This is a genomic window from Bacillus sp. PK6-025 (assembly GCF_056530265.1).
In genome coordinates, this window is the sequence record NZ_CP096509.1 from 2,496,114 (window position 1) to 2,551,510 (window position 55,397).

Here is a 55,397-nt window from a genome sequence, read left to right on the forward strand (position 1 = left end):
GACATGATTGTCTTCCCCGCTTGGGATGATAATCGTTTCCGATCTTTTTCCGACATTATAACTGGACACGATAATGGCCAGAAACAACAGCACTCCTGCCCAAATGATAAACGGTTTGTTTTTCATCATTTCTCAACCTTTGCGTAAGCTAATTCAACATGAATCACTGTTTGGTTTTCCTTGTAGTACATCTCGATTGTTCCTCCGTGTTCGTCAACAATTGTTTTCACAATGCTTAATCCCAAGCCTACACTTCCTTCTTCCTTAATCTTCTGATTGACTGAATAAAAGGGCTGGAACATTTTGGAGTGTTGGTCATTTTCCAATGGAGCACTTGGATTCTTGAATGTAAAAAGAATGGTTTCTCCAATGATTTCGGCCTTAATGATGATTTCCGAATGAGATAAGCTGTATTTGATGGCGTTGTCCAGCAGATTGATGAAAAGCTGGCGCAGCCTGCTCACATGACTGTGAACGTACAGGCCATCTTCAATGTCACAGGTGATCCTTTTCTTATACCGTTCTGCCCGAAACTTCATCGATTCGCAAACATCTTTTAAAATTTCCCCTGCCTCGACCCTGTCAAATTGAGCGCCCTTGGCAGGTTCCCGGGATACTTCAAGAAGCTTGATCACCAAATGATGCAGGCGCCTGCTTTCTTCAACAATGTGGTTCATTCCTTTATCAAAAAACACCCGATCCGATTCCCCTTTATCTTTTATGATCTCTGCATATCCTTGGATGGAAGTCAGAGGTGTTTTCAGCTCATGCGTCATATTGTCAAAAAATCGTTTTTCTTGTTCGTTCAATTCCTTTAAACGGTCACGATCCCTTTCGATAGTTAAAATTTGTTCTCGAATTCTGCTGATCATATCGTTAAAGTTGATGGCAAGCTGGCCAATTTCATCTTTTCTATTAAAGTGGATATCCATATCCAGTTTACCCTTCTTGACTTGCGAGGTGGCATCTGTCAGCTTGACGAGCGGAATCGTGATATGTCTGGACAGGATATAGGAGAAAAGAAACGCCGCCAAAAATATGGCAAGTGCGATGTAAAAAACAATATCCAGAATCTCTCCGCTTTGCTTATACTGCAGGTCGAAATTTTTCGAAAAGCGTAATATGCCTACTTTTGTGCCTTCAACGACAACCGGGTATGAAAAAAACACTTCTGCTTTATTGCGGTTATAGGTGATATGATAGGCAGTCTTTCCTTTGATCGCCTGTTTAAGATCTTCATCACTTCCACGGGAAAACGCCTTCTGATCAGAAGCAGACAACAATGCGCCATTCACGGTATAAACACCGACATTGCTTCCTGTGGAGTGATTCAAATTATCTACCATTTCATCGGCCATATCACCGAAATAAAGTTCATTGTTTTTATAATGATTGATTAAAAATGCCTGGTTTACATAGACGGTACTGTTTTTTTTCAGTTCGACTAAATCCGATGTTACAATTTTTTCATTACTCGACCAAATCACGTTCTTAACCGTATGATTGAGCACAAGGAAAGAGAGAGAAAAAATCAGAAAAAAGCCAACAATAAACTTGCCCTTGATGGTCCGTAACACTCTCTACTCCTCCTGCTTCTCGAATTTATATCCGATACCGAACACCGTTTTAATCAAGTCGCTTGCATCGAGCTTTTTGCGGAGTCTTTGAATATGGGTATCAACTGTACGGGTGTCACCGAAAAAATCGTATCCCCAAATGAATTCTAAAAGCTCTGAACGCGTAAAAACTTTTCCCCGATGATCAACCAAAGTCATCAGCAGATCATATTCTTTAGGAGTCAATTCGACGGCTGCCCCGTCTTTTTTCACCAGTCTTTCACCCGGGATGATCACAATATTTTTAAACCGGATCTCATCCTCTTTTTCCGTTTCCCGTTCGTTCACATGATAGGCTTGTTCCAGACGCCGAAGGATCGTGCGAATTCTCGCGACAACTTCGCGCAGATCAAACGGCTTTGTAATATAGTCATCGGCCCCGAATTCCAACCCGAGTATTTTATCCGTGACATCTGATTTTGCGGTGATCATCAGTATCGGAATATTATAGCTTTCAGTCACTGTTTTGCAAATATCCAATCCGCTGCAGTCAGGCAGCATCCAATCGAGCAGCAGAAGATCAGGTTTGAATTGATCTAATTCCCTCATGCCTGAAGAGCCGTTATTGACCGTGCACGTTTCAAAACCTTCGGACGTCAGCCCGTAAGCAAGCAAATCAGCAATTGCTTCATCATCTTCTATAATCAGTATTTTGGTTTTATCCATAAAGTCATCACTCATTCCCTGTTTCAAGTTTATTTTGTCTAGAAACCTCTTTTGTTTCTCGCATCCTTCTATAGAGATTATACATAAATCCAAACCAAACTCTTCCTTTGACGGTCCGCAATTGGAGCGCTGGCGGACTTTTAAGGCGCAGAAAAAATAAACGGCCTTTTATAGATGATCAGAACGGGAGCAATTATGTCCATATGTGATTTTCACTAGTCCATTTGTCCAAATCCTTCATCCATTTCCTCTGATGTTCATCTGTCTTTTGGAATCCCCACTCTTTTAACGGCAACAAAGGCAAAAACGTTTCAGGATAAGCAGAAATTTTACAACTTGGATACAAGTTGCCCTCAAATAACGGAGCACCTGTTCTTCATGAACAGGTGCTCTTTGTTTCTTATGGAACAAGATTCTTCGTCAAATTTGGCCAACATCCTGCTTATTTCTTGGAATGTAAAACGTGAAGGAAGTACCTTCGTTCAGCATGCTGTGGACGGTGATCGATCCGTTGTGTGCATCGACGATGTTTTTAACGATCGCAAGTCCGAGGCCCGTCCCGCCTTTTCCTCTCGTCCTTGCTTTATCCGCCTTGTAAAAGCGTTCAAAAATAAACGGCAGGTCCTCTTCTGGGATGCCGCTGCCCGAGTCTTTCACGGCGATTTTCAGCCCGCTTTGCGCTGACTGCACATCGACATGTACGGTGCCGCCGGCATTTGTATGGCGGATCGCGTTGTCAATCAGGTTCGTTAATACCTGCTCCATTTTGTCCGGATCAAACACAAATTTGGCTTCGTGCAGATCAAGATTGTGAGAAAGCGTAATTTCTTTGTCACCGGCCACTCCGTAAAACTTTCTGAACACCCTCTCGAAAAATTCGCGGAGCTCCACCTGTTCTACGTTTAAGGAAATATGGCCCGCCTCCATTCTGGCAAGGTCCAGCAAATCATTCACAAGCCTTCCCATTCGTAAAGACTCGTCATAGATGACCTGCGCGATTTCCTTTTTTTCTTCCTCAGAGCTTGCAATGTCGTCAACGATTGCTTCACTGTACCCTTGAAGCATCGAAATCGGTGTTCTCAGCTCATGGCTGACATTGGCGATAAAATCTTTTCGCAGCTTATCAAGCCGTCTTTCCTCCGTCATATCCCTCAAAACGGCGACCGCTCCGCGCACATGTGACTGATTGTACAGCGGACTCATGAGCAGCACCCATGTTCTGCCTTGCAGGGTCATTTCAATCATCTGCTCCTTCTCCGTGCCGACGGTGTTTTGAAAAAGCTCGCGCGCTTCAGGAGGCAGTTCATGGCCTTCTTTTACATTCATGTTCTGCTCATAATACCAGGCCTGTAAAAAGCGTTCAGCCGGAGGGTTAGTCACAAGGATCGTCCCGTCGATATTGATGGTGATCACGCCGTCTGCCATACTGCTTAAGATATTCGACAAATGCTCCTTTTCCTGATTGAGCGCTGTAATATGGAACTTCAGCTGGCGCCCCATTTGGTTAAAGGCAATCGCCAGCTCGCCGATTTCATCCTGGGTCAGGATCGGAATCTTCGTATCAAACTTCCCTTTTGCAAGATCCTGTGCACCCTGCCGCATTTTTCTGAGCGGGTAGGTAATCCGGCTTGACAGGAAGAAAGCGAAAATCGTCGTTAACACAATCGCAATCGCAGCGGCAAAGAGAATATACCTTGTCGTATGCTGTGTCGTATCTTTCACGGCAAGAAGCGATTGAGAAAGAAACACCATGCCTTCATCTTCGCCTTTCCCGTACGGTACACCGACAATCAGCTGATCGTTCTTTTGATTGGAGATGACCGTCCGCTTCTGCACTTTTTGATGCTTCTGAAGCGCTTCGTTCAGATCGGAATCATTTTTAATATCTTTTAATGTAATGGAAGCCACTTTTTGATTTTCCCGCGGTGAATACCAATATTCATTCTCATTTTTGATAACGGTGATGCTCGTCAGTTCATCGGCAAGCTCCCATGTGATCGATCTGGCCGTCTCCTGGTCTTTATGGTTTTCCATGATGACGGCCACCTTGCTGGCGAGCTTTGTCAAATCAGCTTCCGCTTCATCGACATGGTAGTTTTCAATAAACTCAAGCAGAAAGAACGTAAGGATAAATAAGACAAATGAAACCAAAAGCAGTATGGTAAACCACAGTTTACCGACTACGCTCTTCCAAAACTTCATTCGTTTCCGACCTCAAATTTATACCCGACACCCCATACCGTTACGATTTTTTTCGCAGCTTTCGGCGAGACTTTGTTCAATTTTTCACGTAGACGTTTAACATGGGTGTCGACCGTTCTCAAATCGCCGAAAAACTCGTATTGCCATACTTCCTTCAGCAGCTTTTCACGATCGTATACTTTATCAGGAGTTTTGGCCAGGAAGTAAAGCAGTTCATATTCTTTCGGCGTCAGGCTGACTTCGGTTCCGTCCGCCATAACTCTGTGAGCATCGTGATCAATGGATAAGTGAGAAAAAACAAGAACATTTTTTGCCGTTGTATCTGTATTCAGATAAGAGGTTTGCGATGATCTTCTCAAGAGCGCTTTGACTCTCAGCACCACTTCCCTCGGACTGAAAGGTTTTACAATATAGTCATCGGTTCCGACTTCAAAGCCCTGCACCCGGTTCGCTTCTTCGCCTTTCGCCGTCAGCATGATGATCGGAGTGGCTTTTTTGTCGCGTACTTGGCGGCATACTTCAATGCCGTCGGTTCCTGGCATCATCAAATCGAGCAGGATTAAATCGTATTCGTTGCCCAGGGCTTTATCGATGGCTTCGTCGCCATTCTCGGCTTCCTCGATCTTATAATTTTCCCTTTCCAGGTACATTTTTAAAAGTCGTCTGATTCTTGCCTCATCGTCTACTACTAATATTTTTGTCTCTTTCGTCTGTTCCATCGTAAACCTCCTGATTTGAATCTTCTTACATTCATTTTATTAGAAAAGCGATCGTAAGCCAAGCTAAGAATGGCCTTTCCCAATTTAAAACGATAAGCTGCGGAAGGCCCGGCGAAAAGCCCGGACCTTCCTGCACCGCACGGATCATGCATAAGAGTGAAGTCCAGCGATGACAAGGTTTACAAAAATAAGATTAAACATAATAATGGCAAAACCGATAACGGCAAGCCACGCCGATTTTTCGCCGTGCCAGCCTCTTGAAAGCCTGAGATGCAGATAAGCTGCATAAAACAAAAATGTAATCAGCGCCCAGACTTCTTTCGGATCCCAGCCCCAGAATCTGCTCCATGCCAGCTGTGCCCATATCATCGCGAAAATAAGCGCGCCAAGCGTAAAAACCGGAAAGCCGATCGAAACGGATCGATAGCCGATTTCATCGACAAGGTCAAGGTTCACATTTTTCACGAGCGGCTGAAGAAGCTGACTGATGCGTTTTCTGATGATCAGCCTGATGACACCGTAAAGCAATGCGCCGGTTCCAAACGACCAGAGAACCGTATTCAGCTTCCGTCCTGAAAAAATAGGCGGCACATTGACAAGCGGCTCCATTCTCTCCTCTGTTAAAAGTTCGCCTTTGTTCGGCCCGATCAGAGCGGGAAGCTCGTAAATCATGACGTCTTCCTGGTTGTCTTTATCAATCCACTTGAACTGCGCTTCATAGCCCCCAATGCGGAATGAGGTCGTGACAAGGATAAACGCGAGCGTTGTCACAAGCATAAACATGACAAATTCGAGCCAGAACGTTTTTTTTGCCAGGCTGTGACTGATCCACATGCTTGAGTAGAAAGATCACGCCGGCGACAAAGCTGATGGCGAGAATCGCCTGTCCGAGAGCTGCAGTCGTAACATGAATATAAAGCCAGTTGCTTTGAAGCGACGGAATCAGCGGTGTGATATCGGTCGGAAACATGCTGGCATATGCGATTAACAGCAGGACAACGGGCAGTGTAAACAGCCCCAAAGCAGACAGCTTGTAAATAAAGTAGATGATGATGAACGCCAGAACGAGCATCATGCTGAAAGCAGTTGTAAATTCGAAAAGATTGCTGACCGGTGCGTGTCCGGAAACGATCCATCTCGCAATAAAATATCCAAACTGGCATACAAATCCGATGATCGTGATCAACACTGCGATCGACGCCCAGCGGTTCTTCTTCTTCCGGTCTGAAGCCTTGCTCCTGATGGAGCCGCCAAAAAAGAAGACCGCTGAGAGATACAAGAGAAATGCCGCGTACAATAAATTGCCGCTTAACTCTGCCATGAAAACCCCTCCCTATGCTGGCCGTTTATTTTTTTCCTTTGACAGTTCTTTTTGATCGGCCGGTTCGGATATCCCCGTATCCTCAAGTACGGCCTTCAAGTCCTGTTTCAGCCCGTACCAGTTTTTATTCGTATGTCCGGCGACGAGCACATGCCCGTCCAGCGTTCTGAGCCAGATCCTTCTGTGGTGCCAGTACATCCCCTGGATGACGCCGATCATAAAGATGGCGCCGCCGACCATGAGCACCCACAAAGTCAAATCTTTTCTAATGGTGAGGCCTGAGAGATTTTTCGTTTCGACGTGGTCAAACTTCATTTTGTATTTATTGTCGTCAGAACCTTCGATTGTTTCCTGAATCGCAACGAAACTCTTTTCTCCTTTAGGCTTATCCGGGGCGGTGATCTGGAATACAAAAGCCGGATTGTTCGGATTCCTCGTTTTCGTGCTCGGCTCCCCGTCTTTGTTAAAATAAAAGTCCGGCAGGTAGCTTGCAATATGAACTTTGTAACCGTTGCCAAGATCATATTCCGGCTTCGGCTCCAAGAGGTTGATTGCCACTTTGCCGAAAGATTTCCCGCTGTCTTTTTCAATCAGCTGAAAGACCATTTTGTCGAGCTCGCCTTCCTTGTAAGTCAGCTGATAGAGTGCATATGAACCGAATTTCAGCGGGTCATTGACCCTGATCTTGCCGCTTTTCACTTTCTTCAATTCAGGCGCTTCACCCGGGAGGCTGTCATTTTTTCTTTCATATAGTTCAACATCGGTTTGATATGTTTTTGCGACAGTACCGTCACCTGCTTTAGTAATCGCCTCTGAAAATACTTCTTTTTCTTTTTCACTGTCGTACATTTCTTTTGTAAACCGGTTGTTTTTCAAGTAGTAATGGCCGTCAGTTCCCGGGATGGGCACGGTCTCCCCTTCCCTGATCCAAAGGGTTTCGTCGACATACATGCCCGGAACAAATCTGAGCATGACACCGATGAGGAATATGATTAGCCCGATATGGTTCACATATGGGCCCCATCTTGAAAAACGGCCTTTTTCCGCAAACAGGTTTCCGTTTTCTTCTTTGACTCGGTATCGTTTTTTCTTCAGTTTACCGACGATTTGTGATCTGGTGTCTTCAGACATGTCCGCTTCCGTCCGGCTGAAAAGGCGCTGCCTCTCCATAAAGTTCGGATTTCTCGTGACGCCCTGATTTTTCAGCGCCCTGTACAAAGGAACGACCCTGTCAAGGCTGCAGATCACAAGCGATATGCCGATTGAAGCAACCAGAACAATAAACCACCATGAACCGTAAAGATTGTGGAAACCGAGAGTATAATAGATTTGTCCGAGAAGCCCGTATTGTTCGCTGTAGTATGTATCAGCCTGCGCACCCGGCGGCAGGAACATTTCCTGCGGGAAAATCGTTCCAAAAGCAGATGCTGTCAGCGTAATGACGATCAGCCAGACGCCGACCTTTACAGACGAAAAGAAATTCCATATTTTATCTACGATTGTTTTGTTATATGTTTGAGAGCGTCTCGCACTTCCGTCATACCGCATGTCAAGGAGTTTGGCATCCTGTTTGACGAGCGGCTTTCCGCACGATTCACACAAAACGGTGCCCGTCGGATTCACATGGCCGCATTCGCATTTGATTTCTTTCATCATGACGATCCCTCTGGTTTGATCATATTCATATAATCATGGATCATTCGTTCTGTCATCGTGCCAGACACGACTTTGACAATCTCTCCGTCAGGATTGATCAAAAACGTGGTCGGCAGCGGTGTGACATCGTATGCGTTCAGAACCTGCCTGTCTTTATCAAGCACAACCGGAAAATTGACGCCGTAGTCTTTCATAAAGTTTCGGACGGCAAGGTTTGATTCGCCGACATTGACGGCGACGATTTCAACCCCTTGATCCTTAAACACTTTATATTGATTCGCCATGTAAGGAAATTCTCTTTTGCATGGTTCGCACCATGTTCCCCAAAAGTTTAAAAATACCCCTTTGCCTTTTAGATCGTCCAGTTTGAGACGGTTGCCGTCAACATCCTCCAGCGAAAAATTGGGAGCTTTTTCCCCCACCGCCACACTCTCCGTCTTTTGAAACACGGCGCTGTACAGCGTGTAGCCAAGCGCTGCAAGCAGCACAAGGAGGATGCCTGTCCGAATGTAAAAACGCTTTTTTTTCATAATCCGCCCCCTCATTTAGACATTCAGTATCATTATATCATCTCATGACTGCCTGCCATTTGCCTTTTTTGAAGGTTGTGTGAAAATTTAGAAAGCCGCTTTACCGTGTTCAGCCAATGCCCTGAGCCTTTTCACTTCATGAGGCGTGAGCTCTCTTTTTTCCCCGGTTTTCAAGCCCGCCAGATTCAAAAAAGCGTACTCTTCCCTTTTCAGCTTGAGCACTTCGTGTCCGATGGCTTCAAACATTCTCCTGACCTGACGGTTTCGCCCTTCATGGATTGTGATTTGGACGATGCTGGTCTGCTTTTTCTTATCGAGTGACAAAAGCTTCACTTTTGCCGGAGCTGTCTTTCCTTCCTCAAGGCGTACGCCCCGCTCAAGTTTTTTTAAATTCTCCTTTAAAGGAATGCCTTTCAGCTTTGCCACATACGTTTTATTAATTTCGTATTTCGGGTGCATCAATTTATTGGCGAAGTCCCCGTCATTCGTTAACAATAAGAGGCCGCTTGTATCATAATCAAGCCTTCCGATCGGATAAATCCGCTCCTCCACCTCTGTGAAAAAGTCGGTCACAACTTTCCGGCCTTTATCGTCTTTAACCGCTGATATAACCCCTCTCGGTTTATACAGGAGAAAATAAACGGGTTCTTCGCTTTCAAGCTGGACGCCGTTTACCTCGATCCGGTCTGAGCTTGATACTTTAACGCCGAGCTCTCTGACGGTTTTGCCGTTGACCGTGACTTTCCCTTCTTTTATAAGTTCCTCCGCCTTTCGCCTTGATGCAATACCGGCGTGGGCGATTACTTTTTGAAGTCGTTCCATATCTTTCACCTCATGTATTATCTTACTTTTTTCCAGACCAACAAACAAGTTTGCGGGCGCCTTCTTCCTTAGGAAAGAAGCACTCCGCCCTTAAATGTATCCTTTCTCACGTCAAAAGTAAAACAGTTTTGGCTAAAAAAGCAAAAAAGCGCCTGTTGATCAGGCGCTTCCAAACAGCAATGTTACAATAATCACAGACGCGATAATCCCCGCTAAATCAGCAAGCAGTCCCACTTTTAAAGCATCCCCCATTTTCTTGATTCCGACCGCGCCGAAATAGACAGTCAAAACATACAGCGTCGTGTCTGTCGATCCCTGCATGACAGAGGCCAGCCGGCCGATGAACGAATCGGGTCCGTAAACTGCGATTAAATCGGTGGTCATGCCGAGCGCCGCCGTTCCCGAAATCGGCCGGATCAGAGCCAGCGGAACCACTTCCGTCGGAATTCCCACGGCGGAAAATACAGGCTTTAAAAGATTCATAAAAAAATCGAGCGCCCCTGAAGCACGGAAAACGGTGATCGCTACAAGCATACCGACCAAATAAGGGATAATGGAAAACGCAATTTGGATTCCTTCCTTCCCTCCCTCAACAAACGCTTCATAAGTCGGGACTTTTTTGAATGTGCCATACAGCAGAATCGTGGCGATGATAAACGGGATAAGGGCCAGAGAAAGCCAATTGATGAATTCCAAATGCTCACCCCTTCCTTTTTCTTCTATAATAAAAGTATCGGTCGATGAAGATCGCAAAGATTCCCGATATTAAAGTCGCCAAAATGGTCGGCCCGACGATGTCTGTCGGCGCCTTTGCATCATATGTCATCCTGACCGCGATGACGGTCGTCGGAATCAGGGTAATGCTTGACGTATTGACCGCCAGAAAGGTGATCATTGAGCGGCTCGCTTCCCTGCGGTTCCGGTTGAGCGCCTTCATCTGTTCCATTGCTTTAATGCCGAGCGGTGTCGCCGCATTGCCCAATCCGAAAAAGTTGGCCATTAAATTGGATAAAATATACCCCATCGCCGGATGATCCGGAGGGATCTCGGGAAACAGCTTTGAAATGAACGGCCGGCACAACCTGCTGAATTTTTCGAGAAGCCCGGATTGTTCGGCGATTTTCATCAGCCCCAGCCAAAAAACAAGGACGCTCATCAGGCCGATCGAAATCGTGACAGCTTCCTTCGAACCTTTAAATACGGCCTCATTGACTTCCTGAACCGTTCCGTTGAAAAGCGCAAACACCAGACCGATCACCGTTAAGCCGACCCAGATTATATTGACCATGATGAACCGCCTGCCGCTTTTTGGAATACGGATTGAAAGGTCTCGAAAAACGATTTTTTCGGCTTTTTGTTGCGTTCGTTTTCATAATAGATCGGTACACTTGCAATCGTTTTTCCGTTGAACATGACGTTCATTTCCCCGATGATGTCCGGGATTTCTTTTTTGTTTTTACGCCACGATTTTTTCGGTTTAAGAAGCTCGATGTCAACCTTCACGTCTTCTTTTTCATCTTCGTTTAACAAATATGTGACATCCCGTTTAATAAAAGCTTTATTCCCGTAAAAAGAGTCTTTTAATTTCGGAACCTCGCCTTTTTTGGCGATGATATATGTTTTGTAGTGGCCGTATACATAGTTGAACATGTTCATATGATCATTCCAGTCGTCAGGGGCATTGATGGTGACGGCGATCAAATCGGTTCCGTCTTTCGATGAAGTGGAGACCAGCGTGCGCTTCGCCAGCTTGGTATATCCCGTCTTCCCGCCTGTACTGTATTCGTAAAGCCCTGTTAAAAGCTTGTTTTTATTTCTCCAGATGCCTTGCATCGTTTCTGCCTTATAGCGCTTCGTTCCGGCGATTTTTTGGTACGTTTCGTTTGTCATCGCATATTTCGTCAAAAGCGCCATATCATAGGCCGAGGAATAGTGGTCAGGGTGATCATCGAGTCCGTGCGGATTGCGGAACAGGGTGTTTTCCATGCCGAGGTCGGCCGCTTTTTGATTCATCATGTAGACAAACCCTTCCAGGCTTCCGCCCACATGCTCAGCAATCGCAACAGCTGCGTCATTTCCCGATCTCAGCATCAAACCGTAAACAAGGTCCTTCAGCTTCACCTTTTGCCCGCTTGTCAAATAGATTGATGATCCCTCCGTTTTGACCGCCCTGTCGCTGACCGTGACTGTCTCATCCAATTTGCCCGATTCCACGGCCAAAATGGCTGTCATAATCTTCGTAATGCTTGCAATGCGCCGTTTTTCATGCTCATCCTTCGCAAACAATACCCGTCCGGATTGCCCGTCCATGACAATCGCGCTTCTTGCGCTGACATGAAGGGAAGGCTGTGCTTCAGCGATTTGGTATGAAGAGCATAAAAGAGAGCATATGATGATGGCTGCTGCAGCCTGTTTTAGAAAAAAGCGCATTTTTTCTCACGTCCTTGTGGTTGTTTGTACAAGTTTATGCGCTTGTCTTTCCGTTATGAACACCAATTGGATGATTCCCCGAGAAAAATCTCAAGCAACATTAAAACTCCCCCTTTCATGAAAGGGGGAGTTCCGGCACACGGTTCATTTAAGCTATGATCTCGGCTGAACCATCTTCATCCGATAGTCAGTCGCATAGTATTCCAATTCTTCTCTCATCGATTGATATTCTGTTTCAAGCGAAGCCATCAAATTTTTTAATGAGGCCGGCGCTGGTTCGTGAAAGCAAATGGCGTTTTTTCCCGTGTAGGCCGCTCTGCTGTCTTCGTACCAAGTATCTTTTTTCGGTGTAAAAAATTCTTCTATGCATCGATGATAGATCTGATAGAGCGTCCTTTCGGCGGCAGCGTCCTGAAAAGGAACCTGCTTCAGCCTGATTCGGCAAGCCAGAAGCCCTTCTTCACAGTAAACCGCCAGTTTTCTCAAGTTACTGAGGACATCGCGATAATAATCTCTGCTCCCGGGCTCTTCGGCTTCAAGGGATGAGAGCGTCGTTTCGTTTAAATAATCGCTCAGCGTCTGAACGGTCTGTGCTAAAAATTCGCCTGCCTGCTCGGTTTGGGCTCTTGCCATAGATTTTCCCATTGGTGTCGGCACCCTCTCCTCATCGCTTTGTTACAATCGTATTCTTTCATGCATGAAATTAAACATAAAAAATACGATAATATATATTATCATACTTCGGTCCTTAAGGTGAGTCTATTTTAAATCTTCGAACGTCTGGTTAAAGTTCTCAAAGAACAGATCGGCTTCTTCCTGAACCCCGTCTTCTTCTACATTTTCGGGCAGCGGCGGAAGCTCTTCAAGCGTTTTTAAGCCGAATTGTTCAAGAAATGTTTCGGTTGTACCGTACAAGATTGCCCTGCCCGGTCCGTCCGCCCGGCCTACTTCGCACAACAGCGCTTTTGCGACAAGGCTCTGGAGAATCCGTTCAGATTTGACCCCTCTGATCTCCTCGACTTCCGCTCTCGTAATCGGCTGCTTATATGAAACGATGGCCAAAACTTCGAGGGCAGCCTGAGAAAGCCCTTTTGAAGGGGCTTCAATCAGCTTTTTCAAATAGACGGCGAATTCTTTTTTGGTCGAAAGCATGTACGTATCCGCGTACTCGACAAGCTCGATGCCCCTGTCTTCTTTTTCATAGGTTTCTTTGACATCAAGCATAATATCCTGAAGCTCGGCTTCATCGATCTCCAAAACGGATAATAGCTGTTTTTTTGTCAGGCCCTCGTCGCCGGCGGCATACAAAAGCGCTTCGACAATGGCTTTCCAATTCACGATATCAAGCGTCATGAATCGCTTCACTCCCTGTTATGTAAATGTCTGAAAAGTTGTGTTCCTGCTCAATGATGATCAGCTGGTTTTTCATCAGCTCCAAAATCGCCAAAAACGTCACAACGAGATGCTCTTTCTGTTCGTATGGGAACAGTTCCATAAAATGCATCCTTTGACGGGACGATTTCAAACAATCGACGATTTGCGTCATTCGTTCTTCTATCGGTATTTCCTGTCTTGAAATTCTAGTTTCAGACGGCCGGCTGATTTTTTTGCGGTTTAACACCTTTTGAAACGCCCCGAGCATGTCGTAAACGGTGACGGACAGCTTTTGCTCGCTGAGTTTGATTTCCTTGGCATAGTCGCTTAAATCGCTCGGCGGCTTCGCGAATGCTTTTTGCCGCTCTTCCTCGCGCTCCTTCAAATTTTGCGCGGCACTTTTGTATTTTCTGTACTCTATTAATTTTTCAATCAATTCTTCTCTCGGGTCCTCTTCCTCCTCGAGAAACTCTTCGTCAAACAACTCCTCTTCCTGCTTTGGAAGGAGCATTCGGCTTTTAATGCTGAGAAGGGTCGCAGCCATCACCAAATATTCACTGGCCACGTCGAGCTCAAGTTCGCGCATCGTATGCACATATAATAAATACTGCTCGGTTATCTTCGCAACAGGTATGTCATAAATGTCTATTTCAAGGCGGTTGATTAAGTGCAGCAGCAGATCCAGCGGCCCTTCAAACGCCTCGATTTTCACCTGATATTCCATGTTCATTTCTCACCATTTTCAAAATCGCTTCTAAGCCGGCTAAAACTGGCTACCCTTTAGTATAAATTACGCGTCTGCATGAAGTCCAATATAATTTAAGAAGCTTTGGCATTCGCCTATACGATTTGAGCGTATGCTGCATAGAATACTGTGTAAAATCTTAAACCTGAGGAGGGAACAACATGGGAGGTAAAGGCTTCGGCTACGGCGGAGGATTTGCTTTGATTGTCGTTCTGTTTATTTTGTTGATTATTGTAGGAGCGGCATGGATCTATTAACATAAAAATGAGAAGCGTCCGTTACCCGGGCGCTTTTTTCATAGCCTGGATATATCTCCGTTTTTCCTCCGTTCCGTTCTTATGATACACTTTAACGGAAACTTAAAGGAGGATGTCAGATGTATCCCCAAGCTTATATCGATTACCTGGCCGAATTCCACGGGTCAAGGGATTATTTTGAATGCCACGAAATTTTAGAAGACCATTGGAAAAAGGACAATCCCGGCGAGCGGAAATCATACTGGGTTGGATTGATTCAGCTGGCAGTCGCACTCTATCATCAGCGGAGAAACAATTTTGCCGGTGCAGAGAGATTAATGGCGAACAGCATCCGCATCCTGGTGTCCGAAAAAGACGCAGTCGAATCGCTCGGATTAGATTACAGCCGCTTCATCAAGCTGTTAAGGAAGACTTACCAAAAAATCAAAGCCCATTCTCCTTATGAAAGCATCATGCTTCCGATCACAGATGAATCTTTGATCAAAGCATGCCGGAAACAATGTGAAAAAAAGTCGTATGAGTGGGGAGCAAACGATCCACCGGACGCCTTCATCATTGATAAACACCTGCTGAGAGACCGGACTGAAGTGGTTGCCGAGAGGGAAAAACAAATCGAACGGCGAAAAAAGAGCAGAGGCTAGAAGCCTCTGCTCATTGGTTATATGTGATGTCTTCATTTTCGTGATCCTGACAGCGCTCAAAGAATCCTTTAGTTAATTCATTCGGAACCAGCGGTTTAGGTGCAAACATTTGCGAAATGGCCGACACCATTTTTTTGCCGATTCCTTGATGACGGTGAGACGGGTTTACACTGATATGCTTGATCTCGACTTCTTCTTCTCTTTTCTCTACTCCTACACAGCCGACAATATCCTCGCCTTCTTTCCATAGGAACAGCTGCCTTTCAGTGTCCGTTTCATAGTCTTTAATTGTCTGCTGAAGCTGCTTGACGTCCTTCTCATTCGGCATAAACGAAAGGAGCCCCATCGCAATCTTTTCGAATGACTTTTTATAACGAATTAACATAAATACCCCTCAATATATCAAAATGTGGATCTAACGAAGGCTAGTCGCTTCACATCACATTATAAACATTTTTATAACCTTTTTAAACTCTTTTTCGGTAATTATTGAAGCGACCGGGTCAGGTTCGCCATTTCAATCGCTGCCGCGGCAGCTTCTGCACCTTTATTTCCGGCTTTTGTTCCGGCGCGTTCTACCGCCTGCTCGATCGTGTCTGTCGTCAATACGCCGAAGATCACCGGAACGCCTGTTGACATGCTGCCCGCCGCAATCCCCTTTGCCGCTTCATTGCAGACATAGTCATAGTGGCTTGTCGCTCCTCTGATGACCGTGCCCAGTGTAATCACGGCGTCGTATTTTTTCGTTTCAGCCATTTTTTTGGCGATCAGCGGAATCTCGAATGCGCCGGGAACCCAGGCGACATCAATATCATCAGCTTTGACCCCATGTCTCAACAGCGTATCTTCTGCACCGCTTAGAAGTTTGCTTGTAATAAAATCGTTGAACCTTGACACAACGATCCCAATTTTCAAATCTGTTCCAATTACATGACCTTCTATTTTATTCATATGAATCCCGTCCTTTTTTGTGATTGATTTTAGTTTAAAAATGAAGCATATGCCCCAATTTTGATTTTTTCGTTTTTAAGTACTTTTCATTGTCTTTTTTTGTCTCCATCTGCAGCGGCACCCTGTCTGCGATCGTCAGTCCGTAGCCTTCGAGACCGGCAATCTTTCGCGGATTGTTCGTCAGCAGCTTCATTTGTTTCACGCCGAGGTCTCTTAAAATTTGGGCGCCGATCCCGTAGTTGCGAAGATCTGGGAGAAAACCGAGCTTTTCATTAGCCTGCACGGTGTCATATCCTTCTTCCTGCAGTTTATAAGCTTTCAGTTTATTGATTAAGCCGATTCCTCTTCCTTCCTGTCTCAAATAAAGGAGCACGCCCCGGCCCGCTTGTTCGATTTGCGCGAGTGCGGCAGCAAGCTGCGGGCCGCAGTCGCAGCGGTAAGAGCCGAAAACATCGCCCGTCAGGCATTCTGAGTGTACGCGGACAAGGACAGGCTCGTCTCCGAAAGGTATATCGCCTTTGACGAGTGCTATATGTTCCTTGTCATCGATTTCGTTTGTATAGCCGTAAACCTTGAATGTGCCGAATTCGGAAGGCAGCGTAATCTTCACTTCTCGGTTGATCAGCGTTCCCTTGCTGTAGCGGTATTCGATCAAATCTTTAATCGTAATCATTTTCAAGTCGTGCTGGTCGGCTATTTTTTTGAGTTCAGGCACCCTTGCCATCGTGCCGTCTTCATTCATGATTTCGCAGATGACGCCGGCCGGCGCGGAACCGCACGCCTCCGCAAGGTCAACGGCCGCCTCCGTATGTCCGGCTCTTTTTAAAACGCCGCCTGTTTTCGCAATCAAGGGGAAAATGTGCCCCGGTCTTTTAAAATCGCCCGGAAGCGCGTGATCATCAATCAGCGACATGACGGTCAACGACCGCTCTTGAGCGCTGATCCCCGTCTTTGTATCGCGGTGATCCACACTGACCGTAAATGCCGTGTGATGAGAATCGGTATTTTCGTCCACCATCGGATGGAGGTCGAGCCGTGAAGCGATCTCTTCATTAAGCGGCGCGCAGATCAAACCCCTTCCGTGCGAAGCCATAAAGTTGATCACTTCAGGTGTTGCGTATTCTGCCAGCGCAACGAAATCGCCTTCGTTTTCCCTGTCCTCGTCATCGACCACGATGATGACTTTTCCTTGCTTCAAATCGCGTATCGCTTCTTCAATTGTGTGAAACATAGGCGCGCGGCCTCCTTTCATTTAAAACCCGTTTTCTTTAAAAAACGATTCAGTCAATGGCTTTGCCTGTTTGTCTTGTTTTGCTTGGTGGAGAAACCGGTAAATGTATTTGCCGATCATATCGCACTCGATGTTGACGATGCTTCCGGGCTTTTTTTCCGAAAAAATCGTTTCATCCAATGTGTGCGGGATAAGCGAGACTGTTACTTGATCTTCCGTCAGTCCAAAAATGGTGAGGCTGACGCCGTCTACGGCGATCGAACCTTTTAACACAAGCATTTTGGCCAGTGAAGGGTCAAGTTTTAAATCATAGTATACGGCGTTAGCCGCTTTTTCTATGCGCACGATAGACGCGGTGCCGTCGACATGCCCCGACACCATATGCCCGCCGAAGCGGCCGTTTGCCGCCATCGCCCGTTCAAGATTGACGCGGCTTCCTTTTTTTAATGTGCCGAGTGATGTTGCTTTCAGGGTTTCAAGCATGACATCCGCCGTGAAACTGCCGGAACCGAACTCATTTACGGTCAGGCAGACTCCGTTGACAGCAATGCTGTCGCCAAGCTTCACATCCTCGGTCACTTTGTTGGATTGGATGACTAAAGACATGGCGCTTCCCGCCTTTTTCATGTCCAAAATCATTCCGACTTCTTCAATGATGCCTGTAAACATATGCCACCGCCTTATTCTTTTATCGGTTTTGCCGCCAGCTTTATATCCTGGCCGATTTTGGTAATGGTTGTGAAATGCAGTAAGGGGACATCTTTCATCGATTGAAAGCCTTCACCGGAGAGGATGCTGGGAGATTGCAGCCCTCCGATTAATTTAGGGGCAAGATAGAAGATCATTTGCTGATAGAGTCCTTCTTTGACGAAGCTTGCGTGAACCGTCGCACCACCTTCGACAAAGACTGAAGCGATACCTCGGTCTGCAAGGTGCAGAAGCACGTCGCGCACCGGAAGTTCATCCGCATCCAGCACGGTTACCTGTACACCTTCTTTTTCCAGGTTCCGAACCTTTTCGGGATCTGCCTTGGACGTCGTGTAAATCCAGGTTGCCGCTGCTTTATCCTGAATGACTTTTGACTGAAGCGGGATTGACAGCGTCGTATCGAGAACGACACGCACCGGCTGATTCACTGCACCGGGGAGACGGCATGTCAAACTCGGGTCGTCTGCTTTTATTGTGCCCGATCCCACTAAAATACTCTGGTGGTTTTTTCGGTATTGGTGAGCGTCCATCCGCGCTTCTTCAGAAGTAATCCATTTGCTGTCGCCTGTTGCGGTAGCGGTTTTGCCGTCAAGGCTGGCAGCTGATTTTAATGTCACATACGGAAGGCCTGTCCGCATAAAATGCATGAACTTTTCGTTCAGCTCTTCCGCCTGTTCTTTGAGAACGCCTGTTTCGACCTCGATCCCGGCACTTCTCAGCATCCCGATTCCTCTTCCGGAAACGAGCGGATTCGGATCTTCGGCCGCCACGACTACCCGCTTCAAACCGGAACGGATAATCAGTTCCGCGCAAGGAGGCGTTTTGCCGTAATGGCTGCACGGTTCAAGCGTCACATAAATGACGGCTCCTTCCGCATGGCGGCCTGCCATTTGAATGGCGTGCACTTCTGCATGCGCTTCGCCGTATTTTAAATGAGCCCCCATTCCGACCACTTCACCGTCTTTGACGACAACGGCTCCGACAAGCGGATTGGCTCCTGTCTGACCTTCACCCTGCTTCGCAAGCTCCAATGCAAGATTCATATAATGCGCATCTGTCATGAATTTCCCTCCCTTCTTCCAAAAAAATAACCCCGGATGTCGATCCGGGGGGTTGTTTTTGTGCATGAGAAATAAAACTATGCATCATCATTATTTTTCACATAGTCTCTTCATCCTTCTCCCATCCAGACTTTCACTGTCGGCTTCAGCTTCTCACTGAATCCACCGCTTTGCACGAAGCACAGCGGGTCACGGGCTCTAAAGCTGTCTCTCGCTTTATTACCGCCGGTCGGGATTTTCACCCAGCCCCGAAGGATACAATCGATATTTACTTGTCCTTATGCGTAATTATAGCGGCCGCATATTAAAATTGCAATGAAAACTGCTTGCACAAAAAAACCCTCTGAGAAACAGAGGGTTTTTAATCTGCCACCTTGACGACTTTGATTAATCCGTCGATTCTGTTGGCATTAGAGAAGTAGGCCTTTACTTTGTCTCCTTCTTTAATGTCGGACAGATCCTGGTTGAGATTTTTCGCATTGAAAATGATCTTCGTTCCGTTATCTGATACCCCGTGGTATTCAGTGCCGTCAATTTTGGTGATCTTATATTGATAAATGGTATAGTTCTTTTCCTCAGATGAGACGGTTTGGCTGAGTGCCGTTGAGACATCTTGAACGCTTCCGTTTTTTAAATAATAAAAGCCTCCGGCCAGTACGGCAGCCAAAACGAGCAGAACCGTGAGCTTGAATCTTATTTTCCCCATGATCAAAACCTCCAGAACACGTTCTGAACTATCCTATGTTTATTTCCTGTGAATGATGAAATAAAACATGTTCGATTCAGACGGAAAATATGTGGTTTTTAAGTATAACGCAAAATGAAGGGAAATCGTTTCATATTCAGACGAAATACTACTTATAACCTACGAATGTACATTCTGGTTTAGGGGTGTGTGTGAAAACAAGCTTGAAAATTGAGTCTAAATAACTATGTTTCAAGAAACCGTTTGTTCTGTTTTCTTCGCTTTAGGTTTCGCTGTAAAAGTCGTTTCGGATGGTGATAACGGACTAGTTTTTAAGATACTCGCTGTCTTTCGTTTTGGCCCAGGCGAGAAACTTCACATGCTCGGAATGGAACAGGGCCTCGTGATGGGGCGAGCGACCAGCAGCCGCGCCGAGTCTGTGCTTGATACCGCGCACGAACTTCCAATATTGATAGAAAGGCAGTTTTAATTTTGTCATAAATCCTGCCGAGTCTTCAATCACATATCCTTCCTCTTCAATCGACGGGTCATTTGACACAGACAGGTACCATTTATAAAAATCGGTCCACTGGTCAAAAGAAATGACTTTTTGCTTACATTCTACGCGAAATGTCTCAGAAAAACAGAGGACATCTTCATACGGCAGCTTTTCATATTTCATCTGTCTTTTGACAATGTCGAGAAGGACAAGCTTATCCGATTTGTACTCGATAATGTGCGGATCTTTTTCTGGCAGCACGACTTCAAACACTAACGAAACATTGCGTGTTTTTACATATTCTTTTATATCCTCAATCTGAGATGCGTCAAACGTTTTGTGAAACAGCTCTTCCACCCATTTCGCATGGCCGTCTTTTTGTCCGCTTGCCGATGTATAAGATTTTGAGGTGAAGACGAGCTCATCGGTTTCAGAATTGTAGCCGACCGTTCCCAAAAATCCATTCGCCTTATCATAAACAGTGACCGGAAAGCGCAGCGTGTTAACGAGAAAATGCATTTTCGTCGTCAGGCGTTCATCGATGTTGAAAAATTTGTTGTAGCTTCTGCTGACGATTTCCTTGGTGTTTCTGTTGATAAACAGCCCTCTTGCCTTCATGCTGACGCTGTCCCATTTTCTCTCCTGAAAAGCCTTCCTCGTAAAGTTAAAAGAGGAAATGCCTCCGCCTAATTTTTGCTCAGATACATAATCGTGTTCGTCCAAATGCTTTAGAAAATGGTCGACTGTCAGCTCCTCGTGTTCGTGATGAGAATCAAGCGAAGGAGCGGACGTTTTAAACACATCATTTTTTATCTCATGTGTTTGAATGCCAGACCGATCGATGGTGACAACCCTTAAATGCCCGCCGTGCTCCACCTGCCCTTCCAGGTTATATGATTTTGCGGCTGCATGCACTGGAAGCCGGAACATGTTTCTGTGCCCGTGGATTTGAATGATGTTCCGCCCTTCCATATTTTTCGTAAAGACATGGTCGATATCTGTCTCATATCCGCCGACACCGTTGATCAGCTGGCTGGTAGCTGTAAGCAGAAGGTTGTCAGGAAGCGCGGAAATACCTCCGTGCGTGATGATGTAAGTATCTTCTCCATACGTGAAGTAGACAATTTGGTGGAAGCGCCTGGCCAGTTCCCTGATATCTTTTTTGTCAAAGCCTGCTTCGTCTAATTCCGGTTTTGTCTTCTTGTTGAATACGCTGCTTCTTGTTTCTTCATCATGCCCGTATTGCTTCAAATATTTATCATGATTTCCTTCGAGCAAAATCACATTTTTACGATCTTTGATACTGAGCAGGAATTGAACGACTTTTGCGTTTTCTATTCCTCTATCAAGCATATCACCTGTAAAAATATATAACTCGTCATCTTCGAGTCTGCCTTTCAAATAAGAATCCAGCACCGTAAAACAGCCGTGCACATCCCCGATCACATGTATTTTTTCATAACTGTCGAGCCGCCTCGGCTTATACTGCATCACATCGTCAAATTCTTCCGGCTTGATGACCGTTGTCCAGGAAGGCGCCGGTTCGGTTAAAATCCGCTCGTGCATGGCGTGAACCACGCTGTCGGGCACCCGCTTATGCTCAGCCCTCTCCCGGTTTCTCAACAGAGCGGTCTCAAGCGGAATATCGGAAAAATCAACCACATACGCTCTGTAGCGATACTTTAAAACGAGAGCTTTATAGCTTGAAATCATGCTTGGTTTCGCATGTGTGGCATCAACAACGGTGAATTCCCCCCTTTCCATCCTTTCTTCAAGGAGGGTGAACAAAAGCTTCCATACTTTTCCGTCATTTTTTTGAGAAATGTCGTATTTCCCTTCCAAATTTAACACGGGTGACTGATGGATCAGCCTCAGCTGATCAGCAGACAGTGTATATTGATTCAATTGATGATCCCTGATCCAGGTAGATTTTCCGGTGCCAGGGCAGCCTCTAAGCAGTACCAAAGTCCTCATTATTGATCTCCTTATTTAGTTCTGATAAGTTTTATTATAAAAAAATTTAGCATTCCTTCCAAGAATATACGTCCTTATTTGCATTTTGTTTCAAAAAATAAACAAAAAATATCCCCTAAAGGGGTCTTTTTACGTGTTATTTCACACCTATCCTCTTTTTATCGGACATAAAAAGGGCAGTGCTCATATAAGCGAGCACTGCCCTTTGACGGAATATTATGTTACATTTCGTTCTCCGATATGAATCGGTGACGTTTTGGCAGATGTTACGTTTCTCTCAGCAACATGTACCGGTGTGGATGTTACATTTCTCTCAGCGATTTGCACCGGTGTGGACGTTACGTTTCTCTCGGCGATTTGCGTCGGTGCGGACGTTACATTTCTCTCGGCGACTTTCATACCATCTGTTTGCGTCATCAGCACAGCACTTGCCAGAGAAAGTCCTGCTACTGAAGCAGCGGCGGTTAACAACAGTTTAGATTTCATACGACCAGTCCCCTTTTTTCATTTGTTTTCGAGCACTGAATACCGTTTGATAGAAATAAACAGAGTCGCTCAAGCGCCCAATTTCATTATAGTATTCAGCAGCTTCCAATGCCAAGTCCTCAATATCGGGATACATCTTTTTTGACCCGAGCAGCTGAAAAGTTTCCAGCATTTGAGCTCTTCCGTCATCATCAAGATACAAGGCTTTCAAAAAATGAAATTTTGATAGATAGATCGAATCGTCTGATCGCCGGGCGATGTCAATCCCTTTGTTTAACGCGTCATCCGCCTGTTCCAGCTGCTTCAGCTTGAAATATGCATGTGCAAGACTAAAAAACGCTTTTGGGAGAATATCTGATGACTCTTCTTGATAAATCGCAGCAGCTCTGTTGAAGTATTCAGCCGCCCGATTAAAATCCCCCATCTTATAATAGCAGTTACCCAAATTGTAATAGGTGTGTCCTTCCAATATGAGCTGGCCTTTCTCCTGTGAAAGCTTCAGCGCCTTTTCAAGATGCGAAAGCGCTTTTTCATTCGAATCCAGATCGTCATAGTTGCCTGCGATGACGAACTCGCATTGGATTCTCCGAACCGTGTAAGTTTCATGCGCCTGGTAGGTTTCAATCGCTTGAAGCGCATAATTCATCGACACGTGGCTCTGTTTCATATGATAAAACACTTCAGCCATTTTAAAATGAAACTCGGCTCTCTCTATTTCGTCCTCGACATGCAGCAGCTTTTTTTCGGCGCGCCTGTAAAAAGAGATCGCTTTAATATAATCATGGTTTTTATATTCATACATCCCTCTAAAAAAATTGAAATAATATTCAAGCAGGCCTGTCAGCTTTCCTTGTTCATCTTCGATATCTTTTAATATTTCAGAAAAGTCAGGCGGGGTTTCGCCTTCTTCCAATGGTTTTACGTAATCAAGCATAATTCTGTGTCTGAATTCCATTAAGGCGTAATACAATAATAAGTCTTGATCTTCTTCCATTTGAGAAATTTCGCGCTCAATTTCTGCCTTCAGCATTTCGGCGTCCGTAACATTGAATTTGCGTATCGCGTTATACCAGTCATTAATTTTTACGCCGACTGCAGTCGATGGGATTTTTACGCTCACCCCTTACGCCCCTTCCTTTTATACAGATTGCGTTCTCTTTCTAGCTCTTCACTTGAATATATTTTACATAAAGGGTCATTTTTTCACAATTATTTTATTTATTAGGATCATCATTTCCTAGCAAAACGCGGTCGAAGAATCGGTCCCTGGTCCTATTGCATCTGGAAAATGAACACCGTTTCAGACAAAAAAACAGCCCGGCTTAGCGGGCTGTTTCTTCGCTTTCTAATTATGCGTCAAATACTTCGACTTTTTCCATGCCTTGTCCCTGCTCCATTGAAGTGACAGCATCAAGACCTGATGTGACTTTTCCAAAAACAGTGTGTACGCCGTTCAAGTGCGGCTGAGGCTCATGGACGATAAAGAATTGGCTGCCTCCAGTATCTTTTCCTGCGTGAGCCATTGAGAGAGAACCGGCTTCGTGTTTATGCGGATTCCCTTCTGTCTCGCATTTAATCGTATATCCAGGTCCGCCTGTTCCGGTGCCGTGCGGGCAGCCTCCTTGGCTGACGAAGCCCGGAATGACGCGGTGGAACTTCAACCCGTCATAGAACCCTTCGTTTGCAAGTTTTTCAAAGTTGGCGACAGTTCCCGGCGCCGCTTCCGGATATAGTTCAAACTCGATTTTTTTGCCGTTTGTCAGTTGTATGTATCCTTTTTTAGCCATCTTGATTCTCTCCTTTCATTTCACAAGGGTCATTATATCATATCAAAGAAGCACAGAGCCAATCTACCTGAAATAAACGGCGCTCTTGCATCACTTTTGTAAAAGATTTAAAAAAAAGGTTGAATCGCCTGTGAAAATCATGAATGATAAAAGAGCGTGTGATACGATACCCGGAGGGCATTTGACTTGAAGAAAAATGGATCTCTTTTTTTCTTTGAAACCTCTCTCATCTTTCATCCGTCTATATTTCGGAACGCATTATTTCCGTTCCGGCAGGCTTCTTTAAAAGTACAGCAATTCTGCCTGAAGCCTGCATTTTTAAGGAGGGCATTGAGCTTGAAAAAATCGATACTAGGAATCTTTACAGCATTGTGTCTGCTCATTTTCCCGCAGGTCAGCTTTGCTGACGCCGCAGTGGGTGATGTGATCGTCACGCTGGGGAAAGACTTGTCAAGCCAGGACAGACAAAAGGTATTAAAAGAAATGAATGCGCCTGAAAATGCGACCATCATCGAGGTGACAAATGATGAGGAGCATAAATATTTAGGGGATTATATACCGAAAGCACAAATCGGAACAAGAGCGATTTCTTCTTCTTCGATTACCGTAGCGAAAAAAGGCACCGGTTTGGAAGTGCAGACACACAATATCAGCAGAATTACGGATGAAATGTATTTAAACGCGCTGATGACAGCCGGTGTAAAAGACGCTAAAGTCTATATCACTGCACCATTTGAAGTATCAGGCACAGCCGCTTTGACCGGTTTAATGAAAGCCTATGAAACGACTTCGGGCGAAAAGATCTCCGAAGACGTGAAAAAAGTCGCGAATGAAGAGCTAGTCACCACTTCAGAGCTTGGCGAGAAAATCGGCAGTGAGAATGCATCAGCGCTGATGGCCAAAGTCAAGGAAGAAATCTCGAAAAACGGGGTTCCCGAATCAAAAGAGGAATTGGAAAAAACGATTGATTCCGCCGCTTCCGATCTGGGAGTGACGCTCACAGAGGATCAGAAAAAATCTCTCATGTCTTTATTTAATAACATGAAAAATATTAATATCGACTGGAACCAGGTTGGAGACCAGCTTGACAAAGCAAAAGATAAAATCACGAAATTCCTGGATTCTGAAGAAGGACAAAATTTCCTTCAAAAACTGATCGACTTCTTTGTGTCTCTGTGGAATGCCATCGTTTCCGTATTCACCGGCGGCGGCACCTCAGAGTCCAACGGTTAACACAACCGCCAAAACACCTCCTTTTTCAATTGAAGGGGGTGTTTTATTTTTGCAGAGGGGAAGTCCCCTCCGTCTTCTTCATAGTTTTCGTGAATAAAATCGGTCAGCAGTTTTGTAAATCGGTAAAACGTTTCGTTTTGCGTCGCTGCCCTGTCTTTTAGCGTGAACCGATCAAATAAAGATTGGCGGAATCCTGTGCTCATTTCAAGCTGAATGCTCAGCCCGGAAAGCGACTTGTTGGCGATGTTATTCGGATGGGTTCCGGCGTACTTGTCGTCCGTCGCCAGCATTTCAGCGGCAAACCCCGAGCGATTCAGCTCATCAACCAATATTCTGATTTTAACGCGGTCTGTCCCGCCCACTTTAATAGCGCGGTCTTCACTGTAATAGCCGTGAAGCGACATGACATACTGGTGACTCGCAGTGATGGCGAGCGCCGCCGGCTCGTCAAAACGGGTGCTTGTAATGTGAAGATCCCTATTGCCTGATGATTTCAGCCCTTCAAACAAGTACAAGGAATAATTTTTCGCCACTTCATTGGCGATTTCACTTGTTCCGGGTTCGATGCCGCCTCCATGGATCGCCATGATGAGCATCGGCACTTTTGCGTCCTTCTCCGTCATTCGGTAAGACGCCGGATCTTCATTCCGCTTCAATTCTTCAAAGCTTGAATATTTATCAGCGGACTGTGTTGCAGGATGAGCCGCAGCAGAATATGGGAATGAAATCACAGCAGAAATTAATAAAATATTCACAGAACTGTTTATTGCTGTAAAACACTTCGCTATGTTACAATCAACACATTGCTTCAGGCACTGGAGCATGCGGTGGAGTAGGGATACTTTGGCCGGTTTCATCTACTCCGCCTCTAAATCCGCAAAATCAGCAAATCTCATCCTTTTCACCTTGATCATTGCCTTTACCATCTCCTTTGTTAAATTTTTGTTAAATTCCCAATATTATATACAATCAGCCCGGTCGCTGTTCTATGCATGTCATGATCTTTTTTGCAAAAAACACCGCCCGATAGCCGGGAAATATTCTTCATGCGGCAAACGGGAAAAAATTCTTTTTGAATAAAAAAATGGAGACCCCCTTGAGGGAATCTCCATTTTTTTATTGTTTTACTTTCGATTTCAGCGGCAGATCCAGCTTGACGATATCCTCATACGTCTCTCTCTGAATGACGAGCTGCGCTTCTCCATCCTCGACAAAAACGACGGCCGGGCGCGGAATGCGGTTGTAGTTGTTGGCCATGCTGTAGCCGTATGCACCGGTGCAGAAAACGGCGAGCACATCTCCGTCACGAACTTCGGGGATTTCCAAATCCCAAATCAGCATATCTCCGCTTTCACAGCATTTTCCTGCGATTGATACGGTATCATGACAAGCATCGTTCATCCTGTTGGCGACGGCCGCTTCATATTTTGCCTCATAAAGCGCCGGCCTGATATTATCGCTCATGCCACCGTCAACAGCCACATATTTGCGAATGCCCGGCACCTCTTTTTGCGAACCGGTCGTGTACAGCGTGGTTCCCGCATCTCCGACGAGAGACCTGCCCGGTTCGATCCAAATCTCAGGGATGTCAAAGCCGAAATGCTCGGCATTTGCTTTGACCGCCTCGATGATTTTTTCAACATAGACATCGGCAGCGAGCGGCTCGTCGTCTTTTGTATAGCGGATGCCGAAGCCCCCGCCGAGATTGAGCACTTCCGGAATGAATGAGTAAGTCTCCCTCCATTCAGCGAGCTTTTCAAAGATCTTGTCTGCCGCAAGAACAAATCCTGCCGTATCAAAAATTTGCGAACCGATGTGGCAGTGCACGCCGAGGAGCTTAAACGCAGATGAGCGAAGGACTTGTTCGATGGCTTGTTCGACCTGCCCATTGTGCAGATCAAAACCGAATTTCGAATCTTCCTGTCCCGTCGTAATATAATCATGCGTGTGCGCTTCAACTCCCGGTGTGATTCTGAGCAAAACGTCTACAGTTTGTCCTGATTGCTTGCAAAGCTTTTCTGCAATGGCGATCTCGTGAAAGTTATCGAGCACGATGCAGCCGATTTGATGCTCCAGAGCCATGGCTAGTTCTTCAGGGCTCTTATTGTTTCCGTGAAAATGAATCCGTTCAGCGGGGAACCCTGCTTTGATCGCAGTAAAAAGCTCTCCTCCCGATACCACATCCAGAGACAGCCCCTCTTGTTCGGCAAGCTGAATCATGGCGACCGCTGAAAACGCCTTGCTTGCATACGCTACCTGCGCTTTTAAACCGGCTTCCCTGAATGCCTTCTGGAATTTTCGGGCGCGCTCTCTTATCAGCGCGACATCGTATACATAAAGAGGTGTTCCATATCTTTCTGCCAATGATAGAACATCGACACCGCCGATTTCGAGGTGTCCACTTTCATTTCGTCTGCTAGTACCATGTAAAAACAATTGTCATTCCCTCTTTCTCTATCTACAAAGGTGCAAGGGGCGGTCCGATTGCTGCCCGATGCATCTTCCGGCTTCATGATAGTGCGATTCTTATGTTGTATTATAACATTTCGTTTTAAAAACTAAACCACCATTTGTCCAAATTTTCTTGATTTACAAAGGGAATAATCCCCTAAAAAACCAATCCATTCTATTGATTATAGAATAACAGAAAACAGCACTTGATAGAAATAGGCATACATAACGTCCATTCAGTTAAAAAAAGAGCTGAAAAATCGAGATTATCGCCCATACAAATAGGCATTTACCTGAATATAATCTTAAAGATGAAACCTAAAAAAACGAAGTGGGAAAGAGGTTATCATATGTATCCAAACCGTTACCCCTACACCCCGGCTCCAGGCTATACACCGGAAGATGTATACGGCTCTTATCAGCCGGCTGTACATCATGAACAGCGAATTTACGAGCCTTATGAAGGGCAGATTATTACAGCTCCGGCGAATACGAGATTTTGGCGGAGAGGAACCGAGGTTTTCCTTCATTCGTCAACGTTTGACCCGTCCGGCCGCGAAATGCTGTATGTCGTCTATCCGATCAGAAGACAGAACAACATCTGCAGCCTCCGGGCAGTCGCGATCTCTGCGAACGAATACAGAGGTATCGGGACCCAAAGACCTGAATTCGATTACTGAAAAAGAGGCTTTTCCCCGGGGAAAAGCCTCTTGGAATACCGTCTTCACGGCTGTCTGGAGCGGTTTCGCGGATGAACGATGCTCGGCCTGACTTTTCCCCCGGGAACGGAAGTGCGCACGAGAACATGCCAAAACGCTTTTCCGTTGAACGGGAGGAGAGGCCATAAGTAAGGCGTCCGCAATGATCTGATCGAAGTCATCACTATAGTTAAGATCGTTAATCCGATGACAAATCCCTCCACTTTAAAAAGCGCCACCAATATCAGCATAAACAGCTTCACCATTTTATTCGCCAGACTCAGCTCGTAGCTTGGTGTCGTGTACGCTCCGATTGCCGAGAGGGAAACGTATAAAATGACTTCGGGAGAAAACAAGCCGACATTGATCGCGATATCGCCGATCAATACGGCAGCGATCAGGCCCATTGCAGTCGAAAGCGCCGTCGGCGTATGAATGGCGGCCATTCTTAAAAATTCGACGCCGAGATCCGCCAGGAAAATCTGCATGATAATCGGGATATGAGTGTCTTTGTTTAAACCGATAAACGATAAATGATCAGGCAAGAGCGACGGCTGAATGACAAACAATAGCCAAAGCGGCAGCAAAAAGGTGGAGGCCAAAATACCGAAAAACCGCACCCACCTTAAAAACGTCCCAACAGCCGGTGTCTGTCTGTATTCCTCAGCATGCTGTACATGGTGAAACAAGGTCGTCGGCGTAATGATGACGCTTGGCGACGTATCGACGATCACGATGACATGCCCCTCTAAAATATGGCTTGCGGCTACGTCTGCCCTTTCCGTAAACCTGACAAGCGGAAACGGATTGAAGCCTTGGCCGACAATGAATTCCTCTACCGATTTATCCGACATCGGCAGTCCGTCGATCTTCACATTTTCAATTTCTTTTTTTAATACTTCAACAAGATCGGGATCTGCAACATCTTCCAAATAGCAAAGGCAGATGTCTGTTTTGGAGCGTTCACCGATATGAAGCATTTTATAGCGCAGGCGTTCATCTCTGATCCGGCGTCTGATCAGGGCTGTGTTGACGATGATGTTCTCGACGAGCCCGTCTCTTGCACCGCGTACGACTTTTTCTGTATCAGGCTCTTCCGGCGTTCTGCCCGGATAGCTTCTGACATCAATGATAAATGCAAATCCCGCATCTTCGACGATGATGGCAACCAGTCCCGACAGCACTTGGTCCACCGCTTCATCAAGCGTTTCTGCTTTTGAAACCTGCTGGTTCAAAAGCCTGTTTTCGACAATGTCTTCGACCTCGCCCGACTCTTTTTCTTTATCATTGAGATGGACCAGTTCCCTTAACAGGTGAATGATGTATTGGGTGTCGCACAACCCGTTGACATAATAAAGCTGAACTTCATGGCCGAGGATAAAGACCTTGCGTACGCCAAGGTCAAAGCTTTCTCCCATGCCGACCCGCTTCTTGAAATACGCTTCATTCTTAGAAGGATCAAGGAATACGTTCGTCTTCTCTTGCTTTTGAGCACTCATGATACCCGCTCCTTTCTAAAATGAGCTCGACCGCTTTCATTGTAATCGGCGACCCTTTTTCCACATCGTCTTTTCTGTTCATTTTACCGATATCACCGATTCCGACGATGATCGGAACATCCAGCTGATCAAGGCAATAGACCGTGTCACCGTTCATTCGTTTGACATCGAGCTCTTTGACCCCGTGTTTATCGACGCCGAATTCCGTCAGTTCACCTTCCGCATCGATTGATACATCGATCCTTGTCCACTCTGCATAATGAGTTTTTGAAGCGACGGCGATGACCCCGAGCACCTCGATATCGGCATGCATCGCTACATATTTCATCGCTGTCTCTCCCGGCCCTTCGCCTTGAAGTCCGGAATCATCAAACATGACGAATACAGGATCATGAGGGGTTTCTAGGATCATGGATACAAGCTCCGGTCCCGTTTTAATGCTTGGATTCCCCGCCGATTGGGAAATACAGCGGCCGCCCGTTTTTCTTGCCGCATATTCGATTGCTTTTGCAGCGTATATATCGCCGTCTGTGACCAAAATGATCTTGCGTTTTGCTGGCATTATCCTTTATCCTTTCGGTTTAAAAATCACGGCAACAAGAAAAGCAAACAAGATAGCGGCAGATACACCGGCAGATGTCAGTTCGAATATCCCCATGCCGATTCCGATAAAGCCATGTTCCTCAGCCTGGTGCATCGCGCCGTGCAAAAGAGAATGGCCGAAGCTGACAATCGGGACTGTAGCCCCGGCACCGGCAAATTCGATAAAACGGTCGTAAAGGCCGAAACCGTCAAGGATCGCTCCTGATACGACAAAAGTTGACATGACATGAGCCGGCGTCATTTTAAAGATATCAAGCAAAAGCTGGCCGATGACGCAAATCAATCCTCCTGCAATAAAAGCAATGACATATTCCATCTTAAGCGTTCCCCCCTTCGGCCCGTTCAAATACGACGCCATGGGCAATGCATGGTATCGATTCTTTTTGCTGGACGATCGTCGGGCTTAAAAGGGCGCCTGTCGCTACAACAAGCACTCTGTTCAGCCTTCCCGCTTCAATTTCTTTAAAAATGTGGCCAAAGGTGACGACAGCGGAACAAGCACATCCGCTTCCGCCTGCAAAAACCTGCTGGTCAGGCGTATAGATCATCAGTCCGCAGTCATTATGTTTTGTCCCGACATTGATTCCTTCCTCTTTTAACAAATCCTTCAAAATCGGGCTGCCGACACCTGAAAGGTCGCCGGTTAAAATTAAATCGTAATCATCAGGGGTGCGTCCCAGATCCTTTAAATGCTGCTTGATCGTATCCGCCGCAGCGGGGGCCATCGCCGACCCCATATCCTGCGAATCGGTAATCCCCAAGTCGATAACTCTTCCGACGGTTGCACTGCTGATTTTGATGCCGCCTGGCTGCTGACTGAGGACGACTGCTCCGCTTCCGGTCACTGTGGATGTAGCGGTTCCCGGCTTTTGGCCGCCGTATTCCGTCGGGTAGCGAAACTGCCTTTCAGCAGTAGCATTATGACTGCTGGTTGCCGCTAGGGCACGCTTTGCGAAACCTCCGTCAATCAATGCCGAACTGATCGCGATCGATTCCATTGATGTCGAGCATGCTCCAAATAAGCAAAGAAAAGGAATTTTCAAATGCCTCGCCACATAGTTGGCTGTCACGTTTTGGTTGAGCAGATCGCCTGCCAAAAAGATATCGATGTCTTCCTTTTTAAGATTTTGTTTTGATAACGCAGTCTGAACCGCATCCTCCATCAGCTTGCGCTCTGCCATCTCCCAGTTTTTCTGGTTGCAGTGCATTTCATCATAGGTTTTGTCAAATAAGTGTCCAAGCGGACCTTCTTTTTCTTTAGGTCCAACCGCTGTTCCGCTCGAGTTAACAAACAGCGGGTTCTCGAACTCCCATGTTTGTTTTCCAGTTAATTTCATGATGTTTTCCTCCTAAAACAACTTGTCAAAGGCAAAGCGGATCATTCCCACAATATAAGCGGCCACAACGCCGAACACGATGACGTTTCCGGCAAGCTTGAACATGTTTGTCCCCACGCCGAGAACATAGCCTTCGCTTTTATGCTCAAGGGCTGCACTCGTCATACTGTTGGCGAACCCTGTAACCGGAACGGCGGAACCAGCGCCGGCAAACTGGCCGATTCTGTCGTAGACGCCAAGGCCTGTTAACAGAGCGGAGATTAAGATGAGCGTAGCAACCGTCGGGTTTCCAGCTGTTTTTTCATCAAAGTGGAATACGGCCATATAAAAATTCTGGAGAGCCTGGCCGATCGTACAGATCAGACCGCCGACAAGAAAAGCCTTGATACAGTTCAGGACATAAGGCGGCGTAGGCTGATAAGCTTTGACTTTCGATTGGTAATTATCTTTCAAACTTGACATCATATTCCTCCTTTTATGACAAATGAACAAAAATGAGCCATTGAAACATCGAGCCAAGGATCTTCCCGAACACAATGGCCATTAAAAGAATCAAAATCCTGTCCCCCATACCGATGCGTTTCGCCAGTATCGGAAGCACGTTCAACACTTCTGTCAGCGCCGCTGCAAGCATTCCGATGAAAACGCCCGCAAAAAGGCCGATCGGAACAAGCAGCCATTTGGATAAAAAAAAGCGGGACATGTTCAGCGATTCCCATCCTCCGAACACCGCGCCCAGAATGACAGCCCATTCATACGCCTGGATAAACCCTTGCGTTTTCGTCAGCTGAGTCAGTCTCGGTATAATGCCAAGCACGGTAAGAAAAGCGACAAATCCAGATCCAACCGCAATCCCTCCTGCGAGTCCGAGAAAGATGATAAAGATCACGCTAATGATCATGAATATCCTTTGTCGTTTCTTTGTTTTCGTGCAATGCCACATAATGGTCCAAATCAAGCTGATATTTAAACATCTCGACCTCCAGAGGGCTCGGCTCCTCGTTAAACCGTTTTTTAAATAAATGATTAAAAAACAAAATCATGCCGAGACCGAGACCGATGCTGTACGGAATCTGCAAAAGGTATGGATAGCGGTTCTCCTTGCCCGTCACCATTTCGTAAAGCAAGATGTGTACGTCCCTCATGCTGACATCTTCATGAAAGTTCATGACAGCAAGGCCGGCACCGACGAACAGGAGCAGCCAGACGCCGACGAACAGTACGGGAGACAGCCCCCTTTTCGGATATTGGATCTCCACGATTGTTTCGGAACCGCCGACGGTTTGGACGTCAAGGTCAGGAAACGATTTATGTACAGCTTCGATCACCTTCATCACGTCCAACACCACCATGCTTTGATCCGCTTTGCTGACCTGATAAATAGGCAGCCGTTCAAGCTTTTCTTTGTATCGGCGGTCGCCCGCTACCTGTGCGATATGGCCGAGCAGAATCAATTCATCGGGATCGGCCTCAAGCCGGTGGCGGAGTCTGATAAAAACTTGACGTTCCATCTGGGTCACTTCCTATATGATGGTTATAGTTGTAGTATGAAGTACATCCCATTTATCATTCAGCAAGCGGCAAAAGACCATAAATTACCACAAAAAAACCGGAACACTCTTTTTTGGAGCGTTCCGGTTTTTCATTAGACATCCGAGCAGCCTCAGCTTTCAAATTGATCCATCTGGTTTTTGATTTGCTTTAAAATCTTTTTTTCAAGCCTCGACACTTGCACCTGGGATATGCCGAGGCGGTCGGCAACTTCAGATTGCGTCTTGTCTTTGTAATACCTTAAATAAACAATCAGCTTTTCCCGTTCATCCAAATCCTTGATGGCTTCCTTCAAAGCGATTTTATCGAACCACTTCTCTTCCGACTGATCGGCGATTTGATCCAGAAGTGTAATCGGGTCTCCGTCGTTTTCGTAAACCGTTTCATGAATGGATGAGGGAGAGCGGACCGCTTCCTGAGCCATCACGACTTCTTCCGAACTGATTTCGAGATAATCGGCGATTTCCTGAACGGTCGGAATCCGTCCGTTTGACTTGGAAAGCTCGTCTTTTGCCCGCCGGATTTTGTTGCCGAGTTCTTTCAGCGAGCGGCTCACTTTGACGGTTCCGTCATCTCTGATAAACCGCTGAATCTCGCCAATAATCATCGGGACGGCGTAGGTGGAAAACCGAACGTCATAGGAAAGATCGAATTTGTCCACCGACTTCAAGAGGCCGATGCAGCCGATTTGAAAGAGGTCATCAGGCTCATAGCCTCTGTTCAAAAAACGCTGAACGACAGACCAAACAAGACGCATGTTTTTTTCTATGAGGAGGTCCCTTGCTTTTTGATCGCCGTTCTGGCTGTTTTTAATCAGTTCTTTCACTTCATGGTCTTTAAGCTGAGTGTTCTGGTTTTCTTTTTTAACCTCCACATCCATAACAAATCTCCCTTAATTGCAAAGCGCTTTGCTTTTTGATAAGTGCTTTGTTAAGTGTATTGTGGTTCCCATCTCAGGTGAGGAGTCGATCGAGATATCATCCATGAAATTTTCCATGATCGTAAAGCCCATTCCCGACCGCTCGAGTTCAGGCTTTGTCGTGAACAGGGGCTGGCGCGCTTCCTCAAGATCAGGGATGCCGACTCCTTCGTCACGAATCGTTAAGTAGACGATATGATCATGAAGGGTGACGGAAATGTATACGTCTCCCTGCCCTGAGTTTTCATAACCGTGTATGATCGCGTTTGTGACCGCTTCGGATACGACCGTTTTAATTTCGGTCAGTTCATCCATCGTCGGGTCGAGCTGAGCGATAAAAGCAGCGACTGTCACCCGTGCAAACGATTCGTTTTGGCTGAGTGCCGTGAACTGGATATTCATTTCATTTTTCATGACGCCACCCCCAACGTTTCAAGTGCACGCTGCTCTGATTGCTCAAGGCGAATGATTTTAAACAGCCCGGACATATCAAATAAACGTTTGACAGCAGGAGAAATGGCGCAGACGATCATTTCTCCGCCGAGCTGTTTAATCTCCTTATATCTGCCGAGCACGACGCCAAGTCCTGAACTGTCCATAAACGAAAGGTCTGCAAGATTCATGACAATATGGCGAATGCCGGATTGTTCCAGATGGTCACTGACTTGTTTTCTCAAGGTTTCTGCTGTATGGTGATCGAGTTCACCTGTCAACCGAATGCATAGTACGGATTCTTTGACGTGAATATCGATTCCGAGGCTCATCCTCATTCCTCCTTGGTTTAAATCGGATAATGAGTGTTTCGCTTCAGACTTTATAAATTCCTTCACCGTGACAAAACTAGTGACCGTTCGGCATTATTCACTCCACTTCGTCCAGTGGGTCATCGTCCGCTTGAACATCGTCCACATCCCTGCTTTATCCATGTCTTTTTCCGCGACAAGAGGGCTTTCAGCGAGAACCTTTCCGTCCTTTTTCAATACGAGCGTCCCAAGCTCTGTGCCTTTTTTGACAGGGGCCTGGATATCTTCCTTCTGTTTGATTTCTTTTTTAACAGCTTCGATATTTTCGCCTTTTTTCGTCAAAAGGGAAATCGGTTCCGATGTGACAAGGTTTATTTTTTGCTCATGGCCTTTATTGACCTTCAAATCGGAAATGATTTCATTGCGTTTATACATCGGATGCGTTTCATATTGGCTGAATGCAAAATCAAGCATTTTTGTGATTTGGGCATTTCGTTCTTTTGGCGTACTGGCACCAAAAACGACAGCGATGACGCGCATGTTTCCTTTTTTCGCTGAAGCTGTCAGGCAGTACTTTGCTTCATTTGTAAAGCCGGTCTTGACTCCGTCAACGCCGGGATAAAATTTGATGAGGCGGTTTGTGTTGACGAGCCAGAATTTTTTATCACTGTTTTCTCTCAGATAGTCTTCATATGTTCCCGTAAATTTCGTGATGTTTTCATATTTTAAAAGCTCTTTCGCCATGAGTGCCATGTCATAGGCTGTGCTGTAATGGCCTTCTTCAGGCAGACCTGTCGTATTTTGAAAAGATGTATCCTTGAGGCCGAGCTCAGCGGCTTTTTCATTCATTCTTTTGACAAATTCCTCTTCAGATCCGGCAATATGCTCTGCCATTGCCACAGAGGCATCATTACCCGATCCGATGGCGATCCCTTTCAGCATATCTTCAACCGTCATTTCTTCGCCGGGCTCAAGGAAAATTTGCGATCCCCCCATTGAAGCGGCATACTCGCTTGTTCTGACTTTGTCTTTCATTTTGATCTTGCCTTCATCAAGAGCTTCCATGATCAACAGCATGGTCATCACTTTTGTCATGCTGGCCGGGGGAAGCTTTTCACGGCTGTTCTTGTCATACATCACCTTACCGGTATCCCGCTCGATTAAAACGGCAGATTTTGCGTCATCAGCAAGCTCCGACGGTTTCTTTTCGCTCTCTTTTGCAAACGCCGGCGGCGCAGTCATCAGGATTATCGTAAAAATCAGCAATTTGGATAAATGACGTTTCATCACCCAGACCTCCATTTCGTAATCCTCTCTATTTTTTCCAATCCAGTTGGATTTATACGGATTGATTGGAAAAAATTTCTCATCAGGCAAAAAGAAAGAGCCAATGCAGGTTCTTATTTGAACTTGCATTGGCTCACATTTCAACTTCGCGGCGGTTTTAGCCAATTTTGGCGACGGCCGCTTTAACAAACCGCAAAAAGTCGGCTTTTACTTTTTCGGTGACTTCGATCACTTCGTCATGGGAGAGCGGCTGATCGAGGATTCCGGCTGCCGCGTTTGATATACACGAAATGCCGAGCACGCGAAGGCCCGCATGTTTTGCCACGATGACTTCCGGAACCGTCGACATGCCGACAGCATCCGATCCGATCGTTCTGAGGAAGCGCACTTCGGCAGGCGTTTCGTATGTAGGTCCTGTGACGGCTGTGTAAACCCCTTCTTGTACACTGATGTTCAATTCTTCGGCTGTTTTTTTCGCCAAGAGGCGCAGTTCCTTATCATATGCGGATGACATGTCAGGGAATCTGACACCCAGCGAGGAATCGTTCGGCCCGATCAGCGGATTCGTTCCCATATAATTGATATGATCGGATATGATCATCAAATCGCCGGGACGGAACGATTCATTGACGCCGCCTGCGGCATTGGTCACAATTAAAGTCTCGATCCCGAGTTCTTTCATGACACGTACCGGGAAGGTTACCTTGTCCATTGAATATCCTTCGTAAAAATGAAAACGCCCTTGCATCGCGACGACTTGCACATTTTCAAGTCTGCCGATGACAAGCTGTCCGGCATGCCCTTCAACAGTGGAAACAGGAAAATCCGGGATGTCTTCATATTTAATGCGAACGGCGTCTTTTATCTCATCAGCAAGCACGCCAAGGCCCGATCCCAAAATCAGGCCGACCGCCGGTTTGATTTCTGTTTTGCTTTTAATATAGTCTGCGGCATTTGCAATCATCTGTTTCACGTCGTTTCCTCCTATTTCAGCAGGGATAAAAAGCTTTTTCCGTACTTTGGCATATTCGTTTTAAAGTTGTCGGCAATCGTCGCGCCGATGTCCGCGAATGTATCTGCGAGCGGAAGCGCACCGGGCTTTTCGTGCTTTTTGCTGTATACAAGAAGCGGCACGTACTCCCTTGTATGGTCTGTGCCATGGTGAACCGGATCATTGCCGTGGTCGGCGGTAATGATGAGCAGATCGTCTTCACGCATCTTTTCAAATACTTCAGGAAGGCGCGCGTCGAATTCCTCGAGCGCTTTTCCGTATCCTTCAGGATCGCGGCGGTGCCCGAACAGCGCGTCAAAGTCCACGAGGTTTACAAAGCTGATTCCTGTAAAATCTTTGTCAAGCGTTTGCACCAGCTTGTCCATCCCGTCCATATTCGATTTCGTTCTAAGCGATTCCGTAATGCCCTCGCCGTCGTAGATATCGGAGATTTTGCCGATCGCAATCACATCATAGCTGTCATCTTTCAATTCATTCATTACGGTTCTGTCAAACGGCTTCAGTGCATAATCATGCCGGTTCGGCGTCCGTTTAAATTCGCCCGGCTTGCCGACAAACGGCCTCGCAATGACGCGTCCGACCATATATTTCTCGTCAAGCGTAAGCTCGCGCGCGATCTCGCAGATTTTGTACAATTCCTCTAGAGGTACGACTTCTTCGTGTGCGGCAATCTGCAGAACGGAGTCCGCTGAGGTGTAGACGATCAGCGCGCCGGTTTCCATATGCTCCGCACCGAGCTCATCCAAAATCGCAGTGCCTGATGCAGGTTTGTTTCCAATCACTTTTCTTCCGGACTTCTGTTCAAGTTCATTGATCAATTCGTCCGGAAAACCTTCGGGAAACACCTGGAAAGGTTTGTCTATGTAAAGTCCCATTATCTCCCAATGACCAGTCATCGTATCTTTTCCGTTTGAAGCTTCTTTCATTTTGCCGTAATAGGCAAGCGGCTCTTCTGCCTTTTCGACACCTTTGATTTCTCGGATGTTGCTGAGTCCGAGCTTCGACATGTTCGGCAGGCGGATGCCTCCCATGTGTTCAGCAATATGGCCCAATGTATCTGCGCCTTTGTCATTAAATTGATCGGCATCAGGCGCCTCGCCGATTCCAACGGAATCCATCACAATTAAAAATACGCGGTTGTAATCAAATGCAGGCATTTGTCGGCCTCCTTTTTTTCTTTCTGTCAGCTGTAGGCTGTCACGCTTGGCATAAAAAAACCAAAATACCGCTATTAGCCAAGTATAAACCGTTTACACAACAGTTGACAATACGAACGGGAATAGTGAGAAACTTCCCGCAATTTGCTGCTCACTCAACATGAAAAACCGTGCTTTCGCCTGTTCTTTTAGGCTATGCACGGGGATGGTATTGCTTATATACGTCTTTCAGCCTTGTTTTCGTCACATGTGTATAAATTTGCGTCGTCGAAATGTCGGCGTGTCCGAGCATTTCCTGAACGGCCCGGAGATCGGCTCCGTTTTCGAGCAGGTGTGTGGCGAATGAGTGCCTCAGTGTATGCGGCGTCAGCTCTTTATTAATTCCCGCTTCCAAGGCGATTTTCTTTAAATTTTTCCAAAACCCCTGCCGGCTCATCTGTCTGCCGTGGTGATTCAGAAACAGGGCGTCTTCGGAATTTTTTTTCAAAAGCTTTCCCCTCGCTTTTGACAGATATTCGCCGACCGCATGTGACGCCGCTTCGCCGAGCGGAACGATCCGCTCCTTTCTTCCTTTCCCGAAGCAGCGGATAAAGCCCATCGATAAATGGACATCAGACAGCTTTAATGCGATCATCTCGCTGACGCGGATTCCTGTCGCATACAGTAATTCCAGCATCGCTTTATCGCGGTAGCCGAACGGCCCCGTCAGCTTCGGCGTATCCAGAAGCGTTTCGACTTCCTGTAATGACAGCACCTTCGGGAGCGTCCGTTCCGTTTTTTGTGACTCAATATGGACGGACGGGTCCTGGGCTGTTACTTTTTCCCTCAGCAGAAACTGGTGAAAGCTGCGGATGGAAGCGAGATGCCTCGCAATCGTCTTACCGGATTTTCCGGCGTCTTTTAAATGCTTTAAAAACTGGATGATGGTAAGCCTTGTCACCTGGTCAAAAGAGCTCAGCTGCTCCTGTTCCTCTAAATAGGCGGCGTAGCTATTCAAATCCCGTTCATAGCTCACAACCGTGTTGTGGGAAAGCCCCCGTTCAACAACGGCGTAGTGGATAAAGTCTTTAATATGAACTTTCACGCTATCCTACTCCCCGTTCAAATAAAAAAAGATTAACCGGTTAAACCAGCTGCCCTGCTCGTCCCCTTCCATCGAGGCAACCTTGAGGGCTGCTCCTTCAGGTTTATCATACCGATGATAGTTTTCATACTCTGAATTTATCCATATCATAGCATAATAAAACAAGACGGTAAAACCGGTAAACAGCACGAACACCTTGATCATATCGGCAGCCGTTTTCAGCATTTTCATACGGTTTCAGGTCCCTTCTTTTGATTCGATTACTAAAACTTATGCCAAATGAGACAAGTTTTATACGTCTGAATCAAAAAAGAACCCGCTCATGGCTGAAAGGGTTCTCTCCGGTTTAGACTATTCCGATTCCTTTTGCTGACAGTCATGACAGATGCCGTGGAACGTCAGCCTGTGGTCTTTTATTTTAAATTTCCAATCCTTTTCAATGATTTCTTCCACGTCTTCAAGCAAATCTTCTTCAATTTCAACAACCGAACCGCATTCCATGCAAACAAGGTGGTGATGGAAATGTGCGGCACCTTCTTTACGGAGGTCATATCTTGACACACCGTCGCCAAAATTGATTTTATCCACTACTTTTAATTCAGTTAACAGTTCAAGAGTCCGATATACTGTCGCAAGACCAATCTCAGGAGATTTCTCTTTTACGAGGAGGTATACATCTTCTGCGCTTAAATGGTCTTCCTCATTCTCAAGCAGCACCCTTACAGTAGCCTCGCGCTGAGGGGTGAGTTTATAGCTGGAAGAATGCAGTTGCTTTTTAATCCGATCAATACGTGTTTCCATTGACTTTCCCTCCTACGCCGCATTACCTAGCTTATTATAACAAAACAAGCGCAGGGAGCCAACTATAATCATTATAAATTGAGAAACAAAATGAATATTTTTTAATAATCATTATAAATTAATGCTGTTTCGGCAAGACGTACTCCGTCAGCTTTTCCATCAACACCGGCGAAAGATATGCTTCAAAGGAAGAGGATATAAGAGACATCGCGAGAATCAGGACGAGCACAAAAGCGTACCGGCCAAACCAATGGACAGGCGCTTCTGCAAGGCTGCGTTTGACAAAAAGCTGGCGGATGAGCCTCATCGAAAAGGCGATGGCGCAAGTCCCCATGATCAAGTAAGCTGGGATCAGCAGCATATTTTGTGGGAGCACGGAGACAAAAGACAGGAAAAAGCCGTTGATTCCCATTTGATTGACGAGAAAGCCGACTGTAAATCCGACGACGATCCCTTTTAAGAAGACCATGATAAAAATGACGGGCAAGCCGATGATGGAAATCCCGAGAATCCACATTAAGCCTAAATATTTCATATTATGAAGAAAGCTCTGCAAAAACATTTCCTTTGAGCTGGCTGCTTTTCCTTCTGAAAGCTGTCCAAAAAATCGATTCAAATAGTAGAACAAATCTTCTTTTTGACCGATCGTCATGCTGTTGACGATGACCGCGCCGAAAATCACACCCATTAAAAACAGTACTGAAACAAATAAATAGATTGACAGATGATCCTTCATATGTTGAAAGATGAGCTCTTTGATTGTGGGCTTCCGCATGTATCTTCCTCCCAGACGTGCTTTTGATTTTAATAGATTGTATGAGAGAAAAGAGAGCCGCATGACTTTTTTTAAAAAAAGACAGGCGCCCGTAAAAGGCGCCCTGATCACGTTATGATTCCTCCCTGTTTTCCGAAGAATGCTCCCTGTCCGTATTCACAGTCTTGTTGGCAGCCATTACAAACGGCAGATAAATCACTGTTGAAATGGCGAGGCAAAGAAAGCCGACCCCGAGCGCAAGCCAGTTTCCTCCTGTCCCGAGAAACGGAATCAACGGCCCGGGCGTTGTCCACGGAACAGCGTATGCGATCGGCGGAATCAGCTGAAACTTGATGAACAAGTAGCCGATGACAGTGTTGACTGCCGGAACGATGATAAAGGGAATCATGAAGATCGGATTGAGCACGACCGGAAGTCCGAAAATAACAGGTTCATTAATGTTAAATATCCCCGGCCCGATCGAAAGCTTACCGATATCTTTATAATCCCGGCGCTTTGAAGCGATGAATATTGCGATCAAAAGCCCCAGCGTCATGCCCGATCCCCCGTAGTTTGCAAAGGCGTCATTCAGCGCCCATGTTTCAGGAAACGGAGCGTTCCAGGCAGAGCCTGTTTTGGCGGCAAAAGCGAGATTTTCAAGGTTTGCTTCGGCAAAGATCGTTTCTCTGATCGCCGCGATTGTATTCGGGCCGTGAATGCCGAACAGCCATAAAAAGTTGGCGACGATTCCAAGGAAAACAACAGTGAAAATATTCGTTCCCATCTCTCTCAACGGCGCCTGCAGCACGGTATACACCAATTCATGCAAACCGTTTTTCGACAGAGACAATAGCGCAAAGCTTAACATCGCAAAACCAATTGTAATGAAGATGATCGGAAACAGCACTTTAAATGTCCGGGCAACCGCAGGCGGCACCTGCGGAGGCATATGAATTTGCAGGCGCTTGGCATTTGAAAGCCTGCTGAACACTTCACCGACGAGGATCCCGATGATTAAGGCAACGAACAGCCCTTGCGCACCGAGCCACTTCGTCGTTAAAAAGCTCTCGTTTTCGATCAGGCGGTACGGTGAATAAATGATAAAATAACAGGATACGGCCGTTAATCCGGCAAGCAGTTCATCCGCTTTCATTGAGATGGCTAAATTGCGTGCGACGAGAAACACAACAAATATGGACATAATATCGAGCGATCCCCGCAGTACGGGGGTAAAGACCGACTGATAATCAGCCAAGTTCGGAAATATCTTTTCAAGGAACAAAATGTTGGCGATAAACCCGTCCGGAGATAAAATAGCGAAATTCAATAAAATGATAATCGACCCTGCCATAATAATCGGAAATGATAGAATAAAAGCATCTCTGATCGCACATATATGGCGCTGTGAGTTCAGTTTTGCAGCAACGGGAACCAAAAACCGTTCCACGTTCCGCTCAAACTTCTCCATAAACCCGCTCATCCCTGTCTCCCCTCCTTTTTATTTCATCAGCTGCAGCGCTTTTTGCAACACAGCTTCGCCGTTCATGGTGCCGTAGTCGCGCATGTCGATCACCTGAACCGGCGTGTCTCCCGCGCTCGCCTCAACCTGTGACTTTTGGTACCTGACTTGCGGCCCCAGCAGTACGACGTCCGCGCTTGACGCGGCAGTCCCGGCTTCGGATACAGGCAGTGCGATGATGTCGACCTCTTCGTTCAGCGCCTCGGCATGCTTTTTCATTCTGCTGACAAGCAGGCTCGTTGACATGCCGGCCGCGCAAACCAATAAAATTTTCTTCATTATTTGTTAACCCCCTTCAGTTTCACCTTTTTCCCCGCCGATCAGAAAACGCTTTCATTACAATGCGGAGTAATATTTCAACCTGGTCTTTTATCCTATGACCGAGATAGACAACTGTTTCATAAAAATCAATATTTTTATAACGGTTTCAAACGGCTCGTTTAGTCAACCTCAACAAACGCCTTGAAACATTTGTTTAGTTTATCTAATGAATTTTTCAGAATAATAAGTTATATTTTTCCTTAAAAATAAGCGGAGGGATTATATGAAATCTGTCCAATATGAAAAAGTTCAATCAGACCGTACACTCTCAAACAGCGACCTGCAGCCTCTAAAGCCTGAGGAACGCACATGGAAAGCGGTCAATTTCGCATCGATCTGGATGGGCTGCATCCATAACATCCCGACTTACGCAACGGTTGGCGGACTGATAGCGATCGGGCTTTCTCCGTGGCAGGTGCTTGGGATTATCGCAGTCGCTTCGGTCGTGCTCTATGCAGCCCTCGCATTGAATGGACATGCCGGCACAAAATACGGCGTGCCTTTTCCCGTGTTAATCAGGGCTTCTTTCGGGATATACGGGGCTAATATTCCGGCGCTTCTCAGAGGTTTTGTGGCGATTATGTGGTTCGGCATTCAAGCGTTTGCGGGAAGCATGGCGCTTAACATCCTGATCTTAAATGTGTGGAGCGGCTGGAAAGATATTGGCGGCGATTGGAACTTGTTTGGATTGCATTTATCAGGGCTTTTGTCATTTGCTTTCTTTTGGGGAATTCATCTGCTTGTCCTTCACCACGGAATGGAGTCGATCAGAAAGTTTGAAGTCTGGGCCGGCCCGCTCGTTTATCTCGTCTTTGGCGGAATGGTGTGGTGGGCAGTCGATATTGCGGGAGGACTCGGTCCGATTTATTCGCAGCCGGGAAAATTTCAGACATTCGGCGAATTGATTTGGCCGTTTCTTGCCGGTGTGACGGGAATTATCGGCATATGGGCGACACTCATTTTGAACATTCCCGATTTTACGAGGTTTGCAGCCTCTCAAAAAGAACAAATCAGAGGGCAGTTTTACGGTTTGCCGGGCACATTCGTTCTGTTTGCATTTGCAAGCATTACCGTCACCTCCGGCTCACAGGCTGCCTTCGGGGAGCCGATTTGGGATGTTGTCGATATTCTCGCCCATTTTGACAACCCGTATGTGATCGCGCTTTCGGTCATTACACTTTGCATCGCCGCCATTTCGGTAAACGTTGCAGCGAATATTGTCTCGCCGGCCTATGACCTGGCCAATTTTTTGCCGAAATATATCGATTTTAAGCGAGGCAGCTATTTGACAGCTGTTTTGGCCCTGTTCACTTTCCCATGGAAGCTGATGGAGAATGAAGCGAGCGTGTTTTCGTTTCTCGGCACAATCGGCGGAATATTGGGGCCGGTCGCAGGCGTTATGCTTGCCGATTATTTTATCATCCGGAAGCGCACGCTTCACATCGAAGATCTCTACTCTCTAACCGGGAGGTATACGTACTATAAAGGCTACAATTACCGCGCATTTGCCGCAGTTGGACTCGGAGCGTTTATGTCTTTGATCGGGACATACTTGCCGGTCCTGAAACCCCTCTATGATATTTCATGGTTTTCAGGTGTGCTGCTCGCATTTGCCGCATACATCTTTTTGATGCGCATCCATCCACCCGGCGTCCTTAGAGATAAAACCGCTGACTATGCTGCCGAAAGCAATGTATAAGCACGGGCTCAAGGTAACGGCCGAACCGGCTCAAGGACCGCGAAACGCCATTTGCGATCCATTTTTTGTTATATTCAGTCATTTTAAACAAATTCGAGCTAAGGAATGTGATAGACTAATGGATATAAAAAATGATTGGAGTATCACATGAACAAACGCTTTGATGGTAAAGGGCTGAGCTACATCGTCAGGCAAGCTGTCCAACAAGATGCAAAGGAATTATCTGCTGTAAGGGTACAGATCGATGGAGAAACCGAATATTTGGACAGGGAAAAGGGTGAAGGTTTTATTGATGAAACGGGTTTTAGAGAGCTGATCAAAAGAGACAGCGAACATGACCGATGCTTGTTTTTAGTGGCGGTCGCTCGAAACAGGATCGTCGGCTTTTCAAGATGTGCCGGACAGGATTTAAAACGCTTCTCTCATCAAGTGGAGTTTGGCGTATGCGTATTGAAAGAATTTTGGGGATACGGCATTGGAAAACGCCTTTTAAACGAATCGATTGTTTGGGCTGATGCCGCAGGCATTAAAAAAATGACCCTGCGCGTGTCGGAAACAAATGAGAGGGCTTCTGCCCTGTATCAAAAGCATGGCTTTAAAATAGAAGGGATTTTAAAAAAAGACAAGCGGCTTTCTGACGGAACATATAACAACACGATTGTGATGGGAAGATGGCACGATCGAAAATAGAAAGAATATCTGGAGGGAACCTGGATGAATCCGATACTGCTCGATTTTCCGGACAGTTTTGAAACCCCGCGCCTTTTTGTCAGAGCGCCAAGGGCAGGCGACGGCGCGGCCGTCCATGACGCCATTCGAAAATCGTTGCCTGATCTTAAGCCGTGGATGCCGTTTGCAAGGGAAATGCCCGAGGAAGAACATGTAGAAATCAACGTCAGGCAGGCACAGGCCGATTTTATTTTGCGCAACGATTTACGGATGCATATTTTCCATAAAGAAACGGGGAAATTCGTCGGCAGCACAGGCCTTCACCGCATAAACTGGCAAGCGAAACGGTTTGAAATCGGCTATTGGCGCAGTTCTGAATTTGCCGGACAGGGGTACATGACCGAAGCGCTTAACGGACTGATTGATTTCGCGAGGGGATACATCAAAGCCAAGCGGCTTGAGATATGCTGTGACAGCATGAACACGAAAAGCAGAAAAATGGCGGAGCGCCTCGGCTTTCAGCTGGAAGCCGTTTTACAAAGCGATGACCTTTCGAATGATTTAAGCGAACATCGGGACACATGCATGTATTCGCGCATCTTCTAAAAAAAGAACCCTTATGATCTTCATGAAGCAAATCATAAGGGTTCTTTCGTTTATGTTTCATATGCAGCTTTGCAAGCTCTTCCCGCCTGCTTTTCGTTTTTCTGACGTGCGTGCTGAATTCAGGCGCCTTGCCTCTTGATGCGGCGGCATCTCTGCCTGTGTTTCTCAACATGTGCTCACGCTTTTTCCTTGCCTTGCTTTTGGCCATGTTCCCCACTCTCCTGTCAAATTTTTATCTTATTATTATAGAAAGGCGGGGTTCTGAACGCAAGTCATACGGTTTCTGCCGTTTTGATCATATCCACATGCGGAATGCCGTCCTCCATATAGACGTCTGATATTGCTTTAAATCCGAAGGAGCCGTAAAAGGAACGCAAATGATTCTGGGCGCTGATCTTGACCCTTTTCTCCCCCCGCTCGTCTTCCAAAAAGCGGAGCGCTTGATCAAGAAGCGTCTGCGCATATCCCTTTCCCCTGTCCTCTTTACGGACGATCACCCGGCCGATTGATGCCTCCGGGTAAGCCGTACCGCTCGGGAACAGCCTGCAATACGCAGCGATCTCTCCTTCTTGGCTCAGAAATAAATGGTGTGCCCGCTCATCTAAGTGATCAAGCTCATGATACGGACAGTTTTGTTCAACGATAAAGACGTCTATTCTAAGCTTGATGATGCGGTACAACTCTTCCTTCGACAATTCCTCATACGATTTTAGTTTCCACTCCATCCCTTTTTCCAAAGCCCCCTTCAGCTCTGCACTTTTCCATAGGTTCCGCCGCCTCCGGCTTTCAGCTCTAAATCCCCGTTCCTTGCTTTGATCACGAGATCAGCCGTCTGCGGACGAATGGTTTCTTTTAGTTCGCCTTCTTTTACCCGGTGAAGGATATTCATCTCAGTGCCGAAAGCATCTTTCAGCTTCTGAATCGTTTTCGGACCGATGCCGGGGATCAGCTGCAGCGGAACCTGGTGAACGTACGGCGGGCGCTTGACCGGGCTTTTATCCTGATCGTAAAGCTCCATTAGACGTGTGCTGACGCCTTTTGTAAACTTTCGGCTTCCGCACGCTTTACACACCGTTTCACCTGCCTCCTGCAAACGGCCGCATGTTTCACAAGCGGTTTGAAAATATTTGCCCAACTGCGGATTCATTCCGTAATTGGCGGCAATGCAGCGCCCTTCTTGTCCTCTTAAAGCAAGTGAAAACTCTTGAAAGCTGGCATGTTTAATGTGTAGCTTATTATACTCCCTGCCGATTTTCCCAAGAGAATGGGCGTCCGAATTGGTCAAAAATGCATAGGGATTCAGTTCGGATACGTGTGAAGCCATATCGGTGTCGCTGCTCAGCCCGAGTTCAACCGCATCAATCATCTTCGGGTCAAGCACTTCTTGCAGCGAAAATTTGACTCCTTTGCCATACAGGCTCTTATGCGGCGTAAAAATGTGCGCGGGAATGAACAAGCCGCCGAGCTCTTTCACCTTCCGCTGAAGGCCGATGCCTGTCTCATAGATGCGCTGGGAGCTCAGATGGATATTCGTCACCCTTTCCGAGAGCCAGGCGGAAAACTGCTTCATTGCGGAGATCGACGGCATAAATGCCAGCACATGAATCGGGCCCCGGCATCTGTCATCATTGATTTCCAATTCAGAACCGCACAGAAGCACGGTATCTTTATATTTGATTCCGCCGTCTGCAAGCTCTGTATAACGGCCTGAAGACACCCCTTTTTCAATTTCCGCCAGCACCTCCGGTGAATGACAATCTATAATGCCGATCAGTTCCATTCCTTTATGCTCGCTTGCTTCAATCAAAATTTCGTCGAGCGTAAGCGTTCTGGCAGCCGTTATCTTAACGGGCCGGCCTGATTCCGTCCGCCCGATATGGATATGCATGTCTGCGAATATTTCTTTCATTTTTTGCTTGCAGGGCCTTTCTCAGCTCCAGATACTGCACGGCATAAGCCGTTTTCGCATCATAGATGTCCTGAGTTTCCATCAATTTCAGCGCACCTGTAAGCGGCACCTCCATTACTTCTACAAATTCGTCTTCATCAAGTTCGCGCTTTTCTTCAAGCGGTGTCAGCTCTTCGGCAAGATACAGGTGCACCAATTCGTCCGCAAAGCCCGGCGATGTGTAAAAAGCGGTGATTTTCTCCAGCTTTGCCGCCGTGTATCCCGTCTCTTCCTCAAGCTCCCGCAGCGCGGTATATTCAGGTTTCTCTCCTTTTTCAAGCTTGCCTGCCGGTATTTCAACGATCGTCCGTTCAAGCGCTTTTCTGTACTGCTTCACCAAAATGATGTTTCCTTTATCAGTCAAAGCAAGCACCGCAACAGCGCCCGGATGCTTCACGATTTCGCGCTTTCCCGTTTTACCATTCGGCAGTTCGACGTCTTCAAGATAAAGATCGATCACCTTGCCCGAAAAAAGTTTTTCTTTAGCTATGGTTTTCTCCTCTAAATGCTTCAGTTTGATCATCTCCTAAGTTCTGCTCTGGCTTTTGATCCCATACATTTTATCATACACCATGGAAGGGGGACACGCCATGAAGGTCTACCGGCTGAACAACCGCATCGTCATGTCGGGGAAAGCATGGGAAATCCGCGCCAAGCTGAAGGAATACGGACGAATGTATCACTATGTGAAAGACTGGCTTTCTGAAAAAGAAAATCGCATGATTTTGATTGACATCAAGAAGGATCGCATGAAATAATACTTTTCAGTAACATTACTTGAAAGTATTATTTTGGAGGCGGATGGATGTGGGAAATGAAAAAGGACGCAAAGGTAAAGAAAGCCGGAAGCGGCTGCTCACAGTTGCTGCAAACGAATTTGCAAACCGGGGATTCCATGAGACGAAAGTAAGTACGATTGTCAAAAGAGCGGGGCTGACTCAGCCGTCTTTCTACTTATACTTTCCAAGCAAAGACGCCATCTATAACGAGCTGATCAATGGCTTTCACGCGAACTTAAAAAATCTGATCGAATCGTTTCGTTTAGAAGAAGGAATCGAGAAAAAACACGTATCAAAACGGGTAACGGCTGCTGTAGAGGCTGTATTTCGGTTTTTGGCAGAGGACCCGGATTTAACCCGCATCGGTTTTTTTCTCAGCCCGGAAGCATGCAAAATGAAAAAAGATTTAACACTGGCCTTGAAAGAAAACTTGAAAGCAGAGCAGGAGCTTGGCTACTTCCGGTCCGGCCTGGAAATGGAGACCGTTGCCGAATGCCTGACAGGCATGATTGAGCACCTTGCCGATATCTATTTGCTTGACGGATCAAAAGACCCCTCAAGTCTCGCAAAACAAATCACGGATCTTTTGATCCACGGGATGCTCGTTAATCCGCAACATCCAGAAACGGAGTGAACATGGTGGCATTTATTTTCGTAAAAGCAGGATTGGCGGCATTTATGCTGATCGGAGGCGTAATCAAGGCGATGCACGTTCCTTTTCAAGTGGAACATTGGCGCCATTATCAATACCCGCTGTGGTTTCTTCCAGTAACAGGGTTTCTTGAAATCGTCGGAGCGCTCGGCATGATCGCCGGGATTTGGAATGTGCATCTGGCTGTCGGCTCGGGGCTGTTGTTCTCCCTGCTTATGACAGGCGCCATTCATGCCCACCTATTCCGGGCGCGGCAGCCTTTTTTTACGGCCATCCCTGCCGCGGTTTGTTTGATTTGCGCCCTAAGCGTGATCATCTTCGAGCTGTACTTCTGATTCCGATGCCGATGGGTTGAAAACTTCGCTCCTTTGTATTACGTTCAAAGTAAGAAAAAAAGGAGTGAAGCTTATGAAAAAAAGGACGCTCGGACATTCCGATTTACAGGTGAGTGAAGTCGGCCTCGGCTGCATGTCTCTCGGAACAGACAAAAAGCACGCACTGTCAATTTTGGATGAAGCTTTGGCGTTTGGCATCAATTATTTGGATACTGCCGACTTGTACGATTTTGGACGCAACGAAGAGATTGTCGGTGAAGCAATCAAATCAAGGCGCCAAGACGTGATCCTTGCGACAAAAGCAGGAAACCGCTGGGAGGAAGGAAAACCGGGCTGGTTCTGGGATCCCCGGAAAGCGTACATAAAAGAAGCCGTCAAGCACAGCTTAAAGCGGCTGCAAACCGACTACATCGATCTTTATCAGCTGCACGGCGGCACAATTGAAGACAATATCGACGAAACGATCGAAGCTTTTGAAGAATTAAAACAGGAAGGCGTCATCCGCCATTACGGCATTTCTTCAATTCGGCCGAACGTCATTAAGGAATACATCAAAAAATCAAACATCGTCACGGTCATGATGCAATACAGCTTGTTGGACAGACGGCCTGAGGAATGGCTTTCTCTCCTTGAAGAACATGGAATCAGCGTGATTGCAAGAGGACCTTTGGCAAAAGGGATTCTGACAGAAAAACCTCTGTCAGATGCAAACGCCGCGATCAAGAAAAACGGCTATTTATCGTATTCCTACGATGAACTCGTTAAAACAAAAGCGGACATTGAAAAAACGGCGCCTGATTTATCCGCGACCGAAACCGCGATGAAGTATATTCTCGCCCAGCCGGCTGTCGGAGCGGTCATCCCCGGAGCGAGCAAAATCTCCCAGCTTCGGGAAAACGTTGAATCTGTCGGCGGACGCGGTCTGACAGAACAGGAAATCAAAGCACTCCGCTTTTATACAAAACGCGGCGTGTACACTGCACATCGCGAATAAAGCAATAAGAAAGCCCCGTCTCTTGATCAGACGGGGCTTTCTTACTTATACTTCTTCCAGTCGTCAATTCCGCTTTCGTTGAGGAGCTCTTCAAAGCTTTTATTTTTTTCCCTTTCTTGTCTTTCCTTGATGAGCCGCTCTTTCTCACGCTCTTTTCTTTTTTCGTCCTCCTCTTTCAATTCGCTCTTCATTTGCTGAAGTTTATCTTTCAAATCGTCGGCGAGCGCATCTTTCAGCAGCTGCCGGGCATTTGGGTCTTGTTTTTTCTTTCCCATATCCTGTCCTCCGTTCTCCCTGTTTGTGATGATAGTTTATCAGGAATCTAAAAGTTCAGGCAAGCCGTCACTCGGAGAGCCGTCTCTCTCGGCAAATGCCAATCGTTGTGTGGTATGATAAAGTGAGAAGCATTTAAGAAAGGAAGAATACATCAGATGTTGATTTGGCTGGCTGCTATCGGGGCGGTTTTGCTGTTTATTGCCGCGCTCGGAATCTATTTTACGAATCAAATCATGTACATTAAAAAACGGACAGACGAATACATTATCGAGCGGGAAACGGCTGACGGCCATTATGACGAAAAAGCTTTTGCCGCTCTCCCGAAAGAAGAAATCAACCTCCCTTCTTCTTACGGCTACAATATTAAAGGATACTACGTCCATCCGCACAAAACGAAAAACACCGTGATTATCTGCCACGGGGTGACGATGAATCTGTTGAATTCGATCAAATATATGAATCTGTTTCTTGATCTCGGCTGGAACGCCGTCATATATGACCACCGGAGGCACGGCACAAGCGGCGGAAAAACAACGAGCTACGGATATTATGAAAAAAACGATTTGAAAACGGTTGTCCATTGGCTTCGGGAAAAACACGGCGAACACGCGCTGATCGGCATTCACGGCGAATCGATGGGCGCTGTCACGACGCTTCTTTACGCGGGAATGGACGATGCCGACGCTGATTTTTACGTGGCCGACTGTCCGTTTGCCACATTTGAGGATCAGCTCGTTTACCGGCTGAAAGAAGATTTTCATCTTCCGGGAGCTTTCATTTTGCCGCTTGCCAGCCTCTTTTTGAGATGGCGGGACGGCTACCGCATCGGTGATGTCTCCCCTTTATCCGTCGTCGGGAAGATCAAAAAACCGGTGCTGTTCATTCACAGCAAACAAGACGACTATATCCCGCCTGAATCGAGCGAAATGCTTTACGAGAAGAAGCCGGGGGAGAAAAGGCTTTATATCGCTGAAAAAGGTGCGCACGCGATGAGCTATACCCAAAACAGAACCAGCTACAAAAACACGGTGCGGGACTTTCTTCAAGAGATCACAAATCGGCGTAAAGAAGGCGAACGAGCATAAGTCTCGTCCGCCTTCTTTTGTGCTACAAAATATCCGTAATGTCGCTCATATGATCGCCGATCCAAGAGATGGCCGTCTCAATTGTATCGAATTCCTTTGTTTCAAAAGTCATTTCATCCTGAAGAAGCCAGACATCCTTTTTGACGGACTCTGTCCCTCCGATTGACCAATGAAGGAGTGTATACGGATGATTTTGATGTAAAAAGGACGCCCATGTTTTATTTTGAGCGGTTTGTTTTAAAGATTTTACCTTTTGATTCAAATCGAACGCCACCCTATTTCACTAAAATACTCATTCTGGGAGAAAGCACCTGTGCCGGACTTTTCAGCATCAAGGCACCCGCTTTCTCATAATAGTCGATGGTCATCGCTTCATCAAAAAAGACTTTTTGCGATGACTGAATATAAATCGGAAGCCCGTTTGTCTCAAGGGGCTCGCAACTTCCCGATAATTCGTCCGTCAGCCACAGAACCGGCACGCCGCTGACCGCGCATCCGCAGCCCTCGGAATCATAGCGAAGCTGGATCTTTTTATCAGGATAAGGCTCTGTTGCCCGTTGAATGGCTTGTTTTGCCTGTGCAGTGATTTCAAGCTGCATGATATCATCCTTCTCTATTTCGTTTACGGACATTGTACCACAGGAGCGGGAAAAAGCGCATCGTTTCCGACTGTCAGGCATAAATATGAAGGGATTCGGAGGTGGAATGATGCCCAAAAAAGTGCAGATTAAAGTGATGGACAACGGCGGTTTCCGGGTCACGGGAGACGTCGAACTGATCGATATGGAAGGAAACCCGTTCCCTGAAAAACCCGCTTTTTGCTCTGCAGATGCGGAAAATCGCTGAAAATGCCTTACTGTGACGGAAGCCACAAAGGAACGTTTGAATCTTGTGTCAGAGCCTGAAACAGGAGGGGGGCTTTACCTGTCCTCCCCTCCCTTTTCCCATTGTTCAGCCAAGTGCTCAGTCTCTTTTATCCAGCCGTTTTTGCCGTCAACATAGCCTGCCATGTCAAGCGGAAACATCTCCGCCAGCTTCATCTTCAGAGCAGCATATTCTTCGGCCCGCTCCGGATGCGAGATTAAATAATCCCGAAACGCGAGATGCCGCCTGATATCGGGATGCCCGCTTTCATACAGATGGACATGGTGTGTACGCTTCCGTCCTCCTTTTTGAAAGAACCTTCTCCCCGGAATTCCGTTTTCCCCCTTCGATTCATAGCCGAGCATTTTCATCCCCTTTTCGAAGCGGGCTGCGGAGCCGAGATCGTTTACTTCGATCAGGATATCAATGACAGGCTTGGCGCTCATCCCCGGAATTGACGTGCTTCCAATGTGGTGAATATGCAAGACTTCATTCTGGAAAAGCGCTTCAAGCTGCTTTTTTTCTTTGAAAAATTCGCCCTTCCACTCCTCTTGATAGGAGACGACTTTAACCTTTCTCGGCGCATTCAGCGTCAGTCTTGAAAGAACAATTCCTTTTTCAGGTTCATACTGCTCAATCTCGGAAAATCCCAATTTCTGATATAGCGCTTTTGCCGGTTCATTCTCCGCTCCCGTCGTCACTTCAAACGCTTCGGCTTCCTTCTCCATCAATAGATAACGAAGCAATGCCATCGCAATCCCTTTTCGAAAATGGACGGGATGAACGGCCAGCCTGCAGATCGTCAGCTTTTCGGCTGTATGTATAAAGGAAGCGATTCCGGCTAATTCTCCTCCCTCAAACCAGCCGATGAAAGTTTCACGGGAATCCATCACATCAAAAGCTGTTTCATTCAGCTGCGGAATGCCCTGAAATTGAATAATCTCCGCTTCTTTTTCATAAGCCGGCCTTTGAACATTTACAATGCAGCGGGCCGTGTGCGGGTCTTTATGATTTAACAATTGAATCATTGCATTTCCTCCCCGCCGGTGCCATCTGACGGGGGCCGGCCGGGCCGCTCCGAAATCCTTGCGGCTTCAACTTTTGCAACCCGCACTGCAAAGTCAGAATACCATTTTGTTCGGCCTTTTTCCTTCGCCTGCCGGTGTTCGCTGTGAAACTTCCATTTTTCAATCGCCTCAAGGCTTTCCCAATAGGAAACCGTTATTCCTTTTCCGTTCATGTCCCTTGCGCTTTCTGCTCCTAAAAAGCCTGGCTGTGCTGCGGCAAGCTTTAGCATGTTCGCAGCCGTCTCTTTGTAGCCATGATCCCCGTTCGTTCTGACCGATGTGAAAATCACTGCGTAATACGGCGGCTCCGGCGTTTTTGAAATCATGTTCATCCCCCTTTGGTAAACAGGACTTGATCCTGATCCGGTCTGTCATCATTCGAAACGTCTTTTTTTACGAAAATCCCGTTTTCCGCTGATAAGCAATCAACACTTTGTTGATATGCAGCGGACCGCTTTGCAGTCGGAAAAAAACTGCACATGAGAGCACAGGCACATTGTTTTCAATGCCCATGTTTTCATCAAAATCTAACCTCTCCTTTCAACATTATACCTGACCATCGGCACAAATGTTCTGCAACTAATCAATGGATATGCTTCCTTATTATACCGTTTCCCGCTCCCAATTTACCATTTTAATACGTCAGTAGATGAATGGGAGTAAATTCTTAGTTCTAATTCAACAGCACAAATCGATTTGCCATCTCCCTGAAAAGCTTCACTCACCTTGCCCCATAGGATACCGGCGCGCCCAGCGGCAAAAAACCGTTTCATATACTGCTCTTTTTCCGAGTGTAAAAAATAGATAAATTTACACTTCGTTTTCATATGTTCGTTTTATAGAATTGTCGTTGTTGTGAACTTATTACTTTTTTAGGAGGAGAAACAATGCGTCGCCATTCATTTTTATCTATTCTATTGATTTGCATGCTGTCTGTTGTGTCCGTATTTTCATGCCGGCCTTCAACAGCTTCCGCCGCTTCCCACAATCCGGTCGTCATGGTTCACGGCATCGGCGGAGCCAATTATAACTTCATCGGCATTAAATCGTATTTACAATCTCAAGGCTGGACAAGCAGTGAGCTTTACGCCAT

At 46.4% G+C, this 55,397-nt stretch carries 64 protein-coding genes, 4 pseudogenes and 1 riboswitch (2 of these 69 cut by a window edge); of the genes and pseudogenes, 14 read left to right on the top strand and 54 right to left on the bottom strand.

The window, feature by feature from the left end; genetic code table 11:
• The 15 genes and pseudogenes from M1D67_RS12845 to M1D67_RS12915 form a co-directional block, all read right to left on the bottom strand.
• On the bottom strand, positions 1–129 hold the 5' portion of the coding sequence (locus M1D67_RS12845; RefSeq protein ID WP_479831324.1) for a WD40 repeat domain-containing protein. Its footprint begins 1,005 nt before the window's first position; the window shows 129 of its 1,134 coding nt (coding positions 1–129); it begins with the start codon at positions 127–129; its stop codon lies beyond the left edge, outside the window.
• Positions 126–1,577 (bottom strand): HAMP domain-containing sensor histidine kinase, encoded by a 1,452-nt coding sequence (locus M1D67_RS12850; protein ID WP_079289090.1) that lies wholly within the window; start codon positions 1,575–1,577, stop codon positions 126–128. Before M1D67_RS12850 ends, M1D67_RS12845 begins: the two co-directional genes overlap by 4 nt.
• Positions 1,578–1,580: 3 nt before the next feature.
• A complete protein-coding gene (locus M1D67_RS12855) occupies positions 1,581–2,282 on the bottom strand; it encodes a response regulator transcription factor (protein ID WP_101561245.1) in 702 nt (233 codons plus the stop codon).
• A 420-nt stretch (positions 2,283–2,702) separates the two neighbouring features.
• Positions 2,703–4,484, bottom strand: coding sequence for an ATP-binding protein (locus M1D67_RS12860; protein ID WP_026579360.1), 1,782 nt, complete (start codon positions 4,482–4,484; stop codon positions 2,703–2,705).
• Positions 4,481–5,203 carry a response regulator transcription factor gene (locus M1D67_RS12865; protein WP_020451999.1) on the bottom strand — a complete coding sequence of 241 codons (723 nt, stop codon included), beginning with the start codon at positions 5,201–5,203 and terminating at the stop codon, positions 4,481–4,483. Before M1D67_RS12865 ends, M1D67_RS12860 begins: the two co-directional genes overlap by 4 nt.
• 144 nt (positions 5,204–5,347) lie before the next feature.
• Positions 5,348–6,524 (bottom strand): annotated as a pseudogene (ccsB, locus tag M1D67_RS12870) (c-type cytochrome biogenesis protein CcsB).
• A 12-nt stretch (positions 6,525–6,536) separates the two neighbouring features.
• Positions 6,537–8,177: a cytochrome c biogenesis protein ResB gene (gene resB / locus M1D67_RS12875; protein WP_023857483.1), complete on the bottom strand. Its 1,641-nt coding sequence runs from the start codon at positions 8,175–8,177 to the stop codon at positions 6,537–6,539.
• Positions 8,177–8,713, bottom strand: a complete 537-nt coding sequence (gene resA / locus M1D67_RS12880) for a thiol-disulfide oxidoreductase ResA (RefSeq protein ID WP_023857484.1) — start codon at positions 8,711–8,713, stop codon at positions 8,177–8,179. The genes resB and resA overlap by 1 nt, the downstream gene beginning before the upstream one ends.
• 84 nt (positions 8,714–8,797) lie before the next feature.
• Positions 8,798–9,532, bottom strand: a complete 735-nt coding sequence (gene rluB, locus M1D67_RS12885; RefSeq protein WP_020452003.1) for a 23S rRNA pseudouridine(2605) synthase RluB — start codon at positions 9,530–9,532, stop codon at positions 8,798–8,800.
• Between the two features lie 159 nt (positions 9,533–9,691).
• Positions 9,692–10,228, bottom strand: coding sequence for a spore maturation protein (locus M1D67_RS12890; protein ID WP_023857485.1), 537 nt, complete (start codon positions 10,226–10,228; stop codon positions 9,692–9,694).
• 4 nt (positions 10,229–10,232) lie between these two features.
• Positions 10,233–10,820, bottom strand: a complete 588-nt coding sequence (locus M1D67_RS12895; protein ID WP_458117449.1) for a nucleoside recognition domain-containing protein — start codon at positions 10,818–10,820, stop codon at positions 10,233–10,235.
• Complete coding sequence (locus M1D67_RS12900) at positions 10,808–11,962, bottom strand: D-alanyl-D-alanine carboxypeptidase family protein (RefSeq protein ID WP_023857486.1); 1,155 nt, start codon at positions 11,960–11,962, stop codon at positions 10,808–10,810. The genes M1D67_RS12895 and M1D67_RS12900 overlap by 13 nt, the downstream gene beginning before the upstream one ends.
• 153 nt (positions 11,963–12,115) lie before the next feature.
• The gene (locus tag M1D67_RS12905) at positions 12,116–12,607 is read right to left on the bottom strand and encodes a YpuI family protein (protein ID WP_023857487.1); all 492 of its coding nucleotides are present in this window, start codon (positions 12,605–12,607) and stop codon (positions 12,116–12,118) included.
• Positions 12,608–12,721: 114 nt separating this feature from the next.
• The gene (scpB, locus tag M1D67_RS12910) at positions 12,722–13,315 is read right to left on the bottom strand and encodes an SMC-Scp complex subunit ScpB (RefSeq protein WP_023857488.1); all 594 of its coding nucleotides are present in this window, start codon (positions 13,313–13,315) and stop codon (positions 12,722–12,724) included.
• A complete protein-coding gene (locus M1D67_RS12915) occupies positions 13,305–14,060 on the bottom strand; it encodes a segregation/condensation protein A (RefSeq protein ID WP_023857489.1) in 756 nt (251 codons plus the stop codon). Before M1D67_RS12915 ends, scpB begins: the two co-directional genes overlap by 11 nt.
• A 182-nt stretch (positions 14,061–14,242) precedes the next feature.
• Here M1D67_RS12915 and M1D67_RS12920 point away from each other — a divergent pair, with 182 nt between their 5' ends.
• A complete protein-coding gene (locus M1D67_RS12920; protein WP_003183108.1) occupies positions 14,243–14,338 on the top strand; it encodes a YjcZ family sporulation protein in 96 nt (31 codons plus the stop codon).
• A 119-nt stretch (positions 14,339–14,457) separates the two neighbouring features.
• Positions 14,458–14,979, top strand: a complete 522-nt coding sequence (locus M1D67_RS12925) for a DUF309 domain-containing protein (protein WP_035338489.1) — start codon at positions 14,458–14,460, stop codon at positions 14,977–14,979.
• Between the two features lie 10 nt (positions 14,980–14,989).
• On the opposite strand, the gene M1D67_RS12930 is transcribed toward M1D67_RS12925, so the two are convergent.
• From M1D67_RS12930 to M1D67_RS12975, 10 genes are all read right to left on the bottom strand, one after another.
• Positions 14,990–15,364 (bottom strand): GNAT family N-acetyltransferase, encoded by a 375-nt coding sequence (locus M1D67_RS12930; RefSeq protein WP_020452011.1) that lies wholly within the window; start codon positions 15,362–15,364, stop codon positions 14,990–14,992.
• Positions 15,365–15,465: 101 nt separating this feature from the next.
• Positions 15,466–15,930: a 6,7-dimethyl-8-ribityllumazine synthase gene (ribH, locus tag M1D67_RS12935; protein WP_043054366.1), complete on the bottom strand. Its 465-nt coding sequence runs from the start codon at positions 15,928–15,930 to the stop codon at positions 15,466–15,468.
• Positions 15,931–15,964: 34 nt separating this feature from the next.
• Positions 15,965–17,161 carry a bifunctional 3,4-dihydroxy-2-butanone-4-phosphate synthase/GTP cyclohydrolase II gene (locus M1D67_RS12940; RefSeq protein WP_020452012.1) on the bottom strand — a complete coding sequence of 399 codons (1,197 nt, stop codon included), beginning with the start codon at positions 17,159–17,161 and terminating at the stop codon, positions 15,965–15,967.
• A 21-nt stretch (positions 17,162–17,182) separates the two neighbouring features.
• Complete coding sequence (gene ribE, locus M1D67_RS12945; RefSeq protein ID WP_023857491.1) at positions 17,183–17,830, bottom strand: riboflavin synthase; 648 nt, start codon at positions 17,828–17,830, stop codon at positions 17,183–17,185.
• 11 nt (positions 17,831–17,841) lie between these two features.
• Positions 17,842–18,930: a bifunctional diaminohydroxyphosphoribosylaminopyrimidine deaminase/5-amino-6-(5-phosphoribosylamino)uracil reductase RibD gene (gene ribD / locus M1D67_RS12950; RefSeq protein WP_035338486.1), complete on the bottom strand. Its 1,089-nt coding sequence runs from the start codon at positions 18,928–18,930 to the stop codon at positions 17,842–17,844.
• Between the two features lie 109 nt (positions 18,931–19,039).
• Positions 19,040–19,190, bottom strand: a riboswitch (FMN riboswitch).
• Between the two features lie 101 nt (positions 19,191–19,291).
• Complete coding sequence (locus M1D67_RS12955) at positions 19,292–19,636, bottom strand: hypothetical protein (protein ID WP_020452015.1); 345 nt, start codon at positions 19,634–19,636, stop codon at positions 19,292–19,294.
• Between the two features lie 304 nt (positions 19,637–19,940).
• A complete protein-coding gene (locus M1D67_RS12960) occupies positions 19,941–22,088 on the bottom strand; it encodes an RNA ligase (protein WP_479831325.1) in 2,148 nt (715 codons plus the stop codon).
• 216 nt (positions 22,089–22,304) lie between these two features.
• Positions 22,305–22,574 (bottom strand): hypothetical protein, encoded by a 270-nt coding sequence (locus M1D67_RS12965; protein WP_143260972.1) that lies wholly within the window; start codon positions 22,572–22,574, stop codon positions 22,305–22,307.
• Entirely contained in the window at positions 22,564–23,694 is a 1,131-nt protein-coding gene (locus M1D67_RS12970) for a Rap family tetratricopeptide repeat protein (protein WP_043054368.1), read from the bottom strand. The genes M1D67_RS12965 and M1D67_RS12970 overlap by 11 nt, the downstream gene beginning before the upstream one ends.
• A gap of 229 nt (positions 23,695–23,923) precedes the next feature.
• On the bottom strand, positions 23,924–24,361 hold the full coding sequence (locus M1D67_RS12975; protein WP_020452019.1) for a peptidylprolyl isomerase: 438 nt from the start codon (positions 24,359–24,361) through the stop codon (positions 23,924–23,926).
• 336 nt (positions 24,362–24,697) lie between these two features.
• Between M1D67_RS12975 and M1D67_RS12980 the strand changes: the two genes are divergently transcribed.
• The gene (locus M1D67_RS12980) at positions 24,698–25,594 is read left to right on the top strand and encodes a DUF1002 domain-containing protein (RefSeq protein ID WP_020452020.1); all 897 of its coding nucleotides are present in this window, start codon (positions 24,698–24,700) and stop codon (positions 25,592–25,594) included.
• On the opposite strand, the gene M1D67_RS12985 is transcribed toward M1D67_RS12980, so the two are convergent.
• Both M1D67_RS12985 and lysA read right to left on the bottom strand, forming a co-directional pair.
• Positions 25,591–26,451 carry a poly-gamma-glutamate hydrolase family protein gene (locus M1D67_RS12985; RefSeq protein ID WP_023857497.1) on the bottom strand — a complete coding sequence of 287 codons (861 nt, stop codon included), beginning with the start codon at positions 26,449–26,451 and terminating at the stop codon, positions 25,591–25,593. The two genes, M1D67_RS12980 and M1D67_RS12985, sit on opposite strands and share 4 nt — an antisense overlap.
• 259 nt (positions 26,452–26,710) lie before the next feature.
• Positions 26,711–28,030 carry a diaminopimelate decarboxylase gene (gene lysA, locus M1D67_RS12990; RefSeq protein ID WP_195536653.1) on the bottom strand — a complete coding sequence of 440 codons (1,320 nt, stop codon included), beginning with the start codon at positions 28,028–28,030 and terminating at the stop codon, positions 26,711–26,713.
• 365 nt (positions 28,031–28,395) lie between these two features.
• Here lysA and M1D67_RS12995 point away from each other — a divergent pair, with 365 nt between their 5' ends.
• On the top strand, positions 28,396–28,725 hold the full coding sequence (locus M1D67_RS12995) for a hypothetical protein (protein WP_023857499.1): 330 nt from the start codon (positions 28,396–28,398) through the stop codon (positions 28,723–28,725).
• A gap of 44 nt (positions 28,726–28,769) precedes the next feature.
• Here the strand turns inward: M1D67_RS12995 and M1D67_RS13000 are convergent, their stop codons facing one another.
• From M1D67_RS13000 to M1D67_RS13090, 19 genes are all read right to left on the bottom strand, one after another.
• A complete protein-coding gene (locus tag M1D67_RS13000; RefSeq protein ID WP_020452024.1) occupies positions 28,770–30,242 on the bottom strand; it encodes a spore germination protein in 1,473 nt (490 codons plus the stop codon).
• Positions 30,202–30,804 (bottom strand): stage V sporulation protein SpoVABEA, encoded by a 603-nt coding sequence (gene spoVAEA / locus M1D67_RS13005; RefSeq protein WP_479831326.1) that lies wholly within the window; start codon positions 30,802–30,804, stop codon positions 30,202–30,204. Before spoVAEA ends, M1D67_RS13000 begins: the two co-directional genes overlap by 41 nt.
• Before the next feature lie 6 nt (positions 30,805–30,810).
• The gene (gene spoVAE, locus M1D67_RS13010; protein ID WP_020452026.1) at positions 30,811–31,161 is read right to left on the bottom strand and encodes a stage V sporulation protein AE; all 351 of its coding nucleotides are present in this window, start codon (positions 31,159–31,161) and stop codon (positions 30,811–30,813) included.
• 1 nt (position 31,162) lies between these two features.
• Positions 31,163–32,182: a stage V sporulation protein AD gene (spoVAD, locus tag M1D67_RS13015; RefSeq protein WP_479831327.1), complete on the bottom strand. Its 1,020-nt coding sequence runs from the start codon at positions 32,180–32,182 to the stop codon at positions 31,163–31,165.
• Positions 32,183–32,194: 12 nt separating this feature from the next.
• Entirely contained in the window at positions 32,195–32,644 is a 450-nt protein-coding gene (gene spoVAC / locus M1D67_RS13020) for a stage V sporulation protein AC (RefSeq protein WP_020452028.1), read from the bottom strand.
• A 13-nt stretch (positions 32,645–32,657) separates the two neighbouring features.
• Positions 32,658–33,083, bottom strand: a complete 426-nt coding sequence (locus tag M1D67_RS13025) for a stage V sporulation protein AB (RefSeq protein WP_025811211.1) — start codon at positions 33,081–33,083, stop codon at positions 32,658–32,660.
• Positions 33,073–33,693, bottom strand: a complete 621-nt coding sequence (locus M1D67_RS13030) for a stage V sporulation protein AA (RefSeq protein ID WP_020452030.1) — start codon at positions 33,691–33,693, stop codon at positions 33,073–33,075. Before M1D67_RS13030 ends, M1D67_RS13025 begins: the two co-directional genes overlap by 11 nt.
• 152 nt (positions 33,694–33,845) lie before the next feature.
• Positions 33,846–34,613 (bottom strand): RNA polymerase sporulation sigma factor SigF, encoded by a 768-nt coding sequence (gene sigF, locus M1D67_RS13035; RefSeq protein ID WP_020452031.1) that lies wholly within the window; start codon positions 34,611–34,613, stop codon positions 33,846–33,848.
• 12 nt (positions 34,614–34,625) lie between these two features.
• The gene (gene spoIIAB, locus M1D67_RS13040; protein ID WP_020452032.1) at positions 34,626–35,066 is read right to left on the bottom strand and encodes an anti-sigma F factor; all 441 of its coding nucleotides are present in this window, start codon (positions 35,064–35,066) and stop codon (positions 34,626–34,628) included.
• A complete protein-coding gene (gene spoIIAA / locus M1D67_RS13045; protein ID WP_020452033.1) occupies positions 35,063–35,416 on the bottom strand; it encodes an anti-sigma F factor antagonist in 354 nt (117 codons plus the stop codon). The genes spoIIAB and spoIIAA overlap by 4 nt, the downstream gene beginning before the upstream one ends.
• A gap of 93 nt (positions 35,417–35,509) precedes the next feature.
• Positions 35,510–36,682 (bottom strand): D-alanyl-D-alanine carboxypeptidase family protein, encoded by a 1,173-nt coding sequence (locus M1D67_RS13050; RefSeq protein WP_020452034.1) that lies wholly within the window; start codon positions 36,680–36,682, stop codon positions 35,510–35,512.
• Between the two features lie 157 nt (positions 36,683–36,839).
• Entirely contained in the window at positions 36,840–37,646 is an 807-nt protein-coding gene (locus M1D67_RS13055) for a purine-nucleoside phosphorylase (RefSeq protein ID WP_031304985.1), read from the bottom strand.
• Between the two features lie 20 nt (positions 37,647–37,666).
• Entirely contained in the window at positions 37,667–38,851 is a 1,185-nt protein-coding gene (gene deoB / locus M1D67_RS13060; RefSeq protein WP_479831328.1) for a phosphopentomutase, read from the bottom strand.
• 193 nt (positions 38,852–39,044) lie between these two features.
• Positions 39,045–39,935, bottom strand: coding sequence for a site-specific tyrosine recombinase XerD (xerD, locus tag M1D67_RS13065; protein ID WP_023855928.1), 891 nt, complete (start codon positions 39,933–39,935; stop codon positions 39,045–39,047).
• A gap of 6 nt (positions 39,936–39,941) precedes the next feature.
• The gene (locus M1D67_RS13070) at positions 39,942–40,166 is read right to left on the bottom strand and encodes a YqzK family protein (protein WP_023855929.1); all 225 of its coding nucleotides are present in this window, start codon (positions 40,164–40,166) and stop codon (positions 39,942–39,944) included.
• A 120-nt stretch (positions 40,167–40,286) separates the two neighbouring features.
• Positions 40,287–40,736: a ferric iron uptake transcriptional regulator gene (gene fur, locus M1D67_RS13075; protein WP_003183178.1), complete on the bottom strand. Its 450-nt coding sequence runs from the start codon at positions 40,734–40,736 to the stop codon at positions 40,287–40,289.
• 118 nt (positions 40,737–40,854) lie between these two features.
• On the bottom strand, positions 40,855–41,511 hold the full coding sequence (gene spoIIM, locus M1D67_RS13080; protein WP_026579353.1) for a stage II sporulation protein M: 657 nt from the start codon (positions 41,509–41,511) through the stop codon (positions 40,855–40,857).
• A gap of 112 nt (positions 41,512–41,623) precedes the next feature.
• Positions 41,624–42,970 carry a PTS sugar transporter subunit IIC gene (locus M1D67_RS13085; protein WP_023855931.1) on the bottom strand — a complete coding sequence of 449 codons (1,347 nt, stop codon included), beginning with the start codon at positions 42,968–42,970 and terminating at the stop codon, positions 41,624–41,626.
• 18 nt (positions 42,971–42,988) lie between these two features.
• Positions 42,989–43,288, bottom strand: a complete 300-nt coding sequence (locus M1D67_RS13090) for a PTS sugar transporter subunit IIB (RefSeq protein WP_003183185.1) — start codon at positions 43,286–43,288, stop codon at positions 42,989–42,991.
• Positions 43,289–43,553: 265 nt separating this feature from the next.
• Between M1D67_RS13090 and M1D67_RS13095 the strand changes: the two genes are divergently transcribed.
• The 3 genes from M1D67_RS13095 to M1D67_RS13105 all read left to right on the top strand — a co-directional run bounded on the left by M1D67_RS13095 (position 43,554) and on the right by M1D67_RS13105 (position 46,304).
• Positions 43,554–45,029, top strand: coding sequence for an NCS1 family nucleobase:cation symporter-1 (locus M1D67_RS13095; RefSeq protein ID WP_105980417.1), 1,476 nt, complete (start codon positions 43,554–43,556; stop codon positions 45,027–45,029).
• Between the two features lie 147 nt (positions 45,030–45,176).
• Positions 45,177–45,719 carry a GNAT family N-acetyltransferase gene (locus M1D67_RS13100; protein WP_075213152.1) on the top strand — a complete coding sequence of 181 codons (543 nt, stop codon included), beginning with the start codon at positions 45,177–45,179 and terminating at the stop codon, positions 45,717–45,719.
• A gap of 24 nt (positions 45,720–45,743) precedes the next feature.
• A complete protein-coding gene (locus M1D67_RS13105) occupies positions 45,744–46,304 on the top strand; it encodes a GNAT family N-acetyltransferase (protein WP_479831329.1) in 561 nt (186 codons plus the stop codon).
• Between the two features lie 272 nt (positions 46,305–46,576).
• On the opposite strand, the gene M1D67_RS13110 is transcribed toward M1D67_RS13105, so the two are convergent.
• From M1D67_RS13110 to M1D67_RS13120, 3 genes and pseudogenes are all read right to left on the bottom strand, one after another.
• Positions 46,577–47,029 (bottom strand): GNAT family N-acetyltransferase, encoded by a 453-nt coding sequence (locus M1D67_RS13110; protein WP_023855935.1) that lies wholly within the window; start codon positions 47,027–47,029, stop codon positions 46,577–46,579.
• A gap of 20 nt (positions 47,030–47,049) precedes the next feature.
• Entirely contained in the window at positions 47,050–48,213 is a 1,164-nt protein-coding gene (locus M1D67_RS13115; RefSeq protein ID WP_026579349.1) for a TIGR00375 family protein, read from the bottom strand.
• A gap of 1 nt (position 48,214) precedes the next feature.
• A pseudogene (locus M1D67_RS13120) lies at positions 48,215–48,766 on the bottom strand (NUDIX hydrolase); the annotation flags it as partial.
• A 76-nt stretch (positions 48,767–48,842) separates the two neighbouring features.
• Between M1D67_RS13120 and mciZ the strand changes: the two are divergent.
• The 4 genes and pseudogenes from mciZ to M1D67_RS13140 form a co-directional block, all read left to right on the top strand.
• Positions 48,843–48,959: pseudogene (gene mciZ / locus M1D67_RS13125) on the top strand (Z-ring formation inhibitor MciZ); the annotation flags it as partial.
• A 100-nt stretch (positions 48,960–49,059) separates the two neighbouring features.
• The gene (locus M1D67_RS13130) at positions 49,060–49,665 is read left to right on the top strand and encodes a TetR/AcrR family transcriptional regulator (protein WP_145645572.1); all 606 of its coding nucleotides are present in this window, start codon (positions 49,060–49,062) and stop codon (positions 49,663–49,665) included.
• A gap of 5 nt (positions 49,666–49,670) precedes the next feature.
• A complete protein-coding gene (locus tag M1D67_RS13135; RefSeq protein WP_039072836.1) occupies positions 49,671–50,018 on the top strand; it encodes a DoxX family protein in 348 nt (115 codons plus the stop codon).
• A gap of 73 nt (positions 50,019–50,091) precedes the next feature.
• Positions 50,092–51,012, top strand: a complete 921-nt coding sequence (locus tag M1D67_RS13140) for an aldo/keto reductase (protein ID WP_039072813.1) — start codon at positions 50,092–50,094, stop codon at positions 51,010–51,012.
• Positions 51,013–51,053: 41 nt separating this feature from the next.
• On the opposite strand, the gene M1D67_RS13145 is transcribed toward M1D67_RS13140, so the two are convergent.
• On the bottom strand, positions 51,054–51,287 hold the full coding sequence (locus M1D67_RS13145; protein ID WP_023855942.1) for a YqkE family protein: 234 nt from the start codon (positions 51,285–51,287) through the stop codon (positions 51,054–51,056).
• Positions 51,288–51,443: 156 nt separating this feature from the next.
• On the opposite strand from M1D67_RS13145, the gene M1D67_RS13150 reads away from it, so the two are divergent.
• Positions 51,444–52,373: an alpha/beta hydrolase gene (locus M1D67_RS13150; RefSeq protein ID WP_023855943.1), complete on the top strand. Its 930-nt coding sequence runs from the start codon at positions 51,444–51,446 to the stop codon at positions 52,371–52,373.
• 22 nt (positions 52,374–52,395) lie between these two features.
• Here the strand turns inward: M1D67_RS13150 and M1D67_RS13155 are convergent, their stop codons facing one another.
• Together M1D67_RS13155 and M1D67_RS13160 are read right to left on the bottom strand one after the other, a co-directional pair.
• A complete protein-coding gene (locus M1D67_RS13155; protein ID WP_003183211.1) occupies positions 52,396–52,635 on the bottom strand; it encodes a YqkC family protein in 240 nt (79 codons plus the stop codon).
• A 13-nt stretch (positions 52,636–52,648) separates the two neighbouring features.
• Entirely contained in the window at positions 52,649–52,972 is a 324-nt protein-coding gene (locus M1D67_RS13160) for an iron-sulfur cluster biosynthesis family protein (RefSeq protein ID WP_020452052.1), read from the bottom strand.
• Positions 52,973–53,081: 109 nt separating this feature from the next.
• On the opposite strand from M1D67_RS13160, the pseudogene M1D67_RS13165 reads away from it, so the two are divergent.
• Positions 53,082–53,278: pseudogene (locus M1D67_RS13165) on the top strand (CDGSH iron-sulfur domain-containing protein).
• 15 nt (positions 53,279–53,293) lie between these two features.
• Here the strand turns inward: M1D67_RS13165 and M1D67_RS13170 are convergent.
• A complete protein-coding gene (locus M1D67_RS13170; protein WP_023855945.1) occupies positions 53,294–54,265 on the bottom strand; it encodes a bifunctional GNAT family N-acetyltransferase/GrpB family protein in 972 nt (323 codons plus the stop codon).
• On the bottom strand, positions 54,262–54,636 hold the full coding sequence (locus tag M1D67_RS13175) for an antibiotic biosynthesis monooxygenase family protein (RefSeq protein ID WP_223254782.1): 375 nt from the start codon (positions 54,634–54,636) through the stop codon (positions 54,262–54,264). Before M1D67_RS13175 ends, M1D67_RS13170 begins: the two co-directional genes overlap by 4 nt.
• A 555-nt stretch (positions 54,637–55,191) precedes the next feature.
• On the opposite strand from M1D67_RS13175, the gene M1D67_RS13180 reads away from it, so the two are divergent.
• A protein-coding gene (locus tag M1D67_RS13180) for an esterase/lipase family protein (RefSeq protein WP_023855948.1) crosses the window boundary here: on the top strand, positions 55,192–55,397 show its 5' end (the start). It continues 421 nt past the right edge of the window; only the first 206 of its 627 coding nucleotides appear in the window; the start codon lies at positions 55,192–55,194; the stop codon falls past the right edge of the window.

What these genes read in the sequence shown, in the direction of transcription:
- M1D67_RS12855 (WP_101561245.1), bottom strand. Translation starts at nt 2,282, where the DNA reads ATGGATAAAACCAAAATACTGATTATAGAAGATGATGAAGCAATTGCT.
- M1D67_RS12860 (WP_026579360.1), bottom strand. Translation starts at nt 4,484, where the DNA reads ATGAAGTTTTGGAAGAGCGTAGTCGGTAAACTGTGGTTTACCATACTG.
- M1D67_RS12865 (WP_020451999.1), bottom strand. Translation starts at nt 5,203, where the DNA reads ATGGAACAGACGAAAGAGACAAAAATATTAGTAGTAGACGATGAGGCA.
- resB (WP_023857483.1), bottom strand. Translation starts at nt 8,177, where the DNA reads ATGAAAGAAATCAAATGCGAATGCGGCCATGTGAATCCGACGGGCACC.
- rluB (WP_020452003.1), bottom strand. Translation starts at nt 9,532, where the DNA reads ATGGAACGACTTCAAAAAGTAATCGCCCACGCCGGTATTGCATCAAGG.
- M1D67_RS12895 (WP_458117449.1), bottom strand. Translation starts at nt 10,820, where the DNA reads ATGGTCAATATAATCTGGGTCGGCTTAACGGTGATCGGTCTGGTGTTT.
- M1D67_RS12900 (WP_023857486.1), bottom strand. Translation starts at nt 11,962, where the DNA reads ATGCGCTTTTTTCTAAAACAGGCTGCAGCAGCCATCATCATATGCTCT.
- M1D67_RS12905 (WP_023857487.1), bottom strand. Translation starts at nt 12,607, where the DNA reads ATGGGAAAATCTATGGCAAGAGCCCAAACCGAGCAGGCAGGCGAATTT.
- scpB (WP_023857488.1), bottom strand. Translation starts at nt 13,315, where the DNA reads ATGACGCTTGATATCGTGAATTGGAAAGCCATTGTCGAAGCGCTTTTG.
- M1D67_RS12915 (WP_023857489.1), bottom strand. Translation starts at nt 14,060, where the DNA reads ATGGAATATCAGGTGAAAATCGAGGCGTTTGAAGGGCCGCTGGATCTG.
- M1D67_RS12920 (WP_003183108.1), top strand. Translation starts at nt 14,243, where the DNA reads ATGGGAGGTAAAGGCTTCGGCTACGGCGGAGGATTTGCTTTGATTGTC.
- M1D67_RS12925 (WP_035338489.1), top strand. Translation starts at nt 14,458, where the DNA reads ATGTATCCCCAAGCTTATATCGATTACCTGGCCGAATTCCACGGGTCA.
- M1D67_RS12930 (WP_020452011.1), bottom strand. Translation starts at nt 15,364, where the DNA reads ATGTTAATTCGTTATAAAAAGTCATTCGAAAAGATTGCGATGGGGCTC.
- ribH (WP_043054366.1), bottom strand. Translation starts at nt 15,930, where the DNA reads ATGAATAAAATAGAAGGTCATGTAATTGGAACAGATTTGAAAATTGGG.
- M1D67_RS12940 (WP_020452012.1), bottom strand. Translation starts at nt 17,161, where the DNA reads ATGTTTCACACAATTGAAGAAGCGATACGCGATTTGAAGCAAGGAAAA.
- ribE (WP_023857491.1), bottom strand. Translation starts at nt 17,830, where the DNA reads ATGTTTACAGGCATCATTGAAGAAGTCGGAATGATTTTGGACATGAAA.
- ribD (WP_035338486.1), bottom strand. Translation starts at nt 18,930, where the DNA reads ATGACAGATGCGCATTATATGAATCTTGCATTGGAGCTTGCGAAGCAG.
- M1D67_RS12955 (WP_020452015.1), bottom strand. Translation starts at nt 19,636, where the DNA reads ATGGGGAAAATAAGATTCAAGCTCACGGTTCTGCTCGTTTTGGCTGCC.
- M1D67_RS12960 (WP_479831325.1), bottom strand. Translation starts at nt 22,088, where the DNA reads ATGAGGACTTTGGTACTGCTTAGAGGCTGCCCTGGCACCGGAAAATCT.
- M1D67_RS12965 (WP_143260972.1), bottom strand. Translation starts at nt 22,574, where the DNA reads ATGAAATCTAAACTGTTGTTAACCGCCGCTGCTTCAGTAGCAGGACTT.
- M1D67_RS12975 (WP_020452019.1), bottom strand. Translation starts at nt 24,361, where the DNA reads ATGGCTAAAAAAGGATACATACAACTGACAAACGGCAAAAAAATCGAG.
- M1D67_RS12985 (WP_023857497.1), bottom strand. Translation starts at nt 26,451, where the DNA reads ATGAAACCGGCCAAAGTATCCCTACTCCACCGCATGCTCCAGTGCCTG.
- M1D67_RS12995 (WP_023857499.1), top strand. Translation starts at nt 28,396, where the DNA reads ATGTATCCAAACCGTTACCCCTACACCCCGGCTCCAGGCTATACACCG.
- M1D67_RS13000 (WP_020452024.1), bottom strand. Translation starts at nt 30,242, where the DNA reads ATGAGTGCTCAAAAGCAAGAGAAGACGAACGTATTCCTTGATCCTTCT.
- spoVAEA (WP_479831326.1), bottom strand. Translation starts at nt 30,804, where the DNA reads ATGCCAGCAAAACGCAAGATCATTTTGGTCACAGACGGCGATATATAC.
- spoVAE (WP_020452026.1), bottom strand. Translation starts at nt 31,161, where the DNA reads ATGGAATATGTCATTGCTTTTATTGCAGGAGGATTGATTTGCGTCATC.
- spoVAD (WP_479831327.1), bottom strand. Translation starts at nt 32,182, where the DNA reads ATGAAATTAACTGGAAAACAAACATGGGAGTTCGAGAACCCGCTGTTT.
- spoVAC (WP_020452028.1), bottom strand. Translation starts at nt 32,644, where the DNA reads ATGTCAAGTTTGAAAGATAATTACCAATCGAAAGTCAAAGCTTATCAG.
- M1D67_RS13025 (WP_025811211.1), bottom strand. Translation starts at nt 33,083, where the DNA reads ATGATCATTAGCGTGATCTTTATCATCTTTCTCGGACTCGCAGGAGGG.
- M1D67_RS13030 (WP_020452030.1), bottom strand. Translation starts at nt 33,693, where the DNA reads ATGGAACGTCAAGTTTTTATCAGACTCCGCCACCGGCTTGAGGCCGAT.
- sigF (WP_020452031.1), bottom strand. Translation starts at nt 34,613, where the DNA reads ATGGATGTGGAGGTTAAAAAAGAAAACCAGAACACTCAGCTTAAAGAC.
- spoIIAB (WP_020452032.1), bottom strand. Translation starts at nt 35,066, where the DNA reads ATGAAAAATGAAATGAATATCCAGTTCACGGCACTCAGCCAAAACGAA.
- spoIIAA (WP_020452033.1), bottom strand. Translation starts at nt 35,416, where the DNA reads ATGAGCCTCGGAATCGATATTCACGTCAAAGAATCCGTACTATGCATT.
- M1D67_RS13050 (WP_020452034.1), bottom strand. Translation starts at nt 36,682, where the DNA reads ATGAAACGTCATTTATCCAAATTGCTGATTTTTACGATAATCCTGATG.
- M1D67_RS13055 (WP_031304985.1), bottom strand. Translation starts at nt 37,646, where the DNA reads ATGATTGCAAATGCCGCAGACTATATTAAAAGCAAAACAGAAATCAAA.
- deoB (WP_479831328.1), bottom strand. Translation starts at nt 38,851, where the DNA reads ATGCCTGCATTTGATTACAACCGCGTATTTTTAATTGTGATGGATTCC.
- M1D67_RS13070 (WP_023855929.1), bottom strand. Translation starts at nt 40,166, where the DNA reads ATGAAAATGCTGAAAACGGCTGCCGATATGATCAAGGTGTTCGTGCTG.
- fur (WP_003183178.1), bottom strand. Translation starts at nt 40,736, where the DNA reads ATGGAAACACGTATTGATCGGATTAAAAAGCAACTGCATTCTTCCAGC.
- spoIIM (WP_026579353.1), bottom strand. Translation starts at nt 41,511, where the DNA reads ATGCGGAAGCCCACAATCAAAGAGCTCATCTTTCAACATATGAAGGAT.
- M1D67_RS13085 (WP_023855931.1), bottom strand. Translation starts at nt 42,970, where the DNA reads ATGAGCGGGTTTATGGAGAAGTTTGAGCGGAACGTGGAACGGTTTTTG.
- M1D67_RS13090 (WP_003183185.1), bottom strand. Translation starts at nt 43,288, where the DNA reads ATGAAGAAAATTTTATTGGTTTGCGCGGCCGGCATGTCAACGAGCCTG.
- M1D67_RS13095 (WP_105980417.1), top strand. Translation starts at nt 43,554, where the DNA reads ATGAAATCTGTCCAATATGAAAAAGTTCAATCAGACCGTACACTCTCA.
- M1D67_RS13100 (WP_075213152.1), top strand. Translation starts at nt 45,177, where the DNA reads ATGAACAAACGCTTTGATGGTAAAGGGCTGAGCTACATCGTCAGGCAA.
- M1D67_RS13105 (WP_479831329.1), top strand. Translation starts at nt 45,744, where the DNA reads ATGAATCCGATACTGCTCGATTTTCCGGACAGTTTTGAAACCCCGCGC.
- M1D67_RS13110 (WP_023855935.1), bottom strand. Translation starts at nt 47,029, where the DNA reads ATGGAGTGGAAACTAAAATCGTATGAGGAATTGTCGAAGGAAGAGTTG.
- M1D67_RS13115 (WP_026579349.1), bottom strand. Translation starts at nt 48,213, where the DNA reads ATGAAAGAAATATTCGCAGACATGCATATCCATATCGGGCGGACGGAA.
- M1D67_RS13140 (WP_039072813.1), top strand. Translation starts at nt 50,092, where the DNA reads ATGAAAAAAAGGACGCTCGGACATTCCGATTTACAGGTGAGTGAAGTC.
- M1D67_RS13145 (WP_023855942.1), bottom strand. Translation starts at nt 51,287, where the DNA reads ATGGGAAAGAAAAAACAAGACCCAAATGCCCGGCAGCTGCTGAAAGAT.
- M1D67_RS13150 (WP_023855943.1), top strand. Translation starts at nt 51,444, where the DNA reads ATGTTGATTTGGCTGGCTGCTATCGGGGCGGTTTTGCTGTTTATTGCC.
- M1D67_RS13160 (WP_020452052.1), bottom strand. Translation starts at nt 52,972, where the DNA reads ATGCAGCTTGAAATCACTGCACAGGCAAAACAAGCCATTCAACGGGCA.
- M1D67_RS13170 (WP_023855945.1), bottom strand. Translation starts at nt 54,265, where the DNA reads ATGATTCAATTGTTAAATCATAAAGACCCGCACACGGCCCGCTGCATT.
- M1D67_RS13175 (WP_223254782.1), bottom strand. Translation starts at nt 54,636, where the DNA reads ATGAACATGATTTCAAAAACGCCGGAGCCGCCGTATTACGCAGTGATT.